Here is a 57,671-nt window from a genome sequence, read left to right as displayed (position 1 = left end):
TGAACTTAAAAAAGACTATATATAGTATTATTTTAATAGGTATGTTTGTTACGGGATGTAGTAAAAATAATATAAAAGAACCAAGTAAAATTGCAGATGAAGAAACCCATCAAAAAACTATGACAAAAGTCCAAAACAATGCAAATGAGATAATTGGTAAGGACTACGATTATGTACTTAAGAATATGGGGGTACCATATTGTACCACATACTATATAGATGCTGAACTTATGGAGAGTGCAAATACTATAGATGAACTTAATAAAATTGTAACGGCTAATAATATGAGGTTAATATATCCGAAGTATACATCAGATAATGAACTAGATGGAAGTGCATTATATATAGAAATTAATAATTATAAAGTTATAGGTGTGCAAACTTATGAGTTTTCAGATTATGATATTGAAACGGAAGCCGTTAGGAGTAATGTAGATATAATTGTAGACCAATACAACGAAAAAATAACATTGCCAATAGAAAAATTCAAAAATATAGATTTTAAAAACTATATTCATAAAGATAAAAAAGAACTATATAGTTTATTAGATGAAGACTCATCAAATTTTGAAGCATATGATAAAGAAAGAAAAGAAAAAATAAAAGGGTACTTTTTAAAAGAAAATGACGGTAGCTTTAAAAATGTATTAACAATATATGAAAAAGATAATTTAATTGAATCTATTGATATAGTTAGTGCAGATAAGACAATGAACGTAGTGAAAAGTCATTTATATAATAATAAATAGATAAAAAGTTATAACAGATGTTATAGCTTTTTTTATTTGTTGAATATTATTTTCAATTATATGTTATAGATTATAAAAAATGGGTATATTTATTTATGTAGTCGCAAATGATAATTTTTATCGATGAAAAATATTTAAGTATTGACAATGATAATTGTTATTGTTAAACTTATAAAAAGTGAAAATTATTATCAATTAAAAATAAAATACATAGTAAAAGGAATTTTGTGGGAGGAATAATGAAAAAGAGGTACTTAATTATAGGACTAATAGTTTTATCTTATATTTCCTTGTTTATAGGAGCTCAGGATATAACTTTAATGGATATATTTACTAAAGATCAATATAAACTAATGGTATTTCTTATAAGTAGAGTACCAAGACTAATAAGTATATTAGTTGCAGGCCTAGGTATGAGTATAGCGGGGCTTATAATGCAACAGGTAAGTAAAAATAAATTTGTATCTCCTACAACAGGAGCTACAATAGATGCAGCTCAGTTAGGTATAGTAATTTGTATGTTAGCAATACCAGGGGCATCTATATTTACTAAAACAATGGTATCATTTATTTTTTCACTTATAGGAACGTTTATGTTTATGAAAATAATAGGAAAATTACAATTTAAAAATATAATATTTGTACCATTAGTAGGTATAATGTTTGGTAATATAATAGGAGCTATGACAGATTTTATAGCTTATAAGTACGATATGAGCCAAAATGTAACTGCATGGATGCAAGGTGATTTTTCTATGATACTTAAAGGAAATTATGAAATATTATACATAACAATACCTCTTGTTATATTAGCTTATATTTATGCAAATCGATTCACAGTTGCTGGAATGGGTGAAGATTTTGCAACAAATCTAGGTCTAAATTACAAAAAGGTAGTTAATTTAGGATTAATAATAGTATCTTTAGTAACAGTATCTGTTGTTGTTACAGCAGGTAGTATCCCTTATATAGGACTTATAGTTCCAAATATTGTATCATTATATATGGGTGATAATATAAGAGAAAGTATATGGCATACAGGTTTATTTGGAGCAATATTTGTACTTGTATGTGATATATTTGGAAGAATAATTATATATCCATATGAGATATCTATAGGACTTACAGTTGGAGTTATAGGAAGTATAACATTCCTTTATATGATATTAAGGAGGAATGCAAATGAAGCTTAGTATTAACAAAAGAATATATATGATGGGATTAATAGTTTTAGTATTTGCAATACTATTTTTAAGTTATGGAATAGATATGAACCATTTAGACTATGCCTTATCTAAACGAATTCCAAAAATTGTAGCAATAGTTTTAGGTGGAGGATGTATAGCATTTACTACTGTAGTCTTTCAAACAATTACTAACAATCAAATACTAACACCTAGTGTGCTAGGGTTAGATTCATTGTATGTATTAGTTCAAACTGTAATAGCATTTTTATTTGGTTCAACAAGTACATTTATAATAAATAAAAATTATAACTTTATAATAAATGTATTGATTATGATTGCAGCTTCTGTGTTATTGTACAAAGTGTTATTTGAAAAAGGAAAAAATAATATATTTTTCTTATTACTAGTAGGTATGATATTTGGAACATTATTTAAAAGTGGATCATCATTATTCAAATTATGATAGACCCAAACGAATTTTTAGCTGTACAAAGTAAGATGATGGCTAGTTTAAATAACATGAATACAGATATTCTTATAATTGCATCGATAATGATTATTGCTATTATGCCTTTTATATATGATGATATAAAATATTTAGATGTATTGTCTCTAGGAAGAGAACAAGCGATAAACTTAGGTGTAGATTATGATAGATTAGTAAAGAAAATGATTATAGTAATATCTGTTTTAGTATCAATATCAACAGCACTTATTGGTCCTATGACATTTTTAGGCTTAATAGTTGCTAATATTGCAAGAGAAAGTATGAAAACATATAAACATACTTACTTAATATTAGGAGCAACACTAGTTAGTATGATTACATTAATTGGTGGTCAATTCTTTGTACAACATATATTTAAATTTAATACAACATTAAGTGTAATTATAAACTTTATAGGTGGAATTTACTTTATACAACTATTATTAAAGGAGAGTAAATAGATGATAGAAATAAAAAATATATTTAAAAAATATAAAAATAAAAATGTCGTAGATGATGTTTCCTTTAATATAGAAAAAGGAAAAATAACATCTTTTATAGGACCAAATGGAGCAGGTAAAAGTACAGTTTTATCAATAGTAACTAGACTTATATCTGGAGATGGTGGAGACGTTTTAATAGAAGGTAAGAATTTAGACGGTTATGAAAGTAAAGAACTAGCAAAAAAATAGCTATACTTAAGCAATCTAATAATATAACTTTAAAGCTTACAATAAAAGAATTAGTTGGATTTGGTAGATTCCCATATAGTGAAGGTAATATAACTAAAGAAGATGAAAAATATATTGATGAAGCTATAGAGTATATGAAACTAACTGATATACAAGACAAATATTTAGATGAACTAAGCGGTGGTCAAAGACAAAGGGCTTATATAGCAATGGTAATAGCCCAAGATACAGAATACATATTACTTGATGAACCATTAAATAATTTAGATATGAACCATTCTGTTCAAATGATGAAGGTTCTTAGAAATCTTTGTGATGAATTAGGTAAAACTATAGTTCTAGTAATGCATGATATAAACTTTGCTTCATGTTACTCAGATAATATAGTAGCACTTAAAAATGGAAAGATTGAAAAAGTAGGAACTATAGAAGATATAGTTCAAAGAGAAGTTTTAGAGGATATTTATGAAATGGACTTTGATATAAAAAGTATAAACGGAAATAGAATATGCGTTTATTTCTAAAAATACAGAGATTGCAAAACAGCAATCTCTTATAAAAAAGACATAATTGAGAATGATTTTAAATATTAATAAAGAGGAGAGATTGATATGAATAAAAAAGCAGCAATTATAGCTGGAGTAGCAATAATAGGATTAGTAGGAGCATTTGCATTAGGTGGGAATAAAAAAAAGGGACAAGAAACAGCAGTAGAGGCAAATGCGAGTATGAAAATAGTTCATAATTTAGGAGAAACGGATGTTGTAAAAAATCCTAAAAAAGTTGTAGTGTTTGATTATTCGGCGTTAGACACAATGGATGCTTTAGGGATTGAAAATGTAGTAGGTCTTCCAAAAGCAACTTTACCAAAGTCTTTAGAAAAATATAAAGATAAAAAATATGCAGACTTAGGTGCATTAAAAGAGCCAGATTTAGAAGGTATAAAATCACAAAACCCAGATTTAATAATAATAGGTGGAAGACAAGCAGATTTTTATGATAAATTATCTGAAATAGCTCCAACAATAAGTATAAGTAAAGATAACAAAGATTACTTAGGGTCAGTTAAGAAAAATATAAATACAGTAGCTCAAATATTTGGTGTAGAAGAAAAAGCTAAAGAAGAATTTGCTAAAGCTGAAAAGAAAATAGCAGAATTAAATAAAAAAGTTAAAGAAAAAGATATAAATGCTTTAACAGTAATGGTAAATGAAAGTAAGTTAAGTGTATTTGGTGAAGAATCAAGATTTGGTATATTATATCAATCATTTGGATTTAAGAATAAAGATCAAAATATAGATGATTCAGCTCATGGTCAAAATGTTACTTTTGAATATTTAGCTAAACAAAATCCTCAAGTTATGTTTGTTTTAGATAGAGGTGTAGCAATAGGCAAATCTGAATCAGCTAAGTCAACATTAAATAATGATATGGTAAAATCTATGGATGCATTTAAAAATAATAAAATAGTATACTTAGATGGAGCAACTTGGTACTTAAATGATGGAGGACTTAACTCTTTAAATACAATGATAGACGATGCTATGCAGGCAGTTAGTAAATAATAATATTGGGTATAAATAAAAAGTACGGTTTTACCGTACTTTTTATATTGTTTTATTTATAAAGTATTATTTGTATGAATATATTTTAAATTAGGTATGATATAATATTTATTTAAGCTAAATTAAATAGTGTGAATTTTTATTATATTAAGACAGGAGGGATTTATATGCTAAAGGAATTTGTGAAATATTACAAACCATACAAAAAACTATTTATATTAGATTTATTAGCAGCATTTTTATTTGCGACATGTAACTTAGTTTATCCCATGATAACTAGAAATATAATGGACGAAGTTATACCAAACAAAAATATACAAATGTTAGCAGTATTTGCAATAGTACTTATAGGGATATTTATATTAAAAGCTGGGCTAAATTATTTTATGCAGTATTGGGGGCATGTTGTAGGTGTTAGAATGCAAGCTGATATGAGAAGTTATGTATTCACACATTTACAAAAACTACCTAATACTTATTTTGATAATAATAAGACTGGTGTTACTATGTCTAGAATAATAAATGATTTAATGGAAGTATCAGAATTAGCACATCATGGTCCAGAAGATTTATTTATTTCTATTATAATGCTAGGAGGATCTTTTGCTATTTTATTAGGAGTAAACGTAGAGCTTACTCTTATGATATTTGCAGTACTACCTTTTGTAGTGTGGTTTGCAATAGCGCAAAGAAAGAAAATGAATAATGCATTTATGAAAACTAGAGTAAAAACAGGAGATGTAAATGCAACTTTAGAAAATAGTATAGCAGGGATGAAGGTTACTAAATCTTTTTGTACTGAAAAAGAAGAGTTAGAAAAATTTTCTGAAAGTAATAATATATTTAGATATGCAAGAGAAAGTGCATACAAAGTTATGGCTGAATATTTCTCAGGCATGAACTTATTTATGGATATATTAGAACTTATAGCCCTTGTTGCAGGAGGTTATTTTACTTATCTTGGAAGAATAACATTAGGAGATTTTGCAGCGTATATACTATATGTAAAAATGTTTATAGAACCAATAAAGAAACTTATAAACTTTACAGAACAATATCAAAGTGGTATGACAGGATTTGAAAGATTTAATGAAATAATAAATCATGAAACTGAAAAAGAAGTGAAAAATCCAGTTGAATTAAAAGGTGTAAAAGGTGATATAGAAATAGAAAATGTATCTTTTACATATGAAGATGAAACTCAAGTTTTAAATGGATTAAGTTTATCAATAGAAGCAGGAAAAACTGTAGCATTAGTTGGACCATCTGGAGGAGGAAAGACTACTTTATGTAGTTTAATACCAAGATTTTATGAATTTGAACAAGGTGATATAAAAATAGATGGTAAGAGTATAAGAGATGTAAGCTTAAAATCTTTAAGAAAAAATATAGGTGTAGTTCAGCAAGATGTATTTTTATTTACAGGAACTATAAAAGAAAATATTCTTTGTGGTAATCCAAATGCTAGTGATGAAGAGATTATAGATGCAGCTAAAAAAGCAAGAATACATGATTTTATAGAAACACTTCCAGATGGATATGAAACTTATATTGGAGAAAGAGGAGTTAAATTATCAGGTGGACAAAAGCAAAGAATATCTATATCTAGAATATTCTTAAAAAATCCTCCGATAATAATTTTAGACGAGGCAACTTCAGCGTTAGATAATGTTACAGAAAGAGAGATACAAGAATCTTTAGAAGAATTAAGTAAAGATAGAACTAACTTAGTTGTTGCACATAGATTATCTACTATAAAAAATGCTGATGAAATAATCGTTTTAACTGATAAAGGAATAGAAGAAAGAGGAACTCATGAAGAGTTAATAAATAAAGACGGAGTTTATAGTAAACTTCATAGAAAGTAGATTGAATATTAAATGTCTCATTTGGATAAATTAAAAGTGCATAACTAAGAGTTTCATAGGAGGCATTTTAAATGGACAATAATAAAAATAGACTTAAAGACAGACCAAAATCTAAGGCAGAACTGAGAAAAATGTACTCTGAGCATGGATCAGAGTTAGGCATAGAAGATGGTCAAAAAATTGGAGCAAAAGATTCTGGAAGTAATAAAACTAAAACGGAAAAACTATATCATAAAGTAAAAAAGAAAGATTAATAATTAAAAGAAGAGATTTAATAAATCTCTTCTTTTTTATTTATTTTTATAGTAACTTATAATATAAAATAAGTAAGTGTATTTTAAAGTGAGGTACTTAACATGATAAATGAAATTTTAATTGGAGGTGCAATTTTAACAAGTGCATACTCTTTATATAGATACCAAGTAGACAGTATAGAAAAAACTGAATATATAATAGAAAATGCTAAAATACCTAAGGAGTTCGATAATTTTAATATAGTTCAAATTAGTGATTTGCATAATAAAAGTTTTGGAAAAAATAATAAAAAACTACTGAAGATTATAGATGAATTAAATCCTGACATTATAGTAATAACAGGGGATTTAGTAGATGGAGAAAATAAAAAATTTAATATAGCATTAAATTTAATAGATGACTTAACTAAAAAGTATAAAGTTTATCATATAATTGGTAATCATGAACAAAAATCATTAATAAAAAGATATAAAGATTTGTATAATAATTACTTTAAAGAACTATATAGTAAAAATATAATTAATTTAGAAAATGAAGTAGTTAAAATAGAAAAGAATAATAGTCATATAAATATATATGGATTAATTGTACCTTTAGATTATTATATATATTTTTTCAATAATTATAAAAATAAAAACTTAAAATTAGATAAAAAAATTATAGAAGATATTTTAGGTAAAATAGATAAAAATGAATATAATGTTTTACTTGCACACACACCATTTTTCTTTGAAGAATATGCTTCTTGGGGTGCAGATTTAGTATTAGCAGGTCATGTACATGGAGGGATTATAAGAATTCCATATGTTGGTGGATTACTATCTCCAAACAGAGAATTTTTTCCTAAATATGATTTTGGAACATATAATAAAGAAGAATCTACAATGTTACTTAGTAAAGGATTAGGAGGTTCTAGAATTTTAATGAGAATAAATTGTAGACCAGAAATAGTTAAAATAACTTTAAAACACAAATAAGATATGGGGGAAATAGACATGATTATATTTGCACATAGAGGATACAGCTTTAAATATCCTGAAAATACAATGCTAGCTTTTGAAAAATCTTTAGAAAAAGATGCAAAAGCAATTGAACTAGATATTCATAAAACTAAAGATGATAAAATAGTTGTAATACATGATGAGGATATAGAAAGAACATTAGAAGGGAAAGGTCTTATTAAAGATTATACTCTAGAAGAATTAAGAAAATTTAAATGTAAGACTATAAAATTTAGAGATAATGATTTATGTAAAATTCCTACATTAGAAGAAGTAATAAATTTAATAAAAGATAAAGATATATTTTTAAATATAGAAGCAAAAACAGATGTAATTGACTATAAATTAGAACAGGATACTTTAGATATAATTAATAAATATGGTATGAAAGATAAAGTGTTAATATCTAGTTTTAATCATGAAAGCATAAAAAGATTTAAAGAACTTAAAAATGATATTAAATATGCAAACTTGTATGGAGATAAAGGTACAAATAGTAAAGATCTAACTAAAAAAATCAAAGAATTAGAACTTTATAGTATTAATATAGATGTTGAATTAGCTACAAAAGAGCTAGTTCAACATGCACATGATAATAATATAAAAGTATTTGTTTATACTGTAAACTCTTTAGAATTAGCTGAAAAGCTAATTGAATATGGAGTTGATGGTATATTTACAGATTGTATTGAATTGATGAAAAGTATATAAATTATATAAAAAAGCTATAAGTACTATCATATATATTGGTAATTACTATTTGAATTTACAACATAAGACATAAAATATATAATTTAGCTGAATGTAATATATATAGGAGGTATCAATATGGTTAAAGATATGGTAATGGCAGTAAGTGTAAGTAAGATTCAAAAAGATGCAGAAGAGTTATATAGAAAAGGTGATTATTTCTGCTCAGAAGCTATAGTGGCATCTATAAGAAGTAACTTTGAATTAGATATGCCAGAAGAAATGATAGCAATGGCATCAGGGTTTCCAATTGGAATAGGAAGATCTAAATGTGTATGTGGAGCTGTTTCAGGAGCTATAATGTGCATAGGATATTTCTTTGGAAGAAAAACAGGGGCAGATCCTAAGGTAAATAGAACTTTAGAATTAGCAAATGAAGTACAAGAAAGTTTCAGAAAAAATCATAGAGTACTGTGTTGTAGTGTACATACTAAAGGTATGGATATGGGTTCAGGAGAGCATAAAGAACAATGCATAGCATTTACAGGTGAAATGGCTAGAAAAACTGCTGAGGTTATAGTTAGAGAATTATGCATAGCCAATTTAGACGACTAATTAGGTGAACTATATGATAAATATATTAAAAAAAGTTCCTATACCTATGGCTGGATTGATGTTAGCCTTAGCGGCGACAGGTAATCTAGTCTTATCATATGGAGAAATCTATAGAAATATTTTTGGGATTTTATCTACCATATTATTAGTATTAATGTTAATAAAAATATTTATTGATTTTAAAGGTATTTTAGAAAAACTAAAAAATCCAGCTATAGCAAGTGTAGCCCCGACTTTTAGTATGGGAATTATGATACTTTCAACATATATAAATAAACTAGCTCCACGCTTAGCAGTATCAATATGGAGTATAGGATTGATTTTACATATTATATTGATATTATATTTTACTTATAAATTTATAATGAAGTTTAATATTAAGAAAGTACTCCCGAGTTATTTTGTAGTTTACGTAGGAATAGCAACGGGAAGTATAACTGCTCCTACTTATAATTTAAATAAACTAGGAGAGTATTTATTTTGGTTTGGATTAGTGAGTTATATAATTTTACTACCAATAGTGCTTTATAGATTATTTAAAGTAAAAGATATTCCTGAACCAGCTCTTCCAACAATAGCAATACTTACAGCACCTGCAAATCTTTGTCTAGCGGGATATATATCAAGCTTTAAAGAGAAAGATATTTTAATGATAGGATTTTTAGGAACACTATCAATTTTAATATTTATTGGAGTAGTGATATATTTACCAAAGATATTAAAAGTAAAGTTTTATCCAAGCTATTCAGCGCTTACTTTTCCACTTGTTATAACTGCAATAGCAACTAAGCAAACTAATATGTATTTTATAAAGCAAGGGGTAATAATACCTATATTAAAATATTTAACTTATTTTCAGATGATAATAGCTATAGGAATTGTAGCTTATGTATATTATAAGTATGTAGTATTTTTATTTTCAAGTACTAATGAAGCTAAAGCATAAATTAAATATAAAAAAGGCTTAAGTAGTTTAAAAAACTTAAGTCTTTTTCTATTGAGAAAATATAAATAATTTATTTTATTAGTAAATTTTAGAAACAAAATACAGATTTTCTATAAAATAAAAGAGCTTCAACTAAAATGTTAAAGCCCTATAAATTCTTAATTGGTGCCGGATATGGGACTTGAACCCATACGGTATTTCTACCAACGGATTTTGAGTCCGTGTAAAAGTCATAACCGACTATATCTAAGTAAATTCAATTGTTTCAACGTTTTGATATTTGAAAATACCAACGGATTGTTATAATTTTTAACCTAGTTGTATTATAGCACAAAAATAATTTAGTATGTACATAAATACAGAGCAAATAAAAGAAAGAGTAGAAAAAATCAAAAGTTAATACAAAATCTTACAAAATCCTACAATTAATATATGATACTATGTTGTATAAGCAAATTAGGGGGTATTAGGAAATGAAAAAGGTTTTAATAGGAGCAATGGTTTTATTATCAATATCATTAGTTGGATGTAGTACTGTTAAAACCAAGACTATTGAAAATAATGAAGAGCTAACAGACCTTGAAAGATATATTGAAGATAATAATATATCAATAGAAGATGAGGAAGATTCTTACTTAGCTAAGCTAGAATACGAAGCTAGGTTATACGAGGAAGCAGAGAATGTAGAAAAAGAATACACTGACTATCAAGAGGAAATACTTAATGAAGATATTGAAAATGGAGAATATGAAGCTTGGCTAAATGGTAAAAAATATACAAATCAAGATAAGGAAGTGTATATAGCACCATATTCAGGAAAAAGATATCATTATAATTCTAATTGTGAAGGTTTACAATCAGCTAATGAAATAAGTAAAATTATGTACAATGAAGCCACATCTAAAGGTTATACACCTTGTAGATATGAAAATTAGTTAGTACTTACAGTTAATAAAAGGGGGATAATAGCTTGCAAAAATTAAAAAAGGGTTTTATATCTATTTTATTAATAATTTTATTTATTAGTGTAACTGCGTGTTCTGACTCAAGAGATAAAATATCTTTTGAATCAGAGATATTTTCGGAAGACAGTCCTAAAATAGGTGATTTAGAAAAGTCTGTAGAAGACTATTGGTCAAAATCATATAATTGCTCATCAGCTAAAGATTATATATCTATTGAGCATAGAAATAAATTTAATTCAAAATATCAAGAAGATACAAGGGTATTTTATGATATAGGTTTTATAAATGGTAAAAATAGGTGTAGCTCTGTTTCTATAGATTTAATGAAATTTGAAGCTTATAAAGATAAGTATATGAAAGAAGTTGTAGATATGGCGAAACTATTTATAGACCATAATATAGATTTTAATGAGCAAGAAGAATCATTAGAATTAGTGGTTGAAGATTTAGGAAAGAGAAGTGTTATATATAGATTATATTTAAAGTCAGATAAAGTAATTAATGACAAAGAATATGGTGGAAATTTGAATGGGGGTAATAATCCTTATGAAGAAATCAGGATTATTAAGACAAACAAATCTTTAGAAATGAAAGTTGGGTCAATAAAAGAATTTAATAAGTCGAGCGATTTAAGAGATAAAACAATTATAAAGCTAAATCCTGACTTAATTAATAATGAGGTTGTTATAAATGAAATTTTAAATATTGAAGATATAAACGATATAAATACTAGGTATTTGGGGAGTAACCCAAAATAGCCTGATTAGGTCTCCTTTTATCTTATAAATGATATAACTCACTTAATATAGAATACATAATGCTATTATAATAGTTGTAATACGACTGTATACGAGGAGAAGGTAGCGGATAAAGTAGAGTTTAATCAAATGGAAAAACTAGAGCAGTTGCAATACATCAATGACAAACTCAAAGAGGGATATAGTTTAACTAAGATATCTAAGGAGTTTGGAGTAGGTAGAAGCGTCATCGCTGATAGATTTAAAAAGATTAATTATGCCTATGCAAATATAGCAATGAGTATATATATAACGACAGTGCAACAGACGTTGAGAGGGTTGTAATAGATATCAAGGTAAAAGATGATATAGCTATCAATGATATAGATAAAAAGCTTAATAACGGTAGTAATACAGACGTTACTTTAATAAATGATAAGGTGGTTCAAAGTAATTTGATTAACTTATCTAAGGAGTATCAAACATTAATTGAGATGATAGAGCGTTATAAAAAGAACTCAACTATATTAAGTAGTCAGATTGTGATAGACCTTGAAACAACAGACAATGCATTAACTACTTTAAGGGTTAATACAGACGTGTTACGACAGTTTAATGAGTTCGTTGAGGAAAATAAGCAGTATAAAAGGTTGATTTAGTCTCGATGGCTTTACGAGAATACTTGGAAAATCATAAGTAAAAGATGGGGAGGATTAGCGAATGGTAAAAAAGATAAGTATTATACTTTTACTTACATTAGGTTTAGTAGGGTGTAGTAAAACGAAAGAATATGAATGGACAATTAATGTTCCTTTCGCTGAAGGAATAGCTGTCGCTAAAATAGATGATAGTTATAAAGTAATAGACAAAGCAGGTAATGTAGTAATAGATGGTAAAGATGATACTACATTTAAAGGATATGGAGATGGTTTAGTAGCTTTTGAAAAAGGTGGAAAATATGGATTTATGGATTTTGAAGGAAATGTAATAATAAAGCCTATATATGATAATGCAAAGGCTTTTAGTGAAGGACTAGCAGGAGTACAAATAAAGGATAAATGGGGATTTATAGATAAAGAAGGTAATACTATTGTAGAGCCTATATATGAATGGGTTGGTCTATTTATTGATGGAGTAGCTGAAGTAGAATTAAATAAGCAGTGTGGGTATATAAACAAAGAAGGAAAAATTATAGTGAATACTGTTTACACTAAGACAAGAGCAATTAGAGAAGGGTTAAGGTGTGTACTATTAAATGGGAAATGGTTATTTATAGATAAAGAAGGTAAGGTTGTAATAGAGTCACAATTTGATAATGTTGGAGATTTTAGTGAAGGATTAGCAGATGTTACAAATGATGACTTTATATATGGATTTATAAATAAAGAAGGTAAGGTTGTAATAGAGCCGCAATTTGATAATGTTGCATCTTGTGGATTCAAAGAAGGTCTAGTATCTGTAGAAATAGAGAAAAAATGGGGAGCTATAGATAAAGCTGGTAAGATTGTCATACAACCTCAATTTGATGATTTAGACCAGTTTAGTGAAGGTATGGCAAAAGTTAAAGTAGATGATAAATATGGTTTTATTAATAAAGAAGGAAAGGTTATAATAGAACCGAAATTTGATGAGGCATCAGCATTTGAGAATGGAGTAGCAAAAGTTAAAGTAGATGATAAGTATGGTTTTATCAATAAAGACGGAAAGATAGTAATAGAACCTCAATTTGATAAAATATCAGCTTATGGATTTGAAAATGAAGTAGCTATCGTAACAATAGGAGAGAAAAAGGGACTGATAGATAAGACAGGCAAGATAGTAGTAGCTCCTAAATTTGATGATATATATTAATATATATTTATAATTAAATTAAATTTTAAATAGACTTTTATAGTCTATTTTTTATATGGCTAATATATTTAACTGATTATGCTCCTTATATAATATAAATAATGATATATTTATTTCTATTTGTAGAGCTTCAGGGGAGTCAGCGAGGAGTAATAGGGCATCTAGCAATCCTACAGGATGTAAACATACAGAAAAAATTAATTAATATGCTTAATAATTATGAGCAGTATGAGGAGATGTTAAATTGGTATAAGTCACAGAGGAGTCAGATGGGTGACACTACTCCTGTAGTAGAGGTTGTAACAGGCTTAGAGATTAATTACCCTAAAACGACTAATATGAAAACAAGTATTAGATTAGATGCTAAGATATGGAGCAGATTTAAGGATGTTGCAGATACTAAGTTTAGACATATAGATAATCCAAGTTTATTATCACAAGCTTTATACAACTTTTTAGAGGAATATGATAAATAGCTACTAGGAGCTTTAAAGTTTATGCAGATATATACAAAGAGTACAAGGTGCAGGATGTATTAAGTCATGCACTTAAGGAAATTGTTATTAATTATAAATAATTAGGGGGAGAATATGAAAAAAATATTAATTGGAGGAATGGTTATTTTATCGTTAGGAGTAGTTGGTTGTGCTTCAAATGGATATCAAGCAGATGAGAGAAACATGGATAAAGGTGTAGAAGTATTTGAAAGGGAAAACTTAGATTATGAATCGATAAATGACTACTTCTATTCAATGCATGGTGTATTTTCCGATATGGAGAACTCAGAACCTAATGAAGTTATATTTGAGTCTCACTATGCAAAAGATAATAAACAAAATGATGATATGTTATATGGTATATTAAATGAAAATATACGAGTACTCGATAAGTTTCCAAGCATGACTTGTGATGAAATGGTTAAGGAGTTTTATATGGATGATGCTCCAAAAGAGGATATGTTAGAATTTCAAAAGAAAGTAACTCCAATCATAAAGGATATGAGCTCCATATTAAAAGAAATCGTATCAAATCCAGAATTTGATGGAACTATAAGTAAAGAACAATCTGACAGAATAGGTGAATTAATGTTTGATGAGTATAAAGTGTATTACGATAACTATTTTTCAAAATCATACAATGAGTAATAATTACAATAGGCTAGATGTATTTCTAGTTTTTTTAGCGGGTTAGTTGGAAAGAATATAATTAATATAATGTGTAACAGTTGTAAGTAAGGAACTAAGAGAATGTTTTATGTATAACATAGTTGGCAATGCTTCTATTGAGAGGTGGTAGTTTGTTAGTAGAAGTATTTGGAGCATTAACAAAAGCAATTATAACATTAACATTAATATTTGTAGCAAGTATAGTAATAGCATTTATATTAGCATTAGCTTTTTGATGAATTTATTTTATTTAGTTTAAATTTTAGTCAAAAAAAATAAAAAAGCTATACAGTAGAAGTTACATACTGTATAGCCTTTTTACTACTTATCACTACTTTACAACCAGCAGAGTAAGCTTTAAAATAAGGTTAAAGTTAAAAAATTATTTGATGAATAGTTGTTGTAACAGTGTACCTAAGAATAATAAAGAGATTGCAGTCTCTTTTGTTAATTCGATTGTTATTTTCAATGATTTCACCACCTTCCAAGGACATTAATTGGGAGCAAAGACATTAGTTGGGAGCTAATGTCTTTTTTAGTCCTTACAATTATATTACCAAATATATACTTATTACTTCAAGTATACTGAAAACCTTGCAAAAACTATGTGGATAATCTGAACTTAAGTAATTGCAAGGCTTTTAAAAATAATAAATATTTTTATTATTTTATTATACAAAATCACCTAAAAGGGTGTAAGTATTGCAAATACAATAACTGAAAGGTTTTAAGTACTTGATTTATACCTTGTCATGATGGTGCACCTGTGATTATATATTTTATCAACAGTTCACAAAAGTATACCTTTAAAGATAGATAGTGATAAAATAAGGAATGTTTAATTATAGCCATTTACATTCTATATATTATGTTCAGAAATGTTGTTAAAAATATTCGAATATATTCGTTTATGAAGTTGACCTTTGCGAATGGATTATATATAATTAAATTATAATAACAAGTAAAGGTGGTAGGGGTAATATGAATAAGGTTTTTAATTACATAAGAGTGTCTAGCAAGGAGCAGAATGAAGCTAGACAGATAGAAGCTATGGAGAAGTGGAACAAAGATAATAATATAACTAATGCTATTGAGTTAATAGACAAAGCTTCGGGAATTAATACAGATAGAGCACAATTGCAACTTATGTTGAAAGTAGTTGGTGAAGGTGACTTAGTAGTTATCAAGTCAATAGATAGACTATCGAGAAACTACAAAGAAGTCATGGAACTATGGAATACAATAACAAACAAAGGTGCAGATATAGTTGTTGTAGATATGCCACTATTGGATACAAGACAACACAAAGACCTACTAGGTGACTTTATAAGCAACTTAATATTGCAAGTGTTAAGTTATGTAGCACAACAAGAGACAGAGTTTAGAAAGCAACGTCAAGCTGAAGGGATAGCAATAGCTAAGGCACAAGGTAAGCATCTAGGTAGACCACAAGCAGAGTATCCAAGTAACTGGGATGAAGAGTACCAAGAATGGAAGTCAGGAGAGCAAACAGCAAAGGTTACTATGGAGAACCTAGGACTTAAGAGAACTACATTCTATAAGTTAGTCAAGCAATATGAGCAAGAACAACAAGGCTAGGAGATAGTATTCAATAGATAACGAAGATAGAGGACTAGATGTATAGTCTTTTTATTGTGCCAGTGTGTGCATTATAGTGGCTGTCCATCGCTAGGAGAGCCACTGAGAGTATTTGATGGAACATTAAGAGAACTATGGGAGCAGAGCAATGAGTGACGAAGAGGAGCAAGATAGTTGAATAAATGAGATAATTATAGAATGGTTAAAATCTCAATTTTAATAAGAGTGACTAACATGTCATAGAGTACTTTTAGACCCACTCAGTGAGCCTGCAAGAGCTTATAGAAAGTGAGTTGACTAATTATACCTCGAGAAGCGTAGAATTGAAAATAGAGGGTCAAGTTAAGAGGTCTCATAGTGTTAAAGTAGATGAGGATATATTAGCTGTGAGTGATTTAATACAGTTTATATTTAGAGGAACTATTAGAAATGATGAAGATACTATATTAAATGTCTATATACCTTCTTTGAGAATGAGAGAATTACTTCATAGATTTTTAAAGTATGAAATATAGCTAAAAAAGAATAAATCCAAAAAAGGACTAATTCTTTTTTTAAACCCAGTGATTGCAACGGGTTCAGACCCTAACCCTTATAAAAGAAAATACTAAATAGAGAAAATTGAAAACCATGAGCGAAGCGAGTGTAAGCGGAATTAGACACGGTTCACCGTCTAATTACAAGACAAAAGATTTTAAATAAGAAGGGGTGAGAGAAGCTTCTAGAAGTCTTGTACAGCTAATATATTTCATGAAAAATTTTTCTCGGTACGGTAACCTATTAAAATTAGACGAGAAAATGTAATGGGAAGCTAGAATTATAAGGGGTTCAGGGGAAAGTGTCATGAATGGTTTGTGAGTGACTTAAAATGCCTTCAAATGCAACATTTAAAGAGGGTTTAATACGTATGTAATAATAAGTTACGTTAGCTGATGCGGTAAGCTAAAATAGGTTATGAAATAAGCATCTACACCCTTGTTTATAAGAGAGTTATCTGTAAAAGTTCGGTAGTCATTTTAAGTCACTTAATGAGTCTTTAAACCATTAAATTTAGCAGTGTTTAACGGAGAGACTTCGGTAGCTATTATGAGTTGCACATAGAACTATATATAACAAAGAAGCAGGAGGGGGTGGTTTCATCGAGTGAGGGTGTATATATTTTTTAGTTGAGAGTTAGTTATTACTAGTTCGTGAAAAGGTTACAAAACTGTAACTAAATTATTTTTTTCTTAATTTTATGCAGGAAATTCTAGGAGAATTTAAAGAATATAATATAGCTGAAAGTGTTGATATAACTGGGTTTGGATTGACGAATATAAAATTGTGTGGTATAATATAAGTATAATGAAAATTAAAAAAAGAGAGGGTGAATATATGAAAAAAAATTCCGAAGGGGTATCTGAGAGGGGAAATTTATCAGATAGGTTAAAAGAGTGTACTTACTGTAAAGAGTCCTACGTGGCAAGCGTAAAAAATGAAGTTAACTCTCATTTTACTGCTTATAAGAATCAAAGGGGTTGGTACTATTATTCTTATTGCAAATCTTGTAAGAGTGAGTACGACAGATTAAAGAGAAAAGGTGTACATACAGAAGAGATAAAGAAGGGTCTAAGAGAAAAAAGAGCATTAGAAAGAGCGAACAGAAGGTGGAGTATATACAAGATAACCATAAATACAGACTTTATGCTAGATAGAATTAGAGAGATATATACTATATGGCACAATGATATTTACTATGTAGGGCTAACTAAACAAGAGGCTAAACAGAGATGGTATGAACATCTATATGACTTGAGAACTAATACACATTCTAATAAGTTAATGCAAGATAAGTACAATAAGATTAGGGACTTGTACTCTGAGTTAAGTGATAAAGATTTCAAAGTATTATTTGAAACAAACGTAATAAAGTTTGAAGTTATAACGACGTTAGACAATGATATGATTAAATTAGAAGCTCAGTTATATGAAAAAATTGAGATTAAAGCATTAGAGAATCAACTAAAGCGAGATGTAAAAGAAGATTACTTACAAGCTGTAAGAGATAAGAAGAGCATTCAGAAGTTAATATATACACAAAATGATGTAATACTTAACTTAGAGCATTGTAAAAGTAGTGAAGAATACTTAAATGAAATAGAGAAAAAAATAACTCAAAGTGAAACGAACACTAGAGTTATTAGTTAAAAAACATTTATATTTGAGCAACACTATACATTAGACGGCAATCTAAGGGAATGGCAATCCCTAAATATAGATATGCTATTTTACATTAATGTTATATATAATAAGCAAGGAGTGTAGCCTTACTTTATATGAGACAATTATATAACTTTTTATAAGTGAAGTCAATAAATTTAGAGAGTTATAGATAAAAAATGTGTGATTTCAATGTGTGTGTTGCTCCTATGACAAAATAATAAGGAGAACACAAAATAATGGCAACAATAGAAATAAGTAAAACAGATGTAAGTCAGCTTATAGGGATAAGCGAAAATCAACTTTATAAGAACTTTAAAAGGTGTAAAGATAGATTAAAAGAATACAACATCTTATACGAAGGTAGAGGGAAAAATAGGAAGTTTTATCAAGTTGAAAGTGACATACCACAATCAAAAGAAAAGCTAGCATATGATATATTTAAAGAAGTAGTATACAATGTATGGAAATTTGATAGGCAAGTAGATATAGATAAGCTACTATATTATATGGGACTTATATTATCTAAACAAAAAAGTAAATCGGATTATAGTGTGCTATCCACCAAAGAGATTGCAAGACAAATGAAAGTAAGCGAAAGTACTATATGCAAGTACAAAAAAAGACTAGTAGATAACAAGATATTTAAGCCAAAAGATTTTAGTAAAATGGTGACATATATAAGTACAGAAGATAGGACATTTAATACATATACAAGTAGACTATTACCTCATAGAGATAACACAGAAGATAGTTTTAGATATAGAGTCAAAATAGTGAGTGGAGAACCGATTTATCAAGTAGGAGATGAAAAGATTCTCGTTAACAATGAGCTTATGGAGTCATATAATAATTTAGCTTTTAGAATAGCAAATACAGCAAATATGAAAAATCAATCTGATTACAATAGAGTTAAATCGATGTTTGAAAATGGAGAGAAAGCATTAAATGTTAATATGGAGCATAAGTATTTAGCATTTGATTACTTCAAAAGGGAGCTAGGAATAACTAAACTTTGGAGTGTATACAAAACTGAGTATGAACCTGCTTTTATGAAGGATGATATAATGTTAGACATAATCACAAATGCATTTAATTATAAGTTTAATGATATTAAAAAGATAACTCGAAATTTAGAGAAATACAATATTATCTATTTAGACGATAGTTTTAAAGAAGTATTAGATTTAGACATGAAAAATATAAGTTAATGGAGATTTCCCCTAGGTGTATCATTTATATTAATATATATATAACCATTACACTTGGGGGAAAGTAGTTTTAAATACATAAGTAATTACTTAAATAGCTTATCTAAATGTGATACTTCTTTATGTTTCCTAATTAAGTCATTACTTGTAAGTTGGACATACCTTCTAGTCATTTCTAAAGTGCTGTGACCAAGTATTCTTTGTAAAATAAATACGTCACCGCCACTCTTAAGGAAAGATACTGCAAAAGTATGGCGTAATACATGAGGTGTACACCTTTGATTTATATGAGCTTCTTGTCCATACTTTCTAAAGTTATGAATCACTTGGTTAGTATCTAGCTTATTGCAATACGCACTAGGGAAGAGGTATTCTGTATTAGAGTCACACACTATAGAGCGTATCTCTTTTAGTAGCTTTATGCTCTTTGAGGACAAAGGTACTTGTCTAAATGTTCTTGACTTAGCAATCTCACTTCTGATGTTGATAACCTTACTTTTTAAGTCTATATCAGAGACTTTAAGGCTAACTAATTCACCTACACGAATGCCACAATCCAACATAACCACCATGATAGTTAGGTCTCTCAAACCGACATAAGTACTAGTATCAGGTTGCTTAAGTAGCTTTCTCACAGAGATATTATCCAAAGGTAGTATTGTATCGACTGGCTCTTTGACTAACTTTATTCTACTTGAGAAATCCTCAGATAAATAGTTTTCTTTATATAACCACTTAAGATAAGCTCTCAGAGTTCTAAGTCTAATGTTTATAGTACAAGGTTTATATTGTTTTTCTTGTGTCATATAGTAAATATAGCTTCTAAAAGCGTCTATCTCAACACTACGGATTGAGTAAGTCCGTTGTTGTTCCTCCATATAACCCTTGAAATAATTCATATGGTTTATATAATCTTTAATGCTTCTAGGTGCTAGTCCCTCCAACGTTTTTAGTTCAATAAAGTTATTGAATACTTCAAAGAAGTTATCGAATGTGAAGTCGGACACTAGAGAGTCGGACAAATTGTACAACGGATTAGTTTTAGTAGGTTTGTTTAACTTTATCATTGGCTTAGCCATTAGAAATACTCACTTTCTTATTTTAGGAGTATTAAAAATTATACCAACGGACATGAAGTTTTCTGACAATAGAAAGACTCCAACACAAACGGTTGAAGTCTTTGGTATTACTTATTGGTGCCGGATATGGGACTTGAACCCATACGGTATTTCTACCAACGGATTTTGAGTCCGTCGCGTCTGCCATTCCACCAATCCGGCAATTAAATAATTCTACATAAATTATAACAACTAAATAAATCGTTTGCAACATAATAATTCTTAATATACTCTCAATAATATGGTAATATTAAATAATAACATATTTATATAAGAAAATAATAAGAAAAACTATGGGAGTGATAAACTTGGACAAGAGATTAATTATAATAGATGGAAACTCAATAATAAATAGAGCATTTTATGCTCTACCAGAAATGAACAATAAAGAAGGATTAAAAACAAATGCTATATATGGATTTACAACTATGTTATTCAAAATAATAGATACATATAAGCCAACACATATAAGTGTAGCATTTGATAGGAAAGCACCAACCTTTAGGCATTTAGAATTTGATGAGTATAAAGCTGGTAGAAAGAAAATGCCAGATGAATTAAGAGTACAATTTGAACCATTAAAAGAGTTATTAGATAAATTTAATATAAACAGATTAGAAATAGATGGTTATGAGGCAGATGACATAATAGGAACTGTTTCTAAGTTGGCAGAAGATAATGGTTATAAAGTATACATAGTAACAGGAGATAAAGATGCTATACAGCTTGCATCAGATAAAACAACTACATTAATAACTAAAAAAGGTGTAGGAGAAGTAGAAGAGTACGATTTTGAATCTGTAATGAAGACATATGAAATGACACCGACTCAATTTATAGACCTAAAAGGACTTATGGGAGATAAATCTGATAATATACCAGGGGTTCCAGGTATAGGCGAAAAGACAGGTATAAAGCTTATAAAAGAATTTTCTAGTATAGAAGGAATAATTGAAAATATAGAAAGTCTTAAAGGAAGTGTTAAAAAGAAAGTAGAAGAAAATAAAGACTTAGCTATAATGAGTAAAAGACTTGCTACAATTATAAGAGATGTTCCAGTAGAATTTAAATTAGAAGATTTAGAGTATGGAGAATTTGATAAAGATGCTGTTATAGAAGTATTTAGAAATCTTGGATTTACAAGTTTAATATCTAGATTAGTTGATTTAGATGGAGGACAACAAAAAGAAGAAGATGAAGCCCCACTTAATATAGAGAAGTTAGAAAATATAGATAAATTTATAAATGAAATTAATGAAAATAAGAAAGTTATATTAAAAACTGTTAAAAGAGAAGGCAACATATTAGAAAAAAATATAATGTATGTTTTTATGAGTATTGATGGAAAAACCATATATTATATAAATGAAGATGAAATAAATAAATTCAAAGATGTATTTTCAAGTAACGAAATTAATAAATTTGGATATAATCTAAAAGATGATTATATAGCTTTAAGATCATATGGAATCAAGCTAGAAAACATGAACTTTGATATAACAATAGCAGAATATCTTATAGATTCAACATCATCAACATCATATGAATGTAGCGCTATAGCTATGAAGTATTTAACAAGAAAAGTTAAATCAAGTGAAGAGTTATTAGGAAAAGGTGTAAAAGCTAAGAAGTATCAAGATTTAGAATTTAATGAACTAAGTGGCTATATAGGCCAAGTAATAAACACAGTAGCTAAAACTATGCCTGTAATGGAAAAAAGTTTAAATGAAATGGATATGGATGGACTATTTTATCATGTAGAAATGCCTTTAGTAGAAGTATTAGGATATATGGAGTATGAAGGTGTAAAGATAGATAAAGAAAAGTTAAATGAACTAGGAACTGAGTTTAAAGAGATAATAAAGAGACTAGAAGAAGAAATATATGAAATTGCTGGAGAAAAGTTTAATATAAATTCTCCAAAGCAGTTAGGTGTAGTACTATTTGAAAAATTAGAATTACCAGTAATCAAAAAAACTAAAACAGGATATTCAACTAATGCAGAAGTATTAGATAAGTTAAGAGATAAAAGTCCTATAATTGATAAAATTACTGAGTATAGACAAATAGTAAAATTAAATTCAACTTATGTAGAAGGTCTTTTAGCTATAATAAACCCTGTTAGTGGTAGAATACACTCATCATTTAATCAAACTATAACTACAACAGGGAGAATTTCTTCTACAGAACCAAATCTTCAAAATATACCTGTAAAGCTTGAAATGGGAAGAAATATAAGAAAAGTATTTATTTCTGACAATGGATGTGATTTAGTTGATGCCGATTATTCTCAAGTAGAGCTTAGAGTACTAGCGCATATGAGTCAAGATGAAACTATGATAGATGCATTTAAACATAATGAAGATATACATACTAAAACAGCAACACAAGTATTTAACATAGAGGCTAAAGATGTTACTAGTGAATTAAGAAGTGCAGCTAAAGCAGTAAACTTTGGTATAGTTTATGGGAAAAGTGATTTTGGATTATCTGAAGAACTTCATATACCACTTAAGCAAGCTAAGGAATATATTCAAGGTTACTTCAATAAGTATTCTAAGATAAAAGAGTTTATGGATAATATTATAGAAAAAGCTTCAGAAGATGGATATGTAACAACTATATTAAATAGGAGAAGATATATACCAGAAATAAAATCTAGTAACTTTATGGTAAGAAATGCTGGAAAAAGGGCAGCCATGAATGCTCCTATTCAGGGAAGTGCAGCGGATATAATAAAAATAGCAATGGTAAACGTATATAAAAAATTAGAAGAGAAAAACTTAAAATCTAAACTTATATTACAAGTACACGATGAGCTTATAGTTGAAACTGTAGAAGATGAAGTTGATATAGTAAAAACAATCGTAAAAGAAGAAATGGAAAATGCGGTAAGTATGGACGTTAACTTAGATGTGGACTTAAATGTAGGTAAATCTTGGTATGAAACAAAGTAGGTGATATTATGTTGGTATTAGGGATTACAGGAAATATTGGCTGTGGTAAAAGCAGCCTTTCCAATATACTAATGGAAAATGAAATAGATGTAGTTGATGCAGACATTATAGCAAGACACATATTTGAAGATAGAGAGCTTTTACATAAAGTATTTGAGGCTTTTGGAGACGATATAATAAATAATGACCAATCTTTAAATAGAAAAGCATTAGGAAATATAGTTTTTAATAATGATGAAAAATTAATCTTACTAAATAGTTTGACTCATCCTAAAATAAAAGAAAAGATAATAGATAAAATAAATGAAGCTAAAACCAATAATAAAGATATAATAGTGATAGATGCAGCTTTATTAATAGAAGGTGGATACCTAGATATAGTGGACAAACTAGTAGTAGTTACATGTAATGAAGAAATTCAGATACAAAGAATACAAGAAAGAGATAATTGTACTAAAGAAGAAGCTGTAAGTAGAATAAAGTCTCAAATGAATCAAGAAGAAAAAATTAAGTACGGAGATTTTATAATAGATAATTCGGGGAGTATTATAGAGTTTAGAGAAAAAGTACATAATTTTATAAAATACATGAAGGAGAAATGGTGTGATTAAGAAAAGGATATTAATAATACTATCTATTTTCATAATCTTATTTGGAGCCTTACTTGTTGAGAAAGACACAATAAATAAGTTAATATACCCGAAGAAGTATTCTGAGTATGTAGAAGAATATGCTAAAGAATTTAGCTTAGATGAAAATTTAGTTTATAGTGTTATAAAAGCAGAAAGTAAATTTAAGCAAGATGCAGTATCTCACAAGGGTGCAAAGGGTTTAATGCAAATAAGTGATATAACAAGGGATTGGGCGAAGGAAGAATTAGAATTAGGAGAAATAGATATTTTTGATCCAGCAGTAAATATAAGAGTAGGATGTTGGTATATAAATAAATTGTATAAAGAGTTCGGTAAATTAGATTTAGTTATAGCCGCATACAATGGTGGGTCAGGTAATGTTAAAAAATGGTTACGAAATAATGAATATAGCAAAGATGGGCAAAAACTTCATAGTATACCATTTAAAGAAACTTCAAATTATGTTGAAAAAGTAAGTAAAAACTATGAAAAGTACAATAAGATATATAGCAAGGAAGGTAAAAACTAATGAAGAAGAAAAAAATTCTAGCTATAATTTTAGCATCAGCACTTACATTTGTTGGGTGCAGTGATAATAAAGAGAATGAGGCTAATTCAGACACTGAAAAAAGTGGTATAAATTCAGAGTACATAAACCTTACAATGGTAAAGCCTAAAACCATAAATCCTATAATAAATAAAGATAAATCAGTAGGATATATAATGAATTTGATTTATGACGGACTATTTACGATTGATGAAAACTATAATGTAGTACCTCAATTAGTAGAAGAGTATGGAATATCTCAAGATGGTATGAGTATAGATATTAAATTAAAAAATGCAAAATGGCACAATGGAAATAATGTAACATCACAAGATGTTAAATACAGTATAGAGTTAATTCAAAAAAGCTCAGAAAGTCCATATAAGATTTTAACTGATAATATTGCATCTGTATCTACAATAAATAATAAGGAATTAACTATTAAGTTTAAAAATAAATATGCATTCTCAGTAGATACATTAATTTTCCAATAGTATCTAAGGATGAATTAAGCGATGGTAAGGCTGATGAAGAAAAGAATAATTTAATAGGAAATGGACCTTATAAAATAGAAAAGTATGGAGTTAGAGATGGTATGATCTTAAGTATAAATAAAGATTACTATAGTAAGTTACCTTCTAATTCTAAAGATATAAAAATAGGAATAGTTCCAGATGCAGAAGCTCAAGTTTCTATGGTTATGGCATTGGATAGTGATATAACTAGTGTTTCATTAAGTGATTTAAGTAAATTCTATGAAAAAGAATTTAATATAACTAAATATGAAGGCAGAGATTATGAGTCTGTAATATTTAATTATGACAATAAATTCTTAAAAGATGTTAATTTTAGAAAAGCAATTTCACATGCTATAAATAAAGAAAAAATACTAGAAGAAGGATATATGGGAAATGGAAAATTAGTTAATTTTCCATTAAATTCTAAATCTAAGTATTATAATAATGATATTAAACAATTAGAATATGACAAAGAAAAAGCTAAAAGCTATCTTGAAAAAGTAAATCCTTCAGCAGAGGATAAACAGTTAAGTAAAGATGAAAATAATAAGGATAAAAACTCATCAAAAGAAAATAAAAATAATGAAATTAAAGGCAAAGATAGTGATAAAGACAAAAAAGAAAATAATAAAGTTGAAATTAAAAAGATGATTTCTAAATTGAATCTAAAAATAGTAGTTAATAAAAATAATAGTGAAAGAGTTAAATCTGCATATTTAATAAGTGAAAATTTAAAAGCTATAGGAATAAAATCGACAGTAGTTGAACTAGTAGATAAAGAACTAGATGAAGCTATTAGTTCAAAAAAATATGATTTAGCATTAGTAGGATGGGAATTATCAAGTGTTCCAGATGCTAGAAATGTAATAGAGAATATAGGATATAGTGATGAAAAATTAACTGGTTATATAACATCTTTAATAAATGCAACATCACAATCTCAAATAAGTGATGTATATAAATCTTTACAAGCGTATGTAAATGATAATGCATTATTTATGAGTTTAGTTATTAGACATGATTATATAGTTACAAATAGACGTTTAGAAGGAAAAATTTCACCTAATGACTTTGATGTATATGAAGGCATAACAAATTTAAATATAGAAGTTAAAAAATAATAAAAAGTAGGACTTTAATAGTCCTACTTTTTTATTTTATAGGTTTAAGATAGCATATATTTAAAAATAAGATAAATAATAAAAAATATATTAAAAAATAAATTAACTTATGATATAATACCCTTATAGGGTATATAAGGAGGTATAGTTATGAAAAAGAAATTATTAATAGACGGTATGAGTTGTGGACATTGTGTAAATCATTTAAAAACAGCACTTACAGAAGATATAGAAGGTGTTAAAGTAATAGAGGTTAGCTTAGAAGATAAATGTGCTATAGTCGATATGAATGAGAATATATCTGAAAATACATTAAAAGAAGTAATAGAAGAAGTAGGATATGAGTTAAAAGGAATAGAATAATTAACAAAAAAGAACTAGCGATTGCTAGTTCTTTTTTTATTAAAAAAAGACTCCTATTGGGGGAAATAAATAGAAGTCTAAATGGGGGAGATTGAGTATGTTTGATTTTACATTAATAGTATGTCCACACTCAATGAATATATACACTAAAATATATAAAATTAATATAATTTAGTTGTATAACACTATATTATGAAAATTGGCCAAGAATGGAACTCACATTTTTAAAAAAGTTTGAATATAATATAAATAACTAAGGGGGGAGTATCATGGATGAAAGAGGATATAAAGATAATTTAAGAAAATTAATACTTGATATGGCCCAAAAAGAACTTGATAGCTATGTATCTCAAAAAGGAGTTCAAAAATACTTTGATGGAAACGTTGACAAGATAATAAATGAAAATATTAAAAAGTTTAATCAAGGTATAGGGGCAAATAGAGTATATTCAAAAGTATTGAAAAATGGTGCAAATCAAGAAAACATTTCTTCAGTAGCAAGATATATAAAAGCAGAAGAATTATTTAAATCAAAAAATGAATTAGTTAAATTTGCTAAGCATTTAGGTATAAATGTAAACATGAAAAGCTCATATAATCAGATACTACGAAAAGTATCAAATCACATATATTCAAATAGAAATTCATATAGCAAAAGATATGTTTCATATAAAAGAGGAGAGGAAGAATATATTTTAGAACCAGAAAAGATAAAAACTGATTTAATAGAAAGTTATAAATCTAAAACTAGAAATGACATGAGATCTATAGCTAAGCTATTAAATATTAATGTTGAAGAAGATGATGGTGCAGAAGATATAAGGAAAAAAGTAATAAATTATATTATGAAAGAGAAGCTTTCTAAAAGTAAATAAAATAAGACTTTAAGACGCCAATTTGGCGTCTTTAATTTTTGTTTTGGCATATAATATAAAAGAGATCATATGAGGAGATGATGACGTATACGTTTAAAAAATGGATTTATATTAATGGTAGTAGTATCTTTAATCATCATAGCTTATAACATAGAAAAAAGTTTTTTTCACACTAAAAAAGAACTTAAAGTAGTTACTTATAATATACATAGCGGTTTGAATAAGGATATGTTCCCGACGCTCTTTGACATAATTGATTTTTTAAGAATTTCTAATGCAGATATAATATGTCTTCAAGAAGTTAACGAATCTGCAAAGGCTGGGTTTCAAGTTAGTAGCTTTAAAGATGAGCTAAAAATGTATTCCCATTTTGGAGCTAATGTAGTTGACTTTGGTTTAAATTATGGACTTGTTACATACTCCAAATATCCTATAAAAAGTGAGGATCATATATATCTAAGCAGTGGTAGAGAGCAAAGAGGAATTTTACACACGGTTGTAAATATAGATAGACGAAAGTTAAATATTATAAATGTTCATCTAGGATTAAGCAAAGAGGAGAGAGAAATACAAGTTAAGGAGCTAGTAGAATTTATAAAAAAATAGGAGATGAGCCTTATATTGTTGTTGGGGATTTCAATGATGGCAGTATGAATATCGATGATAGTATTTTAAAAGATGTTGCAAAAGAATTAGATAAAGCTAATGTATTAACCTTTGCAACTGGGTTAGATAGAATAGATTATATATTTGTATCACCTGATATTGAGGTATTAGACTATGAAGTATTAATAAAAAATATGTCAGACCACTATCCAATAATTGCAAAAATAAGGATCTAAGTATAAAATAATATAAAGCAATATTAGTAATTATTTATATTTTTAGGAGGATTTAAAAATGAAATTTAGTTTTTGTCATAATAATTTTAATGTTAGAGATTTAGATAAAAGTTTAGAGTTTTATAAGAAGACTTTAAATTTAAAGGAAGTTAAGCGTAAAGAAGCAGAAGATGGAAGTTTTATATTAGTATATTTAGGAGATGGAGTAACTTCACATACACTAGAGCTAACTTGGCTTAGAGATTGGGATAGAGAATATAATTTAGGAGATAATGAATTCCATTTAGCTTTAGAAGTAGATGATTTTGAAGGGGCTCATAAATTACATAAAGAGTTAGGTTGTATATGCTATGAAAATACAGCAATGGGAATTTACTTTATAGCAGATCCAGACAATTATTGGATAGAAATATTACCTAAAAAGTATTAAAAGATAGTATTTATATAAACCTTACTTAATGTTGTCACATACCTTTACAATATTATACAAAATGAGTTATTATTAAATTATACCAATAAAAATGGATAATAATGTAATAAAAATATAAAGTATAATATAAAGGGGGACCTTGAGTATGGTTAAAAAGTTAGTTGCAACTTTAGGGATAAGCGCTATGGCCATTTCTATAAATGCTATAGAAGCAAGCGCGATGGAAGCAGGAACTATAACTACAAGTGTATTAAATATAAGAAGTGGACCGAGTACAAATAATTCGATAATTGATAAAGCTTATAAAGATCAAAATATAGAAATATTAGAATCGAGCAATGGATGGCATAAAGTTAAGTTACCTAATGGTAAAATAGGTTGGGCAAGTGGACAGTATATATCTAAAGGAACTAATAGTAGCTCTACTAATACATCACTTCAAGGAAAAAAAGGAAAAATCTCTGCAAGTCCAAGACTAAATATAAGAAGTGGAACAGGGGTTAATTATTCAATAGTAGGAAAAGCTAATAATGGAGAGATAGTAGAACTATTAGAAAAATCTAGTAATGGGTGGTTTAAAGTAAAAATGTCAAATGGAGTAATTGGATGGGGAAGCAGTAGTTATATAGTAGAAACTAATCAATCATCTAATGATTCGAATACAAATACGCAAGAACCATCAACTTCTACACCTATTCGAGGTAAAAGAGGTAAAATAAAGGCTAATCCAAGACTAAATATAAGAAGTGGAGCAGGTACTACTTATTCAGTAATAGGAAATGCTAATAATGGAGATATAGTTGATTTACTAGAGAAATCCAGTAATGGATGGTATAAAATAAAATTACAAAATGGAATAGTAGGATGGGGAAGTGGTGACTATATAGTAGAAACTACAGAATCATCAAATGATAATTCAAGTAATAATAGCAATAACAACAATAATAATAACAACAATAATAACAATAATAACAACGATAATACACAACAACCTCCATCTTCTATAGACAAAAGTGCTGTTGTAAATCTTGCATATGGATTGATGGGTAAACAATATAAATGGGGAGCTGAAGGACCGGATAGTTTTGACTGTTCAGGATTTACTCAATATGTTTATAAGCAAGCAGGAGGAAAAAATATACCAAGGGTATCTAGAGATCAAGCTAGATACGGAACAGCTGTTTCTAGAGAAAATTACGCTCCGGGAGACTTAGTAACTTTTGATACTGATGGTAATGGTGAAGTTAACCATGTAGGTATATATGTTGGAAATAATGAATTTATACATTGCAGTGGAACTCCAAATAAACCAGAGAAAGTAAAAATTGATAATCTAGGGTCATCATACTGGTCAAAGGTACTTAAAGGTGTAAGAAGATTTTAATTAAATAAACTGTGAAACTACATTAGAATATTATATTTTAATGTAGTTTTTTTTATATTTATTCATAAATTCTAATTCTTAAAAATATATATTATTAAGAATATTTTAGGGGGGGGACAAACTAATGAATAAGAGAAGAACAATATACAGAGGATTTAATAAAAGACGTAAGACAAGAGTTATTAAAATAGCGGCTATTGGTATGAGTATATGTTTGATAGGGGGATATGCATATATAAAAGCTAAAGATATGAAAGTATTTACAAAATTAAGTAGTAAAGTATCATTACTAACTGATAAAATACCATCTTTTAGTTTAGATAATTTTAAATTTGAAAAGCCTAAAGTTACTAGTTCTGGTGATATATCTAAAGAATTAGAAGCTATTCAAAAGGAAAAAAGTAAAGAAGTAGAAAATAAAAATGAAAAAGTTGAAAAACAAAGTCAATCAGAAGTAAGCGAAGATATTAAATTAGCAATTATAGAAGGATGGAATTTACATACAGTTCAAGTTGCTTCAGTAGAAAATGATAATGATATTCCTAAAATAGAAAAGCAATTAACTGATAATAAAATACCGTTTTCAGTAGTAGAAATAGATGGGTTAAAAAAAGTACAAACATATGCATTTTTTGATCAAGAAAGTACACGAAGTCATATGGATGAAGTTAAAAAAGTATTCCCAGATGCATTTTTATCTCAAATGAAAGTTCCTTTGTTATCATTAGAATATACTAATAAATATTCATATGTAGAAGACATATCAAAACAATTAAATAATTTAATTTCTAATTTTAAAGAAGAGTCTAAATTCTGGGCATCAAATAAAGAAAAAGTGGATTTATCAGAGTATAACAATATATTAACAAGTAGAAGGAAAATAATAGAAGATATTAAGAAGGAAACTGATAAAATAGACTATTCAAATATGGATGTATTTAAACAAAATTTAGTTAAATATTTAAATGATATGGATGAAAAAATTACGATGGCATCAAAGGCTGCTAATGAACAAAACTATTATGTAAGTGAAAGTTTATACTTATCATCTATGCAAGGATATTTCTCATTTATAAACTCTATAAATAAGGCTTAGAAAAGGTTGTTTTTTAACAGCCTTTTTTCTTTAAATAATTAAATGAAATAATTGAAAGATGGATAAAATTTTAACAATAGTTAAGTTTTACCAATATGTATAGTATACTTATATAAATAGAATAAATTTATTTTATCTATAATAAGGGGGCAAAAAATGAAATTATTAACTTTTAAAGGAGGAACACATCCTCCAGAAAAAAAGGATTATTCAAGTCAAAAACCACTTCAAAAGGCAGACAATCCTAAAATCGTATATATACCACTACAACAACATATAGGTGCTCCTGCTAAAGCTATTGTAAATGTAGGAGATCAAGTAAAGATGGGGCAAAAGATAGGTGAACAGCAAGGATTTGTTTCTTGTAATGTACATTCTTCAGTATCTGGAAAAGTTATAGGAATAAAAGAGCATGAACTTCCTGGAGGCCATGGTGTATGTATAGCTATAGAAAACGATTTCAAGGAAGAGTTACATGAGAGTATAAAACCTAAAGGAGAACTAGAAAACCTAACAAAAGAAGATATAGTAAATATTGTAAAAGAGGCAGGAATTGTTGGTATGGGGGGAGCAACATTCCCTACTCATGTAAAAATATCACCACCACCAGATAAAAAAATTGATGCAGTAATACTAAATGGGGCAGAATGCGAACCATACTTAACGGCAGATCACAGACTTATGTTAGAAAATCCAGAAGATGTTTTATTTGGGCTTAAAGTACTAATGAAAGCCTTAGATGTTAAAAAAGGATATGTGGCAGTAGAAAATAATAAGCCAGATGCATTAGAAATATTGCAAAAATCCGCTCAAAAATATGAAGATATTGATATTATAGGACTTCAAGTAAAGTACCCACAGGGAGCAGAAAAACAACTTATTTATGCTTGTACAGGAAGAGAAGTACCATCAGGTGGCTTACCTATGGATGCAGGTGCAGTGGTTAATAATGTTGCAACAGCTGCTCAAATTGCAAGGACAATACAAACTGGGTTGCCATTAATAGATAGAATTACAACAATAACAGGAAGTTGTATAAAAGAACCTAAAAATCTTGTAGTCAAAGTTGGTACTTTAGTATCAGAGATAATAGAACAATGCGCAGGATTAAAAGAAGGTAAAAAAGTAGGCAAATTTATAATGGGTGGGCCTATGATGGGGATAGCTCAGTATACAATGAACATTCCTGTAAATAAAGGATCGTCAGGAATATTATGTTTAGATGAAGAAGAGTCAAAAACTCCAAAACAACAAAATTGTTTAAGATGTGGAAGATGTGTGGATGTATGTCCAGCATTTTTACAACCACTTTACATAAGTGCACATTCACTAAAAAATGATTTTGAAAAAGCTGGCGAGTGCAGAGCTCTAGATTGTATAGAGTGTGGATCATGTTCATTTGTATGCCCAGCAAGAAGGCAATTACTTCAATCAATAAGAAATGCTAAAAGAGAAATAATAGCAAGTAAAAGGAAATAATGGAGATTAGGGGGACAGTTTATGGATAATAAGTTTATAGTATCATCTTCTCCTCACGTGAGAAGTAGTGAAGATACCTCGTATATAATGAAACAAGTTATAATAGCGCTTACACCAGCTGCATTAGCAGGTTTATACTTTTTCAGATTAAATGCATTAAGTGTCATGTTTTTCTGTATACTTGGCGCAGTGGGATCAGAATATTTATATCAAAAAATAAGTAAGCAAGAAAGTACAATAGGAGATTACTCAGCAGTAGTTACAGGTTTATTACTAGCTTTTAATGTTCCTGCATCACTTCCATGGTGGATGTGTTTAATGGGGTCTGCTTTTGCAATAATAGTAGTTAAAATGGTATTTGGAGGAATAGGTCATAACTTTATGAATCCAGCCTTAGCAGCTAGAATTTTCTTATTAGCATCTTTTCCAGTTGCAATGACTGCATGGACTAAAACAGGTGTTAACTGGATAGGTTCTACAGATTTAGATGCAATAACTACAGCTACACCTCTTAGTTTTTTAAAAGAAGGTCCAGCAGGTTTATCTGCTCTTTATGATAGTGGAACAAACTTGACGGATATGATTATAGGTAATATAGGAGGATGTATTGGAGAGACATCAGCAATACTTATAATAATAGGTGGAGCTTATTTGATTTATAAAGGCATAATAAATTATGTAATACCTCTATTTTACATATTAACAGTACTAATATTATCCTTTGTATTAGGTGGATTTAGTATTGAATTTGCAATGTATCAATTATTTGCAGGAGGTTTTATGATAGGAGCATTTTTTATGCTAACGGACTATACTACTTCTCCTATGACAATAAAAGGGCAGATAATTTATGCAGTTCTAGCTGGTCTTATAACAACTGTAATAAGATTATATGGAGGATACCCCGAAGGAGTATCATACTCAATAGTAATAGTTAATGTAATTACTCCTCTTATAGATAAATATGTTAAAAATAGAGTCTTTGGGGAGGTATCTAAATAATGAAAAATATAGTTAAGTTAGGAATTACTTTATTTATTATTTGTGCAGTAGCAGCATTAGCTCTTGGAATAACTAATGATGTTACAGCCCCAATTATAGAGGATAGAAATATACAAGCTAACAATGAATCAAGAAAAATAGTATTAGAAAGTGCAAAAGAATTTAAATTAATAGATAATCTAAAAAGTGAATTAGTAGAAGAAGTATACGAAGGAAGTAATGGATCTGATATAGTAGGATATACAATGAAAACTAAGCCTAAGGGATATGGCGGGGAAATGGAAGTTATAGTTGGTATATCTATAGATGGGAAGATAACAGGTGTTAATATAGGAACTAACTCTGAAACTCCTGGACTTGGATCTAAAGCATCAGAACCAGAATTTAAAAATCAATATAATGATAAATCAACAGATAATCAAATAAATGTAGTAAAAGGAAAAGCTTCAGGCGAATCAGATATAGTTGCAATATCTGGAGCAACTATATCATCTAAAGCTGTAACGTCTGGAGTTAATGCTGCAATAGACTTATTTAATGAAGAACTAAGTAATAAGGAGGGAAAATAAGCTATGAAGTTAGGAAAAGTATTTAAAAATGGATTGATAAATGAAAATCCAGTACTCGTTCAAGTTATAGGAATGTGTCCTACTCTAGCTGTAACAACATCAGCTATGAATGGCTTAGGCATGGGACTCTCCACAACTGCAGTTTTAGTTTGTTCTAATATAGTAATATCTTTAATGAGAAAAATAATACCAGATAAAATAAGAATACCTTCATTTATAGTAGTTATAGCTACTTTTGTTACAATTGTAGGAATGCTTTTAAAAGCCTTTCTTCCTGCTCTTGATAAAGCACTTGGCTTATTTATACCTTTAATAGTTGTTAACTGTTTAATATTAGCTAGAGCAGAGAGCTTTGCTTCAAAGAATGGTCCTTTAGAATCAGCAGTAGATGGTTTAGGTATGGGATTTGGATTTAGTTTATCTCTTACAGTATTAGGGATAATAAGAGAAATTCTTGGAAGCGGTAGTATATTTGGATTTAGCTTATTTGGAGCGTCTTTTGAGCCAATATTATTATTTATATTACCACCAGGGGCATTTTTAACATTAGGATTTTTATTAGCCGGATTTAATAAAATAAAAAATAAAAAAGCATAAGGAGGGAAGCAAATGAAGTTAATACTTTTATTTTTAAGTATAGTTTTAGTTAACAACGTTATAATGTCTCAGTTTATGGGAATATGTCCTTTCTTAGGAGTATCTAAAAAGGTAGATACTGCAGTTGGAATGGGATTTGCAGTTACTTTTGTTTTAACATTAGCATCAGTAATAACATACTTTATACAAAATTTACTAGAAGTGACAGGGAATGAATTTTTACAAACAATAGCTTTTATATTAGTAATAGCATCTATAGTTCAGTTTGTTGAAATGGTAATCCAAAAAATGAGTCCATCGCTATATCAAGCACTAGGTGTTTTTCTACCTTTAATAACTACAAACTGCGCAGTATTAGGTATAGCATTAGTTAATGTTCAAGAAGGTTATAGCTTAGTGGAAACTATAGTAAATGGATTTGGAGCGGGAGTAGGATTTACATTAGCAATAGTTTTATTTGCTGGAATAAGAGAAAGATTAGAGTTATCTGACATACCAGAATCGTTTAAAGGGTTTCCTATAACTTTAATATCAGCAAGTTTAATGTCTATGGCTTTTTTAGGATTTGCAGGCCTTATAAATTTATAAACAGGGGAGGGAGAAGTAAGTGTCTATAATTAGTTCAATTGCAGTGTTAGGTGGCTTAGGTCTGACCTTCGGAGCGATTTTAGCATATGCTTCAAAAAAGTTTGCAGTAGAAATAGATGAGAGAGTAGAAAAAATTATGGCAGTTCTTCCAGGTGCAAACTGTGGAGGATGTGGATTTCCTGGATGCGGAGGTTTGGCAAGTGCTATAGTAAATGGAGATGCTCCTGTAAATGGATGCCCAGTAGGTGGAGCAGATTGTACATCTAAAATAGGAGAAATAATGGGTATTAGTGCAGATGTCTCAGAGAAGAAAGTTGCAAAAGTAATTTGTAAAGGTAACTGCAAAACTTCAAAAGATAAGTACAAATACGAAGGAATATCAGATTGTAGAGCTGCTGCAACCTTAAATTCAGGTGCTAAGTCTTGTGAATTTGGATGTTTAGGACTAGGAACATGTAAAGATGTATGTAAGTTTGATGCTATAACTATAATAGATAATATAGCTGTAATAGATGAAGAAAAATGTGTTATGTGTGGAAAGTGCATAGAAGTCTGTCCAAAGAAAGTAATATCTATAAAACCTTTTAACCAAGATATAGTAGTTGAATGTAATAGTAAAGATTTTGGTAAGGCTGTTAAGGAAAAATGTAGTGTAGGGTGTATAGGATGTGGAATTTGCTATAAATCTTGCAAATTTGATGCAATAGAATTTGAAAATAAAATTGCAAAGATAAATTATGATAAATGTGTGGGTTGTATGGTGTGCGTTGAAAAATGCCCAACAAAAGTTATAAAAGGAAATATAAATAAAAGACAAAAAGTAAAAATTGATGAATCTCTTTGTATAGGTTGTACAATTTGTAAGAAACAATGTAAATTTGATGCAATAAGCGGTGAATTGAAAGAAAAGCACATAATTGATAAAGATAAGTGTGTAGGATGTCATTTATGTATTCAAAAATGCCCTAAAAAGGCTATTAAAACTATATAATATGGATAAGATAAAGGTATGGATTTTCCATACCTTTTTTTATATATAGGTATTATAAATATATAAATTGAGCAATAATTAAATATATATGGATTATACTGGGAATTAAACTTAAATTTATATTTTTAAATGTATATTAAAATTATAAAACCAAAATTATTAAAGCTTTACAAAAAACTGCAATTAAATGCGGAAAAATAACAATAGTGTAATAAAAACGTTCGACATTTGTGTTGAATTTTTTACAATATAATGATAGACTAAATAAGTACAAATTCTAAGTAACAAATGAGGTGAATAAATGAATATAATCTTAGCATCAGCATCTCCTAGAAGGAAGGAAATTCTAGGTAATACAAAGGTCAAATTTGACGTAATAAAAAGTGAAATAGACGAGGTTATATTAGAAGAAGAAGCACCTACACAAGCAGTTATGAGGCTTGCGTTTGAGAAGTGTATAGATATAGCATCTAAGAATAAAAATAGCTTAGTTATAGGCGCAGATACTATTGTAGTTTTAGATAATACTATATTAGGAAAGCCTAAGGATAAAGAAGATGCAATTGATATGATAGAAAGATTATCAGGCAGATGGCATCAAGTTATAACAGGAATAAGTCTAATAAATTTAGATGCAGATAAAAAAATAATTGATTATGTAGTTAGTAATGTTAAGTTTAAAGAATTATCACATGAGGACATAATAGATTATATACAAACTAATGAATCTTTAGATAAGGCAGGAGCTTATGGGATTCAGGGATATGGAGCATTATTAGTTGAAGAAATTCAAGGTGATTACTTTAATATAGTAGGACTTCCCATATCTAGGCTAAGTGATTTATTAAAGAAACATTTTAGTATAAATCTTTTTATGGAGGGTGATGAAGCTTAAAATGCCTTTGAATTTACAAATGACAGTAAAAGAAATGGCAGCTGATGAAAGACCTAGAGAAAAAATGCTTGCAAAAGGAGAAAAAAGTTTATCCAATGCAGAATTATTAGCAATTTTACTTAGGACAGGCACAAAACATAAAAATGCTATTGAATTAGCTAACTATATTATAAGTAAGGATTTACAAGGATTAAGATATCTACAAGATATGACTATAGAAGAATTATGTGAAATAGACGGAATAGGACTATCTAAGGCAACCATGATAAAGGCGGCACTAGAATTAGGCATTAGAGTTGCAAGTGTTAAACCGAAGACATACAAGGTGAAAAATCCTTGGGATATATATAAGTATTATATGGACAGTTTAAGATATCAAAAAAAGAGGTTTTTAAGGTAGTTCTTTTAAATACAAAAAATGAAATAATATCGGATATAGATGTATCTATAGGAACTCTAAATTCATCATTGGTTCATCCGAGAGAAGTATTTAGAGAAGCGATAAAAAGAAGTACAAATAAAATAATTCTAATGCATAACCATCCATCGGGAAGTGTAGAGCCTTCTAAAGAAGATAAAAATATTACTTCAAGGCTTATAAAATGTGGAGAAATAATAGGTATTGAAGTTATTGACCATATAATAATAGGAGATGGATTATACTTTAGTTTTAAAGAAAATATGATAATTTGATTTGATAGAGTGGAAGGAGCAACAAAATGGCTAAGGAAAAAAAAGAGAAAAAAGGATTCATGTCTATGCTTGGATTAAAGAAGATGACTAAGGATATGGGTATAGATTTAGGTACAGCAAATACATTAGTTTATATAAAAGGGCAAGGAATAGTAGTAAGAGAACCATCTGTTGTAGCAATAAGAGATGATAGTAAAGAAGTTTTAGCAGTTGGAGAAGAAGCTAAAAGAATGATAGGTAGAACACCAGGTAATATAGTAGCTATAAGACCTATGAAAGATGGGGTTATAGCTGATTTTGATGTTACTCAATCAATGCTTAGTTACTTTATACAAAAGGCTGCAGCTAAAAAAGGAGTTGTAAGTCCAAGAATAGCAATATGTGTTCCATTTGGAGTTACAGAAGTTGAAAAGAGAGCTATAGAAGAAGCTGCAAGACAAGCAGGAGCTAGAGATGCTTATCTTATAGAAGAGCCAATGGCGGCAGCTATAGGAGCTGGATTAAGAGTTGAGGAACCAGAAGGTAATATGGTAGTAGATATCGGTGGAGGTACTACAGAAATAGCTATAATATCTTTAGGTGGTATAGTTACTGCAAAATCTATCAGAATAGGTGGAGATGAGTTTGATGAGTCTATAGTAAGTTATGTTAAAAAAGAATATAACTTAGCTATAGGTGAAAGAACAGCAGAAGACGTTAAGATAAATATAGGTTCAACTTTCAAAGATGACCAAGAAACTAATATGCAAATAAGAGGTAGAGATTTAATATCAGGTCTTCCTAAAACAGTAGAAATAAATTCTACAGAAGTTAGAGGTGCTTTAAAAGAACCAATAAACTCAATAGTAGATGCAATAAAATCAACTTTAGAAAAAACACCACCAGAATTAGCATCAGATATAATGGAAAATGGAATAATGCTAACTGGAGGGGGAGCATTACTTAGAGGCCTTGATAAGTTAGTTAAGCAGGAAACAGGAATGCCAGTACAAATAGCTGAAGACCCACTAGATTGTGTTGCCTTAGGAACAGGAAAATCAGTTGAAGATCAAGAAATATTTGAAAAAGTATTAATGATGAACGCTAGAAAGTAATTAAAAGTTGGTGATACCTTTGAGATTCGATAAGAATAGAAAAGATAAAAAGAGGATTAACATTAAAGTGATAGCAACTGGGGTAGTTGCTATCACTTTAATTGGAATTGTAGGAATATCAATAGGCAAATTTGCTGGCCAAAATCCTGTTGGGCCAGGAAAAGTATTGGATGGAATAACAGCAATAGAAGGAAATTTAAATAAAAGTTTTGTATTTTTACAAGACAATTTCAAAGAATTATTAAATTACAAAAAAAATGCTAATGAATTAGAAAGTATGAAAAAAGAAAACGATGACTTAAAGAAAGAAATAATAGCATTAAACAATAAAATATCAGATACACAGTCACTAGAAAGTTTAAAAAAATCTTTGAATTTTATAGACGAGTCTTATAAAGCTAAAAGCATATCAGCAAGTGTTGTAGGTAAAAATGATGGGAACTGGTATAACAGTTTTGTAATAGGAGCTGGAAAAAAACAAGGTGTAAAAAAAGATAGTATTGTAATGAATGGAAGTGGATTAGTTGGTAAAGTATATGAAGTTTCTGATAACTACAGTAAAGCAATTTCTTTATTAGATACTAAATCATCAGTTAGTTTTAAACTAAAAGATACCAACGCTAAAGGTGTTATAACTCAAAATTCAACATTAGAAGATAAGGAAAATTATAAAAATAAAGGTCAATTACATGGATACATGTTTGAGACAACGGATAAAGTTTTACCAGGGGATGTGCTAGTAACATCAGGTTTAGGACTATACCCAGAAGGTATACCTGTAGGTGAAGTGGATAAAGTAATAGATGACAAAAATAAATCTATGAAATTTGTAATTGTAAAACCTTATGCAGATTTTAAAAATATAGATGACGTTACTATTATAGAACCGAGAAATATAGGATAAAGGAGACTAATGATTATGAAAAGAGTTTTACTTTGTCTTTTGGGGATATTATTAGTGATAATAGAAAATAGCATTACAAATTATATAGATATATTCGGTATGAGTTTTAATATAGTTATTATATATATGACTATTATAGCACTATACTTAGATGAATTAGAAGTCGGTATTATAGGCGCTATAATTGGTTTAGTGAAAGATATAACTGTTGGAGCTATATTTGGAGTTAATGGACTTATTTTATTTGCAATAGCTTATGGAATTAGTCATTTAAAAAATAAAATTTATAAAGAAAGTAATATTACTATATTTGCACTAGTATTTATAACTAGCTTATTTGACTCTATGGTAAATATTGCAACAGCTAGTCAAGTATATAATACTTATGGAATAGTGACAATGATTTCTAAGGGAATTTTAGTTGCACCATTGTGTAATAGTTTACTTAGTGTAGTTTTATATAACATGTCAAAAAAATATATATTAAAACTTAAAGAAGATTAGTGGTGATTTCATGGAAGAAAATAAAAAAACAGATAGATTATCCATAATGAGAAATATCATACTAGTAGCGTTCGTTGTAATATTATGTAAGATAGTATTTATGACAACATTTAAATATGATCATTATACTCAACTAGCAGAAAATAAAACTTACAAAGAGCTTCCTATAAAAGCTCCTAGGGGAGAAATAAGGGATAGGTATGGAAGGTTACTAGCAGGAAATAAAAACTTATTTACTATTCAAGTATCAGGTAATGGAATCAATAAAGTTAATGATAAAAAAGAGTCTATGGCAAATGACATATCATTAAAGCTTATAAATTTATTAGAAGACAATAATGAAGAGTATATAGATGAATTTCCTATATATATAGAAAATGGAAAATATTTTTATACTTTCGATAGAAATATTAGGAACTTTAAAAAAGATAATAATATACCTCTTGATTTAAATGCTAAAGAAAGTTTTTACTATTTAGTTGATAGATTAATCAATGAAGGTGTATTGACTCAAGAAGATAGAAAACTAGAGGTAAGCAAACTTCAAAAAAAATTAAATGAAAATGGATACTATCCTCCTATTCTTGTTAGTAAATGGTTATTTACAGAAGAAAAAAATAAACAAGATTGGATACAAAGTTATAAAATAGAAAGTAGTAATATAAATGCAAAAGAAGCATTCAAAAAAATTAGAGAGTATTATGAAATAGATAAAAAAGTTAAAAAATACTCTGAAAAAGATAAAAAAAATATGATAGTTTATGAAAGAAATGAAGATATATACGATAAAGAGGCAAGAAAGATACTAGTTGTAAGAGATCTTATAAAATCTCAAGGCTACTCACAATACAACCCAGTAACTATAGCTAAGGATATAAGTGAAGAAACTATAGCTAAAATAGAAGAAAATGCTATGGATCTTCCAGGGGTATCAGTTGCAATAGAGCCTGTAAGGGATTATCCAAATGGAAATTTAGCTTCTCATACTTTAGGACATATGGGTAAAATGCCATCAAATGATGAAGCATCATACCTAAAGAGAGAAGAAGGAAAAAAATACTCTAAAGGTGATACTGTTGGTATATCAGGAATAGAAAAAAATTATGAAGAACAGCTACGTGGTGTAGATGGATATAAAAAAGTACAAGTTGATGCTTTAGGTAGAGTAACTAAGGAACTTGAAGTGTCAGAACCTCAGTCTGGAGATACGGTATATTTAAGTGTAGATAAAGACTTACAAGAAGTAGCAGAAGACGTATTAAAAAGAACAATAGATGTAGCTAGAACAGGTGGAACATTTAAAAGTGAATTTGGAGATAAAAGTTTTTCAAAGACAGCACCAAATGCAAAATCAGGTGCGGTTATGGCTATAGATGTAAAAACTGGGGATGTATTAGCAATGGCTAGTTATCCAAACTATGATCCGAATAAATTTGTAAATGGTATATCATATGAAGATTTTGAAGCTCTTCAACCTAAAAATAAAAATGATGTATTAGCACCAAATCCTCAAGTTAACTTAGCTACTCAAGGTGTATTCCAACCAGGATCTACATTTAAGATGGTAACGGGAATGGCTGCAATAGATAATGGGTTAAGTCCAAATTATACAATACAAGATACAGGTGTTACGTATCTTTCTAAAGGTAAAAATAGTAGACCTTTTGCCGATTATATATGGCATAAATCTAGACGTAATCATGGTTCTACTAACCTTTATAAAGCGATTCAAGAATCTTGTAATATTTATTTTTATAGCATAGGTTCTGGTAAAAATAGAGGTATAGGAGCAGACCCTGATGTAAAGATAGGACCTAACGATATATTAGAATATGCTAAGTTATTTGGTTTAAATGATTATACAGGATTAAATACTGAAATAGATGAAAGAAAAGGTAAAGTACCAAGTATAGAGGCTAAATTAAATTCAGCAAAAGCTTTACTTAGAGCGTTCCTTGACAAAGAAATGGCAAATGCATTTACTGATATAAGTAAGGCAAAAGACGAAGAAAAATATGAAGAAAGAATAGAAGAAATAGTTAATTGGGCAGATGAAGAAAAAACTATTGATAGACTTGAAGGAATAAAAAGATTAACTAAATTAAATGTTAAGAAAGACAAGGTAGTTTACTTTGCAGATAAAATAGTGTATGATCATTTAAAGTTTGCTAAATGGAGTACTGCAGATACATTCAACCTTGCAATAGGTCAGGGAGAAAATCAATATACTCCAGCACAAATGGCAAGATATGTGGCTGCAATAGCAAATGGAGGAGACTTAGTAGACTTATCTGTAATAGATAGGGTTATATCAAGTGATTATTCATCAGTGGATATAGATGAAAATGGTAAAGAAAAAATACCATTTAAAAATAGTGAAAAGCTAAAAGATTTAACTGAGGGTATGAAAAGAGTTACAACTCAAAGCTCAACTAAGAACTTGTTTACTAATTTCCCAGTAAGTGTGGCTGCTAAAACGGGTACTGCTGAAAAGAGTGGTAAAATACCTACTGAAAATGACTATGAATATTTACTAAGCCATATGGGAGCTTATGGAGTATCAACGGAAGATGCAATTAAGCTATCTAATAAATTAAAATCAGAAAGAGAAAAAGAACTATCAAAAGAAAAAGAAGAAGAGATAAAAGTGGAATTAAAAGATAAAAAACTAGATGATGACAAGAGGAAAGAATTAGAAGAAGAATTAAAAGATGGAGTTAAAGTTAAGCTAGAAGATACTGATAAAATTAATTCTGCTTATCTAAAAAAAGCTATAAAGGAATTAAATCCTAAAATAACTGATGAAAAAATAGATTCATATAAGCAAAGCTATGCAGCTTTTGCATGGAGTGTAGGATTTGCTCCAGCAGATAACCCTGAAATTGCAGTAGTAACTATGATACCTCAAGGTAATGAAAGTGTATACGCAATGTTACCTATAAGAGAGTTAATAGGAACTTATATGGGCTTAGGAAAAGATAAGACAAAAGTTGATGAAAATAATTCTAATGAGCAAAAAAATGAGGCATCTAATAAAGAAAATATAAATTTCGTTTCACAAATGAAAAAATAAGAGGAATTAAGATTTTTTTGAAGAATATATAATATTGATATATCACTCTGGAGGTTGTTATGTCTTTGATAGATTTTGAAGCCAAAGAACTAGTAGAGTTCAAAGGCAGTAAAAGAGGGATAATAGTAAACATTAAAAGAGTAGCGTCTTTTGATGATATAAAACAAGCTATAATAGATAGACTAGAATCGTCTATAGGTTTTTTCAATGGGGCTAGAATTTGTGAGATTAACAGTGAATGTCTAAGTGATATACAAATTATAAATATAAAAGACGATATATCATCTAGATTTGATGTAGAGTTTGTTGGAGACGATGAAAATAAAATGATTAAAAGTTTTCAAACTAGATATGTAAACAACTTAAGATCTGGAGAAAATATTGAATTTGATGGCGATATAATTGTAATGACGGATATGAAATCAGGATCACAGGTAAGCTCAACTTCGAATGTAGTAATTATGGGTGATGTAAGTTCTGGAGCCCGAGTTGTAGCCCATGGTAATGTTATAGTAATGGGTAGTGTTAAAGGTTTTATACATGCAGGAGCAACTGGAAATGAAAATGCATATGCTGTTGCCAATAATCTTAATGCTAAAGTATTACAGATTGCAGGTAATATAGCTGAAGCACCAGATGATGAGAACTATGAAGAAGAAAAAGCAAATGTCCCAGAAATAGCCCTAGTAAGTAATGGCAGAATAATAATAGAAAGTTACTTACCTAAAATAATAAAATAATAAGGATGAATCCATAGGGGGGTAGTATTATGAGCGAAGTTATAGTTATAACATCTGGTAAGGGTGGAGTTGGAAAAACTACTACCGCGGCAAACTTAGGAACTGCTCTAAGCTTGGAAAATAAAAAAACAGTTATAGTGGATGCAGATATTGGACTTAGAAACTTAGATGTAGTTATGGGTCTTGAAAATAGAATCGTATACGATATAGTAGACGTAGTGGAAGAAACATGTAGACTTAAACAAGCATTAATAAAAGATAAAAGATTTGATAACCTTTATTTATTACCTGCTGCTCAAACAAGAGATAAAAATGCAGTAAGTGTAGAACAAATGTCGAATTTATGTGAAAAACTTAAAGAGTCATTTGATTATGTACTAATAGACTGTCCAGCAGGCATAGAGCAAGGATTTAAAAATGCTGTTGCTGGGGCTGATAGAGCAATAGTTGTAACAAATCCAGAAGTATCAGCGGTAAGAGATGCAGATAGAATTATAGGATTATTAGAAGCAAACGAAATTAAAGATATTAGATTAGTTATAAATAGAATAAGACAAGATATGGTTAGACGTGGAGATATGATGAATAAACAAGACATAATAGAGATATTAGCTATTGATTTAATAGGTCTTGTTCCAGATGATGAAAGTATCATAGTATCTACCAATAAGGGAGAGCCTGCTATACTTGATTCTAAATCTAGTGCAGGACAAGCTTATAAAGATGTAGCTAAAAGAATATTAGGACAAGATATACCAATGATGGAATTAGAATCTGAAAGTAATATCTTCAGTAAAATTAAGAAAATATTTGGTATGGCCAAGTAGTAAAGGGGGATATGTCAGTGTCAGTGTTAGATTTTTTAAAAGTTTTTTCTGACGAGTCTAAAACGAGTAAATCAGTTGCAAAAGAAAGATTAAAATTAGTTTTAGTGCATGATAGAGTCGATTGCTCTCCTAAGTTTTTAGATATGATAAAGACCGATATTTTAAAAGTTATAGCAAACTATGCTGAAATAGAAGAAGATGGTCTTGAAATAAAAATGTCTAAAGCTAGAGGAGATCAAGAAGATATAACAGTGTCTGCATTAGTCGCTAATATACCGCTAAAAAATATAAAAGATAGAAGTATATAAAGGATATTTTAAAGGGGGATGGGCTAAAATCCCCCTTTATTTATTTTAAAGTAATTCACAAATACACGACTTAAGTTAAGTTTTCAATTTATAGTTAGAAAGACGGTGAATATATGATCGGATATAAATCGACCATTAAATTAATAAAGCAATTAGACTGGAAGTTAATATTAACAGTACTAGCAATATTTGTTTTTGGGCTTGTAATATTAGTAAGTGCTACACATGCACAAGATACAGGTAATTATAAACAAGTATTTGTCCAAGGAATGGCTTTTGCATTAGGTATAGGTATGATATCTATAATGCTATTCTTTGATTATAACTTTTTAGGAAAGTATTATAAATCATTATATATAATTAGTTTAGTATTATTATTTATAGTTTTAATACCTGGGATTGGAGCCGAAAGAGGTGGAGCTAGATCTTGGATCAATTTAGGACCTTTAGATTTTCAAACATCAGAGTTAGCAAAACTAACTTTTATATTAAGTTATGCTAAAATAGTAGAATCTAGAAAAGGTAAATTAAATACTATAAAGGATATTATACCAGTTGTAGTGTACGCTTTACCTTTTATAGGATTGTTATTTGCCCAACCTGATTTAGGAACAGCAATAGTATTTTCTTGTATAATAGCAGGAATGTTATTTACAGCGGGCCTTGATATAAAGTTGATAAAGAGGGGGATAATAATAGCGCTTGTGTCTTTGCCTATAATGTATTTATTTATGGCACCTCATCAAAAAGATAGAATAGAAGCATTTTTAAACCCTGAAGACCCAACACTAAAAGGAAATTATCAAGTTATGCAATCTATGATTGCCATAGGTTCAGGTGGACCAACTGGTAAGGGATTATACAATGGTAGTCAAAGTCAAGAAGGATTTTTACCTGTTCAAGAAAGTGACTTTGTATTTGCTGTTATAGGTGAAGAGTTAGGAGCAGTAGGAATGGCTGCTGTAATAGCATTATATGCGATTTTCTTAACTAGGATGATTTATATAGCTAGAGAAGCTAAAGATTTTTATGGTACACTAATAGTAATAGGAGTAATGAGTATGTTTGGATATCAAATTATTCAAAACATAGGTATGACAGTGGCACTAATTCCTGTAACGGGAGTAACACTTCCGTTTATTAGTTATGGAGGAAGTTCATTACTAACATCCTTAGCTAACCTAGGATTAGTTTTAAATGTTTGTATGAGAAGAAAAAAAATAAACTTTTAATCATAATGGAGGGGCTTATGAATATTGCATTAGTAGCACATGATGAAATGAAAAACACAATGGTAGGGTTTTGTATAGGTTATGAAGTTATATTAAAAAACTATGGTCTTTACGCAACAGGAACAACAGGAAAGAGGATAATGGATGAAACAGAATTAAACATTAATAGGCTTGCATCAGGTCCGCTTGGAGGAGATCAACAAATAGGATCATTAATAGTATCTCAGGATATAGACTTAGTAATCTTTTTACGTGATCCTCTTACATCTCAGGCACATGAAACTGATATACAAGCATTAATAAGACTGTGTGATGTTTATCATGTACCAGTAGCTACAAATCTTGCATCAGCAGAAATATTTATAAAGGCACTAGATAGAGGGGAACTTTCTTGGAGAGAGGTTAGAAAAACTACTAGCCAAAGAGTTTAATAAGCGAATTAAAGGACAAGGTTAAATTTAACCTTGTCCTTTTTATATTAACTATTTAACTAATTTAGCGAATTCTACACCAAAGTCGAAACACTCTTGTAATGTATCATCACATGGGAAGAATTTTTTCTTTAAAGTTGGTATAGGCATTTTGAAGTTCATAGCTTTAAGGTTACATTCAGCCATAGTAAGACCTTCACCACTCCATCCGAATGAACCAAATACTCCTGCTATAGAACCTATATTAGCCATAGGATCTATTGTAGAGAATAAGTCCCACATAGGTTTAACCATAGTTTTATTTATTGTAGGAGAACCTAATAATATAACTTTAGACATTACAACTGCATCATGCATATCTTTTAAAGACATTTCTTCTAAATCATATAATTTAACATTAGCACCTTCTGATAGTAAACCTTCTTCTATTTTTTTAGCCATAGTTAAAGTGTTTGTATAAGCTGATAAGTAAAATACTGATACTTGATTTTGATTAGTAGTTTCTATAACTTCAGTTGACCAATCTAAATATCTTTTAACTGCAGCCATAGGGTCTTTTGTAAGCATAGGACCATGAGAAGTTAATATTGTATCAAAATCTAATTTTAACTCTACAACTTTATTTATAGCACTTAAAACATGTTTAGCAAATGGTTTAACTATACAATCATAGTAATGCTTAGCTGATTTTAAGTAATCTTCACTTTCAACAACATTAGCATCAACACTTGCAAAGTGACATCCGAAAGCATCACAAGTGAATAAAGTTTTATCTTCTTCTATATAAGTAAACATTGTATCTGCCCAGTGTAAGAATGGCGCAGTTATAAATTTAATGTTTCTTTTTCCTATATTTAATACTTCACCATCAGTTATAACATGACATTTAAAAGGTTTATTTATTTGGTCATTTAAATATAATTTAGCAGCTTTAGTACAGAAAACTTCTATATTAGGATTTAAGTCTAATAAATATTTTAAGCTACCAGCGTGGTCAGGCTCAGTATGATGTATTACTACATAATCTATATCTTTTATATCTGTAACTTCAGATAAATTATTTAAAAATTCTTCTTTGAAATTTCCTTTTACCGTATCAAATAAAACAGTTTTTTCATCTTTTACTAAATAACAGTTATAAGTAGTCCCGAATTCAGTTTCCATTATTATGTCAAATACTTTTAAATCTTTATCTACTACACCTGTACAGTAAATATCCTTTTTTATTTCAAATACATTACTCATTGAAAATCCTCCTAAAATTAATTTCATATAAAGATTATACCCAATTTATTTACACTGAAACAAAATGTTACATATTTGTTCTTTGTATACAAAAAACGTTGAAAAATTATTTTAAAAATAGTATTCAATTATATTATATCAAAAAAAGTATAAAAAAATGATTTTTGCATGGAATTTAATACTATATATAGATTGAGGTTATAATATAAAAATATTTAAGACTTATAAAAATATTCAAATAGATAATGTCTAAATATTTGGAAAAACTATTATTTATAAGTAATAAAATTTTGATACATAATATCATATCGTGTATAATAGTAATTATGTCTAAAACAATAAACATATTCGGAGGTTTTAAGATAAATGAATAAGGTTGACTTAAAAAGAATTTTGAAAAAGGTAGAAAAGCCAGCAAGATATCTTGGTAACGAAATAAATTCAATACATAAAGATACTTCAAATAAAAATCTAATAAGATATGCTCATTGTTTTCCAGATTTATATGAGGTTGGGATGAGTCATTTAGGAAGTCATATACTATATGATGTAATAAATAGAGATGCAGATGTATTTTGTGAAAGAGTATATTCTCCTGCTGTAGATATGGAAACTATAATGAGAGAAAAAAATATACCTATGTTTGCATTAGAATCAAGAGAAGCAATAACTAATTTTGATTTTGTAGTTTTTACTCTTCAATATGAACTTTCATATACTAATATTTTAAATATATTAGATTTAGCAAATATACCTTTACTAAGAGAAGAAAGAAAATTAGAGGATCCATTTATAATGGTAGGTGGACCTTGTGCATACAATGTAGAGCCGTTATCTGATTTTGTTGATATAGTAATTTTAGGAGAAGGTGAAGAAGTAAACCTAGAAGTTGTAAATGCTTATAAAGAATGGAAGAAAAATAAGACAACTAGAGAAGATTTCTTATATAAAGTTTCTCAGATAGAAGGGGTTTATATACCTAGTTTTTATGATGTAACTTATAATGAAGATAACACAGTTAAGGATGTTACTCCTAATAGAGAAGGTGTACCAGCTAAGGTACAAAAGAGAATAATAAAAAATGTTGAAGAAGTACCATACCCAGAAAAACTAATAGTACCATTTATTGATACAGTTCATAACAGAGTTGTATTAGAGTTATTTAGAGGATGTACTAGAGGCTGTAGATTCTGCCAAGCTGGTATGATTTATAGACCTATAAGGGAAAAAAGTTTAAATAGATTAAAAGAAATAGTAGATAAATTAATTAAGAATACAGGATATGATGAAATATCACTTTCATCTTTAAGTACTAGTGATTATTCACAATTAGCAGACCTTACAGATTTCTTAGTTGAAGAATATGCGTCTAAGAATATAGGTATATCACTTCCATCACTTAGACTTGATAACTTCTCTATGGAAATAGCTGAAAAAATACAACAAGTTAGAAAATCAGGCCTTACATTTGCACCAGAGGCTGGTACTCAAAGAATGAGAGATGTTATAAATAAAGGTGTAAGTGAAGAAGATTTATCAAATGCAACAAGAAAAGCATTTGAAATGGGATGGAATAGCGTTAAATTATACTTTATGATAGGACTACCAACTGAAACTTATGATGATTTAGATGGTATAGCAGATCTTGCTTATAATGTTATAGATACTTATAGAGATGTTCATAATGGAAAGATAAAAAGAAGCTTTGGAGTTACAGTAAGTACATCTACATTTGTACCTAAACCATTTACACCATTCCAATGGCATGGACAAGATACAACTGAAGAAGTTATAGAAAAGCAAAGACATTTAGTTAAAAAATTAAAAAATGGAAATATAAAATATAATTACCACGACTCTAAGACAAGCTTAATGGAAGCTGTTATTGCTAGAGGAGATAGAAAAATAGGAAAAGTTATATATGATGCATTTAAATCAGGTGCTAAATTTGATGGATGGTCAGAGTACTTTAATTTAGATACTTGGAAAGAAGCCATGGAGAAAAATGGACTTGATATAGCCTTCTATGCAAATAGAGAAAGAGACTATGAAGAAGTATTCCCGTGGGATCATATAGATGTAGGTGTAACTAAGAAATTCCTAGTTAGAGAAAATGAAAAATCAAGACAAGATGCAATTTCTCCAGATTGTAGACATAAGTGTAATGGATGTGGAATAAACGCACATGATATAGGAAGGGGGCTTTGCTAATTATGAGCAAAATAATAAGAACTAAATATAATAAAGAAGGAGATATGATATACATATCACATCTTGATTTACAACAATTATTACAAAGAGCATTTAGAAGAGCTGATATAGACTTAGTTCACTCTCAAGGATTTAACCCTCATCCTAAAATAAGTTATGGAAATGCCTTAGCTTTAGGTACTGAAAGCCAAGGAGAGTATGTAGATGTTGAAATAGTAGACGATTTAAGTGTAGAAGAATACTTAGATAGAATGAATAAACAATTACCAGAGGGTATAACTTTTATAAAAGCAATGGAGATAAATAAGCAAACTCCATCATTAGCTTCAACTATAGAATATGGAGAATATTTATTTACTATAGAAGTTGAAAAATCATTAACTAAAGAATTAGTAAAATCTAAAATTTTAGATTTTATGAGTAACGAAGAAATAATGATAACTAAAAAAAATAAAAAGGGTAAAATGGTAGAGTCTGATATAAGGCCTATGATAAAGAGCTTTGATTTATTGGATATTCAAGATAATAAAATAATTTTAGAGGCTATGCTTGCTACTGGTTCTAAAGCAAATTTAAATAATAATGTATTTGTTCCTAAGATACTAGAAATGTTAGAATTAGAAATGGATCCATTAGATGTAGATATACTAAGAAGAGATTTATATGTAGTAGAAGATAATCAATTAGTATCTCCTATGTAGTGAAAAGGTGGGTAAAACCACCTTTTTATGTACAATTTTTGAGAAACTGCGTTAGTGATATGAAAATAGCTAATTTTGTAAGGAGTAATATATGAAGAAGATAATAATAGAGTGTCTAGTAGCATCTCAAAAAACTGCTATATTAGAAAATGATAAACTAACAGAATTATTAATTGAGGATAATATAAAAAGTAAAACTGCATCAAATATATATAGAGGCATAGTTAAAAAAGTACTACCTGGAATGCAAGCTTGCTTTGTAGATATAGGATTTGAAAAGCTAGCGTATCTTCAGTTGAAAAAAGATAATGGTATAAAATCAGGGCAAGATGTATTAGTTCAAGTAAATAAAGAAGAGATAGGAACTAAAGGTGCAAAGCTTAATTTAGAAATAAGTATAGCTGGAAGATACCTAGTCTATATACCATCTAATAATAAAACAACAGTTTCAAGTAAGATATCAAAAGAAGAAGAAAAAGATAGATTAAAAGAAATTGTAAAATCTGCAAGTCCTAATAATTTAGGTTTTATAATAAGAACTGAAGCAGTTGGGTGTAGTAAAGAAGAATTAGAAAAAGATATTATAGATCTAAAAAATAAATATGAAAATATATTAAAAGAGTATAAATTAGGTATAGGGCCAAAACTTCTATATAAAGAATTAGATTTATCTAGTAAGTATGTAAAAGATAATATAAACGAAAATGTAGAAAAAATAGTAACTAATAGTTGTGAAAAATATGAAGAAATAAAAAATATTCTAAAATATATAAATAAAGATTATGTAAACAAGCTAGTATTAGAAGATAAAAAAGATATATTTAATTTATATAGAATAGACGGTCAAATAGATAAAGCACTAAGCAAGAAAGTATGGCTAAAAAGCGGAGGATACTTAATAATAGAAAAAACCGAAGCTTTAACAGTAATAGATGTTAATACAGGTAAATTTACGGGTAATTTAAAGTTATCTGAAACAGTTTATAAAACAAACCTGGAAGCATCAATTGAAATAGCTAAGCAACTAAAGCTTAGAGACATTGGTGGAATAATAATAATAGACTTTATAGATATGCATAAAGATATATATAAAGAAGATGTAATTAAATATTTAAATAGAGAACTTAAAAAAGATAAAAGAAAAACAGAAGTACTAGGAATGACAAAATTAGGATTAGTAGAAGTTACAAGAAGAAGAGAAAAGGACTCTATAGATAAATACTATATAGATACAGAGTACAAAGACTATGGGGCTAGAAAATCAATTAACTATATTATAGATAGTATTGAAAATGAAGTATTAAGAATTAGCCAGCATACATCATATGAAAATATAAAAATTGAATTAAATGGAAATGTATATAATGTTATAAATGAAAAATTTACAAATATAATTAAAAATATTGGAGAAAAATATGGTATAATCATATCGCTAGGAAAAAACAGTGAATTAAATTACGAAAAAATAAATATAATTTATAATACTTAGTTGACAATTGTACATTTAAGTAGTAAAATTAATAACTGTAATGCCGCACAGAAAAGGTTAAAATCTTCTTAGGAAGTACCTATATGGCGAGTTTAAGACCGAGGAGGTGTATTTAATGTACGCTATAGTTAAAACAGGTGGAAAGCAATATAAAGTTGCTGAAGGTGATGTATTATTCGTTGAAAAGTTAGAAGCTAACGCAGGTGATGTTGTTACTTTAAACGAAGTATTAGCTTGCACTAAAGATGGAGAGTTAGTAGTTGGAGCTCCTGTTGTTGAAGGTGCTTCTGTTTCTGCAAAAGTTGTAGAACAAGGTAAAGCTAAGAAAGTTGTAGTTTTCAAGTACAAAGCTAAGAAAGACTACAGAAGAAAGCAAGGACATCGTCAACCATACACTAAGATAGTTATCGAAAAGATAAATGCTTAATTAAAGGTTAAGTAATGATAAAAGTTAAATATTATTACGATGATGACTTTTCACTAAAAGGATTTTGTTTAAAAGGTCATGCTGATTTCGCTGAAATTGGTTATGATATAGTATGTTCTGCAGTTACATCTAATGCTATTGCAGTAATAAACTCTTTAGACAAATTAGTGAAGGTTGAATTTGAAACTGTAATAGGACAAGAAGGTCATATAGAATGTATTGTTAAAGATACATATATTGAGAAATCTCAATTATTACTGAATCATTTTCAATTAGCAATTGATGGAATTAAACGGGAATATCCCAAAAATATAAAAATCTTAAAAAAGTAGGGGGTGACTCCATATGTTAAACATGAACTTACAGTTACTTGCATCTAAGAAAGGGGTAGGGTCTTCTAAAAACGGTAGAGATTCTATATCTAAGAGATTAGGTGTTAAGAGATTCGACGGACAAGTAGTAACTGCTGGTAGTATAATAGTAAGACAAAGAGGTACTAAAATACATCCAGGAACTAACGTAGGTATAGGTGGCGATGACACTTTATTTGCATTAGTTGACGGTGCTGTTAAATTCGAAAGAAAAGATAAGAAGAGAAAGAAAGTAAGTGTATACCCAGTATCAATAGCTGAGTAATACATAAAAAAGGAGTGTTAATGCACTCCTTTTTCTTGTAAATAGATATTTACAGAATGATATATATCTATTTTGGGAAAAATAAATAAAAAATGACTTAATCAAGTAGGTGATTAATATGTTTATAGATAAAGCAAGAATTTTCGTTAAAGCCGGAAACGGTGGAAATGGTTCGGTAGGATTTAGAAAAGAAAAATATGTTCCAGCTGGTGGTCCAGATGGTGGAGACGGTGGACATGGTGCAAGTATAGTATTTGAAGTAGATTTAGGTCTTAGAACATTAATGGATTTCAAATATCAAAGAAAATACTCAGCAGAGCCAGGTGGAGACGGTGGAAAGTCAAAAAGAGCAGGTAAAAATGGAGAAGATTTAATTCTTAAAGTTCCTGCAGGTACGATAATAAGAGACGAAGCAACAGGTCTTATCTTAGCAGATTTAAAAGAAGAAGGCGATAAAGCGGTAGTTGTTAGAGGTGGTAGAGGTGGAAAAGGAAACCAACACTTTGCCAATGCAGTAAGACAAGCTCCGGCTTTTGCTAAATCTGGTACAGATGGACAAGAAAGATGGGTAACATTAGAGCTTAAGATGATAGCTGATGTAGGGTTACTTGGATTCCCAAATGTAGGTAAATCTACATTCTTATCAGTTGTAACTAAGGCTAAGCCAAAGATAGCTAATTATCATTTTACAACTTTAACACCTAATTTAGGTGTTGTTCAAACTAAGTTTGGAGATAGTTTTGTATTAGCAGATATACCAGGGCTTATAGAAGGAGCTGCTGAAGGAATTGGTCTTGGACATGATTTCTTAAGACACGTTGAAAGAACTAAAGTTTTAATTCATATAGTAGACATATCTGGCTTAGAAGGTAGAGATGCTTTAGAAGACTTTGATAAAATAAATGATGAACTTAAAATGTATAATGAGAGATTATCAACAAGACCACAAGTTGTAGTTGCTAATAAGATAGATATATTAGAAGATGAAAGTACATTTGAAGAATTTAAGGCTGAGCTAGAGGGTAGAGGATATAAGGTATTTAAAATGTCTGCTGCTACTCGACAAGGTATAGATGATGTAATAGCTTATGTATCTCAGTTATTAAATGAAGTTGAAGATGTAGAGTTAGTTACAGAAGAAGAAATGTACAAGCCAGAATTAGACATTCAAGAAGATGAAGGCTTAGATATAGATATAGAAGATGGAGTATATGTTGTTAAAGGTAAAGCACTTAGAAGAATTATGTACTCTGTTAACTTTGATGACATGGAATCTCTTCAATTCTTCCAAAAAGCTATGGAAGGTCAAGGTGTATTTGACAAACTTAGAGAAATGGGAATTGAAGATGGAGACACAGTTAGAATTTACGAAATAGAATTCGAATTCTATAATTAGAAAAGACACGAGGTGACAAAATGTTAAAAGGAAAGCAAAGAGCACACTTAAGATCAATAGCGAACACTTTAAAGCCTGTTACTCAAATAGGAAAAGATGGTGTAACTGAAAGTTTTTTAGAGCAGCTTGATGGAATGTTAAAAACTAGAGAGATAGTTAAAGTTACAATACTTGAAACTGCAGGGCTTGATACAAAAGAAACTGCAAATGCAGTATGTGAAGCTTTAAGAGCAGAATTTGTTCAAGCTATAGGATCTAAGTTTACTTTATATAAAAAAAATATGGATGAACCTAAAATAGTATTCCCTGGACATGCTCCAGCTAAAGCTAAAGTTAAAGATGAGAATGTTACTAGAAAAGGTAAACCAACTAAAAGATCAGCTAGAAGATAAATAAATTTTAGATAAAACAAAAGCATTTGTAAAATTACAGATGCTTTTTTTGTTTTTGGGTAATTATAATATTATAAAATAGAATTTTATATATAAAAAGGAATGTTAAAATATAGCTTTTTATATCAAAAAATGTTAAGATAATAACTGTATAAGTTAAAGTGTATAATAAAAATATATTTAATATATAAAGAATGTATCATTTTAAGGAGGAACAAAATGAGAGTTATTATAATAGGGGCAGTTGCAGCAGGTATGAGTGCAGCAGCAAAGTTAAAAAGAATGCAGCCTGAATATGAAGTTGTAGTTTATGAAAAAACTGATGTAGTATCATTTGGTGCTTGTGGGCTTCCATACTTTGTTGGAGGATTCTTTGATGAAGCTGAAAAAATGATAGCTAGAACACCAGAAAAATTCAGAGAAACAGGAATTGATTTAAATGTATTTAATGAAGTGGTAAACGTTGACCCAGTTTCAAAAAAGGTTATAGTGAAAAATGTGAAAACTGGTGAAGAGTTTGAAGATTCATACGATAAGTTAATGATAGCAACAGGAGCAAGTAGTATAATACCTCCTATTAAAAATGTTAAGCTTGAAAATGTTTCAACATTAAAAAGCATGGAAGATGGAGTAAGAGTAAAAGAATTATTAAATAAAGAAGAAAATAAAAACATAGTTATAATAGGGGCAGGATTTATAGGATTAGAAGCTGTAGAAGCAGCTAGACATTTAGGAAAGAATGTTACTGTATTCCAAGCTGGAAATAGAATATTAGAACAAGTTTTTGACAAAGAAATAACTGATGTATTAGAAGAAGAAATAAGAAAACATGAAGTAGACTTAAGATTAGAAGAACTTGTTTCTGAATTAGTTGGAGAAACTAAAGTAGAAAAGGTTATAACAAATAAAGGTGAAGTTAAAGCAGATGTAGTTATAATAGCTACAGGAGTTAGACCAAACACTGCGTTCTTAAAAGATAGTGGAATAGAAATGTTACAAAATGGAGCTATAATAGTAGATGAGTTTGGGAAAACATCTGTAGAAGATATATATTCAGCAGGAGACTGTGCAACTATTAAAAATATTGTTAGTGGACAAGATACATATGTACCATTAGCAACAGGAGCTAATAAATTAGGAAGAATAGTTGGAGAAAATTTAGCTGGAGCTAATAATACATTCCAAGGGTCTTTAGGTTCAAGTTGCTTAAAGGTTATGGATATGGAAGCTGGTTCAACTGGTTTAACAGAAGTACAGGCGGAGAAATTAGGATTAGATTTTAAAGTTAAGTTTATATCTGATTTCAATCAAACTAACTACTATCCAGGTAGAGATAAAATATATGTAAAACTTGTATATGATGCAAAAACTAAAGTTATATTAGGTGGGCAAGTTGCTGGATTTAAAGATTCAGTTCAAAGAACAAATGTAATAGCAGCAGCTATATTTGGAAAATTAACAACTAATCAATTAGGAATGTTAGATTTATGTTATGCACCACCATTTGCAAGAACATGGGATGTATTAAACGTAGCAGGAAATGTAGCTAAATAGTTAAAATAAAAGCATCTATAAATTTAT

At 28.9% G+C, this 57,671-nt stretch carries 60 protein-coding genes, 1 tRNA gene and 2 pseudogenes (1 of these 63 running past the window's edge); 60 read left to right on the top strand and 3 right to left on the bottom strand.

From position 1 onward, the window contains the following. The 21 genes and pseudogenes from JWF52_RS14600 to JWF52_RS14500 all read left to right on the top strand — a co-directional run. Positions 1 to 749: the 3' portion of a hypothetical protein gene (locus JWF52_RS14600; RefSeq protein WP_208334269.1), read on the top strand. 1 nt of this gene lie to the left of the window's left edge; the window shows 749 of its 750 coding nt (coding positions 2-750); the start codon is cut by the window's left edge — 2 of its three bases fall inside, at positions 1 to 2; it ends in the stop codon at positions 747 to 749. A 239-nt stretch (positions 750 to 988) separates the two neighbouring features. Next, positions 989 to 1,942, top strand: a complete 954-nt coding sequence (locus tag JWF52_RS14595; RefSeq protein WP_208334268.1) for an ABC transporter permease — start codon at positions 989 to 991, stop codon at positions 1,940 to 1,942. Then, positions 1,932 to 2,884 (top strand): annotated as a pseudogene (locus JWF52_RS14590) (iron chelate uptake ABC transporter family permease subunit). The gene JWF52_RS14595 and the pseudogene JWF52_RS14590 overlap by 11 nt, the downstream one beginning before the upstream one ends. After that, positions 2,885 to 3,639 (top strand): annotated as a pseudogene (locus JWF52_RS14585) (iron ABC transporter ATP-binding protein). A gap of 87 nt (positions 3,640 to 3,726) precedes the next feature. Continuing rightward, on the top strand, positions 3,727 to 4,680 hold the full coding sequence (locus JWF52_RS14580) for a siderophore ABC transporter substrate-binding protein (protein ID WP_208334267.1): 954 nt from the start codon (positions 3,727 to 3,729) through the stop codon (positions 4,678 to 4,680). Positions 4,681 to 4,847: 167 nt separating this feature from the next. Next, positions 4,848 to 6,548, top strand: coding sequence for an ABC transporter ATP-binding protein (locus JWF52_RS14575; RefSeq protein ID WP_208334266.1), 1,701 nt, complete (start codon positions 4,848 to 4,850; stop codon positions 6,546 to 6,548). 71 nt (positions 6,549 to 6,619) lie between these two features. Further along, positions 6,620 to 6,802, top strand: a complete 183-nt coding sequence (locus tag JWF52_RS14570) for a hypothetical protein (RefSeq protein WP_208334265.1) — start codon at positions 6,620 to 6,622, stop codon at positions 6,800 to 6,802. A 102-nt stretch (positions 6,803 to 6,904) separates the two neighbouring features. Beyond that, positions 6,905 to 7,780: a metallophosphoesterase gene (locus tag JWF52_RS14565; RefSeq protein ID WP_208334264.1), complete on the top strand. Its 876-nt coding sequence runs from the start codon at positions 6,905 to 6,907 to the stop codon at positions 7,778 to 7,780. Positions 7,781 to 7,798: 18 nt separating this feature from the next. Further along, positions 7,799 to 8,515, top strand: coding sequence for a glycerophosphodiester phosphodiesterase family protein (locus JWF52_RS14560; RefSeq protein ID WP_208334263.1), 717 nt, complete (start codon positions 7,799 to 7,801; stop codon positions 8,513 to 8,515). A 117-nt stretch (positions 8,516 to 8,632) separates the two neighbouring features. Further along, positions 8,633 to 9,109: a C-GCAxxG-C-C family protein gene (locus JWF52_RS14555; protein ID WP_286184194.1), complete on the top strand. Its 477-nt coding sequence runs from the start codon at positions 8,633 to 8,635 to the stop codon at positions 9,107 to 9,109. A 13-nt stretch (positions 9,110 to 9,122) separates the two neighbouring features. Further along, on the top strand, positions 9,123 to 10,055 hold the full coding sequence (locus JWF52_RS14550) for a TDT family transporter (protein WP_208334262.1): 933 nt from the start codon (positions 9,123 to 9,125) through the stop codon (positions 10,053 to 10,055). A 473-nt stretch (positions 10,056 to 10,528) separates the two neighbouring features. Further along, the gene (locus tag JWF52_RS14545; RefSeq protein WP_208334261.1) at positions 10,529 to 10,990 is read left to right on the top strand and encodes a hypothetical protein; all 462 of its coding nucleotides are present in this window, start codon (positions 10,529 to 10,531) and stop codon (positions 10,988 to 10,990) included. A 35-nt stretch (positions 10,991 to 11,025) separates the two neighbouring features. Beyond that, a complete protein-coding gene (locus JWF52_RS14540; protein WP_208334260.1) occupies positions 11,026 to 11,778 on the top strand; it encodes a hypothetical protein in 753 nt (250 codons plus the stop codon). A gap of 129 nt (positions 11,779 to 11,907) precedes the next feature. Further along, on the top strand, positions 11,908 to 12,102 hold the full coding sequence (locus JWF52_RS14535; protein ID WP_208334259.1) for a helix-turn-helix domain-containing protein: 195 nt from the start codon (positions 11,908 to 11,910) through the stop codon (positions 12,100 to 12,102). Between the two features lie 375 nt (positions 12,103 to 12,477). Beyond that, positions 12,478 to 13,608, top strand: a complete 1,131-nt coding sequence (locus JWF52_RS14530; RefSeq protein WP_208334258.1) for a WG repeat-containing protein — start codon at positions 12,478 to 12,480, stop codon at positions 13,606 to 13,608. A gap of 206 nt (positions 13,609 to 13,814) precedes the next feature. Beyond that, on the top strand, positions 13,815 to 14,084 hold the full coding sequence (locus tag JWF52_RS14525; RefSeq protein WP_208334257.1) for a hypothetical protein: 270 nt from the start codon (positions 13,815 to 13,817) through the stop codon (positions 14,082 to 14,084). Positions 14,085 to 14,198: 114 nt separating this feature from the next. Next, positions 14,199 to 14,753 carry a hypothetical protein gene (locus JWF52_RS14520; RefSeq protein WP_208334256.1) on the top strand — a complete coding sequence of 185 codons (555 nt, stop codon included), beginning with the start codon at positions 14,199 to 14,201 and terminating at the stop codon, positions 14,751 to 14,753. Between the two features lie 1,002 nt (positions 14,754 to 15,755). Then, positions 15,756 to 16,373, top strand: a complete 618-nt coding sequence (locus JWF52_RS14515) for a recombinase family protein (protein ID WP_208334255.1) — start codon at positions 15,756 to 15,758, stop codon at positions 16,371 to 16,373. A 323-nt stretch (positions 16,374 to 16,696) separates the two neighbouring features. Then, on the top strand, positions 16,697 to 16,888 hold the full coding sequence (locus tag JWF52_RS14510; RefSeq protein ID WP_208334254.1) for a YonV C-terminus-related protein: 192 nt from the start codon (positions 16,697 to 16,699) through the stop codon (positions 16,886 to 16,888). Positions 16,889 to 17,747: 859 nt separating this feature from the next. Then, positions 17,748 to 18,560 (top strand): GIY-YIG nuclease family protein, encoded by an 813-nt coding sequence (locus JWF52_RS14505; protein ID WP_208334253.1) that lies wholly within the window; start codon positions 17,748 to 17,750, stop codon positions 18,558 to 18,560. A gap of 251 nt (positions 18,561 to 18,811) precedes the next feature. Next, positions 18,812 to 19,783 carry a hypothetical protein gene (locus JWF52_RS14500; RefSeq protein WP_208334252.1) on the top strand — a complete coding sequence of 324 codons (972 nt, stop codon included), beginning with the start codon at positions 18,812 to 18,814 and terminating at the stop codon, positions 19,781 to 19,783. Between the two features lie 86 nt (positions 19,784 to 19,869). Here the strand turns inward: JWF52_RS14500 and JWF52_RS14495 are convergent, their stop codons facing one another. After that, positions 19,870 to 20,850, bottom strand: coding sequence for a tyrosine-type recombinase/integrase (locus JWF52_RS14495; protein WP_353654956.1), 981 nt, complete (start codon positions 20,848 to 20,850; stop codon positions 19,870 to 19,872). Between the two features lie 127 nt (positions 20,851 to 20,977). Then, positions 20,978 to 21,063 (bottom strand) — tRNA-Leu (locus JWF52_RS14490). Between the two features lie 131 nt (positions 21,064 to 21,194). Here JWF52_RS14490 and polA point away from each other — a divergent pair. The 30 genes from polA to JWF52_RS14355 all read left to right on the top strand — a co-directional run bounded on the left by polA (position 21,195) and on the right by JWF52_RS14355 (position 47,593). Further along, positions 21,195 to 23,858 carry a DNA polymerase I gene (polA, locus tag JWF52_RS14485; RefSeq protein ID WP_502711261.1) on the top strand — a complete coding sequence of 888 codons (2,664 nt, stop codon included), beginning with the start codon at positions 21,195 to 21,197 and terminating at the stop codon, positions 23,856 to 23,858. A gap of 8 nt (positions 23,859 to 23,866) precedes the next feature. Continuing rightward, positions 23,867 to 24,469 (top strand): dephospho-CoA kinase, encoded by a 603-nt coding sequence (gene coaE / locus JWF52_RS14480; protein ID WP_208334249.1) that lies wholly within the window; start codon positions 23,867 to 23,869, stop codon positions 24,467 to 24,469. After that, the gene (locus JWF52_RS14475) at positions 24,465 to 25,019 is read left to right on the top strand and encodes a lytic transglycosylase domain-containing protein (protein ID WP_208334280.1); all 555 of its coding nucleotides are present in this window, start codon (positions 24,465 to 24,467) and stop codon (positions 25,017 to 25,019) included. Before coaE ends, JWF52_RS14475 begins: the two co-directional genes overlap by 5 nt. Further along, a complete protein-coding gene (locus tag JWF52_RS19410; protein ID WP_286184189.1) occupies positions 25,019 to 25,531 on the top strand; it encodes an ABC transporter substrate-binding protein in 513 nt (170 codons plus the stop codon). The genes JWF52_RS14475 and JWF52_RS19410 overlap by 1 nt, the downstream gene beginning before the upstream one ends. Continuing rightward, a complete protein-coding gene (locus tag JWF52_RS14470; RefSeq protein ID WP_353654955.1) occupies positions 25,495 to 26,676 on the top strand; it encodes an ABC transporter substrate-binding protein in 1,182 nt (393 codons plus the stop codon). Before JWF52_RS19410 ends, JWF52_RS14470 begins: the two co-directional genes overlap by 37 nt. 150 nt (positions 26,677 to 26,826) lie before the next feature. Then, positions 26,827 to 27,039, top strand: coding sequence for a heavy-metal-associated domain-containing protein (locus tag JWF52_RS14465; protein ID WP_208334248.1), 213 nt, complete (start codon positions 26,827 to 26,829; stop codon positions 27,037 to 27,039). 269 nt (positions 27,040 to 27,308) lie between these two features. Continuing rightward, positions 27,309 to 27,914 carry a hypothetical protein gene (locus JWF52_RS14460; protein ID WP_208334247.1) on the top strand — a complete coding sequence of 202 codons (606 nt, stop codon included), beginning with the start codon at positions 27,309 to 27,311 and terminating at the stop codon, positions 27,912 to 27,914. Positions 27,915 to 28,028: 114 nt separating this feature from the next. Continuing rightward, complete coding sequence (locus JWF52_RS14455) at positions 28,029 to 28,520, top strand: endonuclease/exonuclease/phosphatase family protein (RefSeq protein WP_286184188.1); 492 nt, start codon at positions 28,029 to 28,031, stop codon at positions 28,518 to 28,520. Beyond that, positions 28,505 to 28,756 carry an endonuclease/exonuclease/phosphatase family protein gene (locus tag JWF52_RS19405; RefSeq protein ID WP_353654954.1) on the top strand — a complete coding sequence of 84 codons (252 nt, stop codon included), beginning with the start codon at positions 28,505 to 28,507 and terminating at the stop codon, positions 28,754 to 28,756. Before JWF52_RS14455 ends, JWF52_RS19405 begins: the two co-directional genes overlap by 16 nt. Before the next feature lie 58 nt (positions 28,757 to 28,814). After that, the gene (locus JWF52_RS14450) at positions 28,815 to 29,186 is read left to right on the top strand and encodes a VOC family protein (RefSeq protein WP_208334246.1); all 372 of its coding nucleotides are present in this window, start codon (positions 28,815 to 28,817) and stop codon (positions 29,184 to 29,186) included. A 145-nt stretch (positions 29,187 to 29,331) separates the two neighbouring features. Continuing rightward, positions 29,332 to 30,570, top strand: coding sequence for a C40 family peptidase (locus JWF52_RS14445; RefSeq protein ID WP_208334245.1), 1,239 nt, complete (start codon positions 29,332 to 29,334; stop codon positions 30,568 to 30,570). A gap of 124 nt (positions 30,571 to 30,694) precedes the next feature. After that, positions 30,695 to 31,666 (top strand): hypothetical protein, encoded by a 972-nt coding sequence (locus JWF52_RS14440; RefSeq protein ID WP_208334244.1) that lies wholly within the window; start codon positions 30,695 to 30,697, stop codon positions 31,664 to 31,666. A gap of 156 nt (positions 31,667 to 31,822) precedes the next feature. Then, complete coding sequence (rsxC, locus tag JWF52_RS14435; protein WP_208334243.1) at positions 31,823 to 33,145, top strand: electron transport complex subunit RsxC; 1,323 nt, start codon at positions 31,823 to 31,825, stop codon at positions 33,143 to 33,145. A 21-nt stretch (positions 33,146 to 33,166) separates the two neighbouring features. Next, a complete protein-coding gene (locus JWF52_RS14430) occupies positions 33,167 to 34,147 on the top strand; it encodes an RnfABCDGE type electron transport complex subunit D (RefSeq protein ID WP_208334242.1) in 981 nt (326 codons plus the stop codon). After that, the gene (locus tag JWF52_RS14425) at positions 34,147 to 34,716 is read left to right on the top strand and encodes an RnfABCDGE type electron transport complex subunit G (protein WP_208334241.1); all 570 of its coding nucleotides are present in this window, start codon (positions 34,147 to 34,149) and stop codon (positions 34,714 to 34,716) included. The genes JWF52_RS14430 and JWF52_RS14425 overlap by 1 nt, the downstream gene beginning before the upstream one ends. A 3-nt stretch (positions 34,717 to 34,719) precedes the next feature. Continuing rightward, positions 34,720 to 35,313, top strand: a complete 594-nt coding sequence (gene rsxE / locus JWF52_RS14420) for an electron transport complex subunit RsxE (protein WP_208334240.1) — start codon at positions 34,720 to 34,722, stop codon at positions 35,311 to 35,313. A gap of 12 nt (positions 35,314 to 35,325) precedes the next feature. After that, entirely contained in the window at positions 35,326 to 35,901 is a 576-nt protein-coding gene (rsxA, locus tag JWF52_RS14415; protein ID WP_208334239.1) for an electron transport complex subunit RsxA, read from the top strand. Between the two features lie 19 nt (positions 35,902 to 35,920). Then, complete coding sequence (locus JWF52_RS14410; protein ID WP_208334238.1) at positions 35,921 to 36,892, top strand: RnfABCDGE type electron transport complex subunit B; 972 nt, start codon at positions 35,921 to 35,923, stop codon at positions 36,890 to 36,892. Positions 36,893 to 37,193: 301 nt separating this feature from the next. Continuing rightward, a complete protein-coding gene (locus JWF52_RS14405) occupies positions 37,194 to 37,787 on the top strand; it encodes a Maf family protein (RefSeq protein ID WP_208334237.1) in 594 nt (197 codons plus the stop codon). After that, the gene (locus tag JWF52_RS19760) at positions 37,777 to 38,187 is read left to right on the top strand and encodes a UPF0758 domain-containing protein (protein ID WP_353654953.1); all 411 of its coding nucleotides are present in this window, start codon (positions 37,777 to 37,779) and stop codon (positions 38,185 to 38,187) included. The genes JWF52_RS14405 and JWF52_RS19760 overlap by 11 nt, the downstream gene beginning before the upstream one ends. Beyond that, the gene (gene radC / locus JWF52_RS19755; RefSeq protein ID WP_353654952.1) at positions 38,160 to 38,480 is read left to right on the top strand and encodes a RadC family protein; all 321 of its coding nucleotides are present in this window, start codon (positions 38,160 to 38,162) and stop codon (positions 38,478 to 38,480) included. The genes JWF52_RS19760 and radC overlap by 28 nt, the downstream gene beginning before the upstream one ends. Positions 38,481 to 38,545: 65 nt before the next feature. Beyond that, the gene (locus JWF52_RS14395; protein ID WP_353654951.1) at positions 38,546 to 39,574 is read left to right on the top strand and encodes a rod shape-determining protein; all 1,029 of its coding nucleotides are present in this window, start codon (positions 38,546 to 38,548) and stop codon (positions 39,572 to 39,574) included. Between the two features lie 19 nt (positions 39,575 to 39,593). Further along, on the top strand, positions 39,594 to 40,478 hold the full coding sequence (mreC, locus tag JWF52_RS14390; RefSeq protein WP_286184184.1) for a rod shape-determining protein MreC: 885 nt from the start codon (positions 39,594 to 39,596) through the stop codon (positions 40,476 to 40,478). Positions 40,479 to 40,493: 15 nt separating this feature from the next. Next, complete coding sequence (gene mreD / locus JWF52_RS14385) at positions 40,494 to 40,982, top strand: rod shape-determining protein MreD (RefSeq protein ID WP_208334236.1); 489 nt, start codon at positions 40,494 to 40,496, stop codon at positions 40,980 to 40,982. A 10-nt stretch (positions 40,983 to 40,992) separates the two neighbouring features. Next, positions 40,993 to 44,055, top strand: a complete 3,063-nt coding sequence (locus JWF52_RS14380) for a penicillin-binding transpeptidase domain-containing protein (protein WP_208334235.1) — start codon at positions 40,993 to 40,995, stop codon at positions 44,053 to 44,055. A 59-nt stretch (positions 44,056 to 44,114) separates the two neighbouring features. Further along, positions 44,115 to 44,795, top strand: a complete 681-nt coding sequence (locus tag JWF52_RS14375; RefSeq protein ID WP_208334234.1) for a septum site-determining protein MinC — start codon at positions 44,115 to 44,117, stop codon at positions 44,793 to 44,795. A 29-nt stretch (positions 44,796 to 44,824) separates the two neighbouring features. Continuing rightward, a complete protein-coding gene (gene minD / locus JWF52_RS14370; protein ID WP_208334233.1) occupies positions 44,825 to 45,622 on the top strand; it encodes a septum site-determining protein MinD in 798 nt (265 codons plus the stop codon). Positions 45,623 to 45,645: 23 nt separating this feature from the next. Then, positions 45,646 to 45,930: a cell division topological specificity factor MinE gene (gene minE / locus JWF52_RS14365; RefSeq protein WP_208334277.1), complete on the top strand. Its 285-nt coding sequence runs from the start codon at positions 45,646 to 45,648 to the stop codon at positions 45,928 to 45,930. Positions 45,931 to 46,043: 113 nt separating this feature from the next. After that, positions 46,044 to 47,162: a rod shape-determining protein RodA gene (gene rodA / locus JWF52_RS14360; RefSeq protein WP_208334232.1), complete on the top strand. Its 1,119-nt coding sequence runs from the start codon at positions 46,044 to 46,046 to the stop codon at positions 47,160 to 47,162. Between the two features lie 17 nt (positions 47,163 to 47,179). Then, complete coding sequence (locus JWF52_RS14355; RefSeq protein WP_208334231.1) at positions 47,180 to 47,593, top strand: methylglyoxal synthase; 414 nt, start codon at positions 47,180 to 47,182, stop codon at positions 47,591 to 47,593. A gap of 51 nt (positions 47,594 to 47,644) precedes the next feature. Here JWF52_RS14355 and JWF52_RS14350 read toward each other — a convergent pair whose 3' ends face one another. Further along, a complete protein-coding gene (locus tag JWF52_RS14350; protein WP_208334230.1) occupies positions 47,645 to 48,838 on the bottom strand; it encodes an FprA family A-type flavoprotein in 1,194 nt (397 codons plus the stop codon). Between the two features lie 366 nt (positions 48,839 to 49,204). Here JWF52_RS14350 and JWF52_RS14345 point away from each other — a divergent pair, with 366 nt between their 5' ends. From JWF52_RS14345 to JWF52_RS14305, 9 genes are all read left to right on the top strand, one after another. Further along, a complete protein-coding gene (locus JWF52_RS14345; protein WP_208334229.1) occupies positions 49,205 to 51,049 on the top strand; it encodes a TIGR03960 family B12-binding radical SAM protein in 1,845 nt (614 codons plus the stop codon). A 2-nt stretch (positions 51,050 to 51,051) separates the two neighbouring features. After that, complete coding sequence (locus tag JWF52_RS14340) at positions 51,052 to 51,750, top strand: TIGR03936 family radical SAM-associated protein (RefSeq protein ID WP_208334228.1); 699 nt, start codon at positions 51,052 to 51,054, stop codon at positions 51,748 to 51,750. Between the two features lie 91 nt (positions 51,751 to 51,841). Next, the gene (locus JWF52_RS14335; protein WP_208334227.1) at positions 51,842 to 53,239 is read left to right on the top strand and encodes an Rne/Rng family ribonuclease; all 1,398 of its coding nucleotides are present in this window, start codon (positions 51,842 to 51,844) and stop codon (positions 53,237 to 53,239) included. Positions 53,240 to 53,354: 115 nt separating this feature from the next. Beyond that, positions 53,355 to 53,666, top strand: coding sequence for a 50S ribosomal protein L21 (gene rplU / locus JWF52_RS14330; RefSeq protein ID WP_208334226.1), 312 nt, complete (start codon positions 53,355 to 53,357; stop codon positions 53,664 to 53,666). A gap of 14 nt (positions 53,667 to 53,680) precedes the next feature. Further along, entirely contained in the window at positions 53,681 to 53,998 is a 318-nt protein-coding gene (locus JWF52_RS14325; RefSeq protein ID WP_042275704.1) for a ribosomal-processing cysteine protease Prp, read from the top strand. 13 nt (positions 53,999 to 54,011) lie between these two features. Further along, complete coding sequence (gene rpmA / locus JWF52_RS14320) at positions 54,012 to 54,302, top strand: 50S ribosomal protein L27 (protein WP_042275702.1); 291 nt, start codon at positions 54,012 to 54,014, stop codon at positions 54,300 to 54,302. A gap of 118 nt (positions 54,303 to 54,420) precedes the next feature. Beyond that, a complete protein-coding gene (gene obgE / locus JWF52_RS14315; RefSeq protein WP_208334225.1) occupies positions 54,421 to 55,698 on the top strand; it encodes a GTPase ObgE in 1,278 nt (425 codons plus the stop codon). Between the two features lie 20 nt (positions 55,699 to 55,718). Beyond that, a complete protein-coding gene (locus JWF52_RS14310) occupies positions 55,719 to 56,090 on the top strand; it encodes a YhbY family RNA-binding protein (protein WP_208334224.1) in 372 nt (123 codons plus the stop codon). 219 nt (positions 56,091 to 56,309) lie between these two features. Then, positions 56,310 to 57,644: a CoA-disulfide reductase gene (locus JWF52_RS14305; protein ID WP_208334223.1), complete on the top strand. Its 1,335-nt coding sequence runs from the start codon at positions 56,310 to 56,312 to the stop codon at positions 57,642 to 57,644. Positions 57,645 to 57,671 lie beyond the last annotated feature (27 nt).

It is taken from the genome of Clostridium sp. CCUG 7971 (assembly GCF_017590215.1).
In the GTDB taxonomy this organism is placed as follows: domain Bacteria; phylum Bacillota; class Clostridia; order Peptostreptococcales; family Peptostreptococcaceae; genus Faecalimicrobium.
This window is presented reverse-complemented; position numbering and strand designations above follow the sequence as displayed.

Excerpts from the sequence above, each read along its gene's own strand:
- JWF52_RS14595 (WP_208334268.1), top strand. The coding sequence starts at position 989 with ATGAAAAAGAGGTACTTAATTATAGGACTAATAGTTTTATCTTATATT.
- JWF52_RS14580 (WP_208334267.1), top strand. The coding sequence starts at position 3,727 with ATGAATAAAAAAGCAGCAATTATAGCTGGAGTAGCAATAATAGGATTA.
- JWF52_RS14575 (WP_208334266.1), top strand. The coding sequence starts at position 4,848 with ATGCTAAAGGAATTTGTGAAATATTACAAACCATACAAAAAACTATTT.
- JWF52_RS14570 (WP_208334265.1), top strand. The coding sequence starts at position 6,620 with ATGGACAATAATAAAAATAGACTTAAAGACAGACCAAAATCTAAGGCA.
- JWF52_RS14565 (WP_208334264.1), top strand. The coding sequence starts at position 6,905 with ATGATAAATGAAATTTTAATTGGAGGTGCAATTTTAACAAGTGCATAC.
- JWF52_RS14560 (WP_208334263.1), top strand. The coding sequence starts at position 7,799 with ATGATTATATTTGCACATAGAGGATACAGCTTTAAATATCCTGAAAAT.
- JWF52_RS14555 (WP_286184194.1), top strand. The coding sequence starts at position 8,633 with ATGGTTAAAGATATGGTAATGGCAGTAAGTGTAAGTAAGATTCAAAAA.
- JWF52_RS14550 (WP_208334262.1), top strand. The coding sequence starts at position 9,123 with ATGATAAATATATTAAAAAAAGTTCCTATACCTATGGCTGGATTGATG.
- JWF52_RS14545 (WP_208334261.1), top strand. The coding sequence starts at position 10,529 with ATGAAAAAGGTTTTAATAGGAGCAATGGTTTTATTATCAATATCATTA.
- JWF52_RS14535 (WP_208334259.1), top strand. The coding sequence starts at position 11,908 with ATGGAAAAACTAGAGCAGTTGCAATACATCAATGACAAACTCAAAGAG.
- JWF52_RS14530 (WP_208334258.1), top strand. The coding sequence starts at position 12,478 with ATGGTAAAAAAGATAAGTATTATACTTTTACTTACATTAGGTTTAGTA.
- JWF52_RS14525 (WP_208334257.1), top strand. The coding sequence starts at position 13,815 with ATGCTTAATAATTATGAGCAGTATGAGGAGATGTTAAATTGGTATAAG.
- JWF52_RS14520 (WP_208334256.1), top strand. The coding sequence starts at position 14,199 with ATGAAAAAAATATTAATTGGAGGAATGGTTATTTTATCGTTAGGAGTA.
- JWF52_RS14515 (WP_208334255.1), top strand. The coding sequence starts at position 15,756 with ATGAATAAGGTTTTTAATTACATAAGAGTGTCTAGCAAGGAGCAGAAT.
- JWF52_RS14505 (WP_208334253.1), top strand. The coding sequence starts at position 17,748 with ATGAAAAAAAATTCCGAAGGGGTATCTGAGAGGGGAAATTTATCAGAT.
- JWF52_RS14500 (WP_208334252.1), top strand. The coding sequence starts at position 18,812 with ATGGCAACAATAGAAATAAGTAAAACAGATGTAAGTCAGCTTATAGGG.
- JWF52_RS14495 (WP_353654956.1), bottom strand. The coding sequence starts at position 20,850 with ATGATAAAGTTAAACAAACCTACTAAAACTAATCCGTTGTACAATTTG.
- polA (WP_502711261.1), top strand. The coding sequence starts at position 21,195 with ATGGGAGTGATAAACTTGGACAAGAGATTAATTATAATAGATGGAAAC.
- coaE (WP_208334249.1), top strand. The coding sequence starts at position 23,867 with ATGTTGGTATTAGGGATTACAGGAAATATTGGCTGTGGTAAAAGCAGC.
- JWF52_RS19410 (WP_286184189.1), top strand. The coding sequence starts at position 25,019 with ATGAAGAAGAAAAAAATTCTAGCTATAATTTTAGCATCAGCACTTACA.
- JWF52_RS14465 (WP_208334248.1), top strand. The coding sequence starts at position 26,827 with ATGAAAAAGAAATTATTAATAGACGGTATGAGTTGTGGACATTGTGTA.
- JWF52_RS14460 (WP_208334247.1), top strand. The coding sequence starts at position 27,309 with ATGGATGAAAGAGGATATAAAGATAATTTAAGAAAATTAATACTTGAT.
- JWF52_RS14455 (WP_286184188.1), top strand. The coding sequence starts at position 28,029 with ATGGTAGTAGTATCTTTAATCATCATAGCTTATAACATAGAAAAAAGT.
- JWF52_RS14450 (WP_208334246.1), top strand. The coding sequence starts at position 28,815 with ATGAAATTTAGTTTTTGTCATAATAATTTTAATGTTAGAGATTTAGAT.
- JWF52_RS14445 (WP_208334245.1), top strand. The coding sequence starts at position 29,332 with ATGGTTAAAAAGTTAGTTGCAACTTTAGGGATAAGCGCTATGGCCATT.
- JWF52_RS14440 (WP_208334244.1), top strand. The coding sequence starts at position 30,695 with ATGAATAAGAGAAGAACAATATACAGAGGATTTAATAAAAGACGTAAG.
- rsxC (WP_208334243.1), top strand. The coding sequence starts at position 31,823 with ATGAAATTATTAACTTTTAAAGGAGGAACACATCCTCCAGAAAAAAAG.
- JWF52_RS14430 (WP_208334242.1), top strand. The coding sequence starts at position 33,167 with ATGGATAATAAGTTTATAGTATCATCTTCTCCTCACGTGAGAAGTAGT.
- JWF52_RS14425 (WP_208334241.1), top strand. The coding sequence starts at position 34,147 with ATGAAAAATATAGTTAAGTTAGGAATTACTTTATTTATTATTTGTGCA.
- rsxE (WP_208334240.1), top strand. The coding sequence starts at position 34,720 with ATGAAGTTAGGAAAAGTATTTAAAAATGGATTGATAAATGAAAATCCA.
- rsxA (WP_208334239.1), top strand. The coding sequence starts at position 35,326 with ATGAAGTTAATACTTTTATTTTTAAGTATAGTTTTAGTTAACAACGTT.
- JWF52_RS14405 (WP_208334237.1), top strand. The coding sequence starts at position 37,194 with ATGAATATAATCTTAGCATCAGCATCTCCTAGAAGGAAGGAAATTCTA.
- JWF52_RS19760 (WP_353654953.1), top strand. The coding sequence starts at position 37,777 with ATGAAGCTTAAAATGCCTTTGAATTTACAAATGACAGTAAAAGAAATG.
- JWF52_RS14395 (WP_353654951.1), top strand. The coding sequence starts at position 38,546 with ATGCTTGGATTAAAGAAGATGACTAAGGATATGGGTATAGATTTAGGT.
- mreD (WP_208334236.1), top strand. The coding sequence starts at position 40,494 with ATGAAAAGAGTTTTACTTTGTCTTTTGGGGATATTATTAGTGATAATA.
- JWF52_RS14380 (WP_208334235.1), top strand. The coding sequence starts at position 40,993 with ATGGAAGAAAATAAAAAAACAGATAGATTATCCATAATGAGAAATATC.
- JWF52_RS14375 (WP_208334234.1), top strand. The coding sequence starts at position 44,115 with ATGTCTTTGATAGATTTTGAAGCCAAAGAACTAGTAGAGTTCAAAGGC.
- minD (WP_208334233.1), top strand. The coding sequence starts at position 44,825 with ATGAGCGAAGTTATAGTTATAACATCTGGTAAGGGTGGAGTTGGAAAA.
- rodA (WP_208334232.1), top strand. The coding sequence starts at position 46,044 with ATGATCGGATATAAATCGACCATTAAATTAATAAAGCAATTAGACTGG.
- JWF52_RS14355 (WP_208334231.1), top strand. The coding sequence starts at position 47,180 with ATGAATATTGCATTAGTAGCACATGATGAAATGAAAAACACAATGGTA.
- JWF52_RS14350 (WP_208334230.1), bottom strand. The coding sequence starts at position 48,838 with ATGAGTAATGTATTTGAAATAAAAAAGGATATTTACTGTACAGGTGTA.
- JWF52_RS14345 (WP_208334229.1), top strand. The coding sequence starts at position 49,205 with ATGAATAAGGTTGACTTAAAAAGAATTTTGAAAAAGGTAGAAAAGCCA.
- JWF52_RS14340 (WP_208334228.1), top strand. The coding sequence starts at position 51,052 with ATGAGCAAAATAATAAGAACTAAATATAATAAAGAAGGAGATATGATA.
- JWF52_RS14335 (WP_208334227.1), top strand. The coding sequence starts at position 51,842 with ATGAAGAAGATAATAATAGAGTGTCTAGTAGCATCTCAAAAAACTGCT.
- rplU (WP_208334226.1), top strand. The coding sequence starts at position 53,355 with ATGTACGCTATAGTTAAAACAGGTGGAAAGCAATATAAAGTTGCTGAA.
- JWF52_RS14325 (WP_042275704.1), top strand. The coding sequence starts at position 53,681 with ATGATAAAAGTTAAATATTATTACGATGATGACTTTTCACTAAAAGGA.
- rpmA (WP_042275702.1), top strand. The coding sequence starts at position 54,012 with ATGTTAAACATGAACTTACAGTTACTTGCATCTAAGAAAGGGGTAGGG.
- obgE (WP_208334225.1), top strand. The coding sequence starts at position 54,421 with ATGTTTATAGATAAAGCAAGAATTTTCGTTAAAGCCGGAAACGGTGGA.
- JWF52_RS14310 (WP_208334224.1), top strand. The coding sequence starts at position 55,719 with ATGTTAAAAGGAAAGCAAAGAGCACACTTAAGATCAATAGCGAACACT.
- JWF52_RS14305 (WP_208334223.1), top strand. The coding sequence starts at position 56,310 with ATGAGAGTTATTATAATAGGGGCAGTTGCAGCAGGTATGAGTGCAGCA.